The organism is Schumannella sp. 10F1B-5-1, from assembly GCF_006517535.1.
Lineage (GTDB): Bacteria > Actinomycetota > Actinomycetes > Actinomycetales > Microbacteriaceae > Schumannella.
The window spans coordinates 317194-374864 of the sequence record NZ_VHQH01000036.1 but is presented as its reverse complement, the minus strand read 5'-3'; the positions used below and the strand labels follow the sequence as shown (position 1 = coordinate 374864).

Annotated in this window: 50 protein-coding genes (1 of these 50 running past the window's edge); 15 read left to right on the top strand and 35 right to left on the bottom strand. The window is 71.0% G+C overall.

The window, feature by feature from the left end; genetic code table 11:
* The 11 genes from FJ658_RS07365 to FJ658_RS07315 form a co-directional block, all read right to left on the bottom strand.
* A protein-coding gene (locus tag FJ658_RS07365) for an excinuclease ABC subunit UvrA (RefSeq protein ID WP_141144709.1) crosses the window boundary here: on the bottom strand, positions 1-900 show its 5' portion. 1494 nt of this gene lie to the left of the window's left edge; only the first 900 of its 2394 coding nucleotides appear in the window; its start codon is at positions 898-900; its stop codon lies beyond the left edge, outside the window.
* A gap of 124 nt (positions 901-1024) precedes the next feature.
* The gene (locus FJ658_RS07360) at positions 1025-1408 is read right to left on the bottom strand and encodes a nuclear transport factor 2 family protein (protein WP_141144708.1); all 384 of its coding nucleotides are present in this window, start codon (positions 1406-1408) and stop codon (positions 1025-1027) included.
* Between the two features lie 45 nt (positions 1409-1453).
* The gene (locus tag FJ658_RS07355; protein ID WP_141144707.1) at positions 1454-2617 is read right to left on the bottom strand and encodes a hypothetical protein; all 1164 of its coding nucleotides are present in this window, start codon (positions 2615-2617) and stop codon (positions 1454-1456) included.
* Between the two features lie 119 nt (positions 2618-2736).
* Complete coding sequence (locus FJ658_RS07350; protein WP_141144706.1) at positions 2737-4065, bottom strand: NAD(P)/FAD-dependent oxidoreductase; 1329 nt, start codon at positions 4063-4065, stop codon at positions 2737-2739.
* 37 nt (positions 4066-4102) lie between these two features.
* Positions 4103-5365, bottom strand: a complete 1263-nt coding sequence (locus tag FJ658_RS07345; protein WP_255447614.1) for a S8 family serine peptidase — start codon at positions 5363-5365, stop codon at positions 4103-4105.
* An 8-nt stretch (positions 5366-5373) separates the two neighbouring features.
* Positions 5374-5892 (bottom strand): DUF501 domain-containing protein, encoded by a 519-nt coding sequence (locus FJ658_RS07340; RefSeq protein WP_141144704.1) that lies wholly within the window; start codon positions 5890-5892, stop codon positions 5374-5376.
* Positions 5889-6404, bottom strand: a complete 516-nt coding sequence (locus tag FJ658_RS07335) for a septum formation initiator family protein (RefSeq protein ID WP_255447613.1) — start codon at positions 6402-6404, stop codon at positions 5889-5891. Before FJ658_RS07335 ends, FJ658_RS07340 begins: the two co-directional genes overlap by 4 nt.
* 110 nt (positions 6405-6514) lie before the next feature.
* The gene (gene eno, locus FJ658_RS07330) at positions 6515-7795 is read right to left on the bottom strand and encodes a phosphopyruvate hydratase (protein ID WP_141144703.1); all 1281 of its coding nucleotides are present in this window, start codon (positions 7793-7795) and stop codon (positions 6515-6517) included.
* Positions 7796-7858: 63 nt separating this feature from the next.
* Positions 7859-9181, bottom strand: coding sequence for a HisS family protein (locus tag FJ658_RS07325; RefSeq protein WP_141144881.1), 1323 nt, complete (start codon positions 9179-9181; stop codon positions 7859-7861).
* 173 nt (positions 9182-9354) lie between these two features.
* Positions 9355-10413 carry a DMT family transporter gene (locus FJ658_RS07320; RefSeq protein WP_141144702.1) on the bottom strand — a complete coding sequence of 353 codons (1059 nt, stop codon included), beginning with the start codon at positions 10411-10413 and terminating at the stop codon, positions 9355-9357.
* 13 nt (positions 10414-10426) lie between these two features.
* Entirely contained in the window at positions 10427-11590 is a 1164-nt protein-coding gene (locus tag FJ658_RS07315; protein WP_141144701.1) for a DMT family transporter, read from the bottom strand.
* 78 nt (positions 11591-11668) lie between these two features.
* On the opposite strand from FJ658_RS07315, the gene FJ658_RS07310 reads away from it, so the two are divergent.
* The 3 genes from FJ658_RS07310 (at position 11669) to FJ658_RS07300 (ending at position 14496) form a co-directional block, all read left to right on the top strand.
* Positions 11669-12262, top strand: coding sequence for a CGNR zinc finger domain-containing protein (locus FJ658_RS07310; RefSeq protein WP_141144700.1), 594 nt, complete (start codon positions 11669-11671; stop codon positions 12260-12262).
* Between the two features lie 69 nt (positions 12263-12331).
* Positions 12332-13441: an ABC transporter ATP-binding protein gene (locus FJ658_RS07305; protein WP_255447612.1), complete on the top strand. Its 1110-nt coding sequence runs from the start codon at positions 12332-12334 to the stop codon at positions 13439-13441.
* Positions 13438-14496 carry an ABC transporter permease gene (locus FJ658_RS07300; protein WP_141144699.1) on the top strand — a complete coding sequence of 353 codons (1059 nt, stop codon included), beginning with the start codon at positions 13438-13440 and terminating at the stop codon, positions 14494-14496. Before FJ658_RS07305 ends, FJ658_RS07300 begins: the two co-directional genes overlap by 4 nt.
* 49 nt (positions 14497-14545) lie before the next feature.
* Here FJ658_RS07300 and FJ658_RS07295 read toward each other — a convergent pair whose 3' ends face one another.
* On the bottom strand, positions 14546-15106 hold the full coding sequence (locus tag FJ658_RS07295) for a TetR/AcrR family transcriptional regulator (protein ID WP_141144698.1): 561 nt from the start codon (positions 15104-15106) through the stop codon (positions 14546-14548).
* Positions 15107-15207: 101 nt separating this feature from the next.
* Here FJ658_RS07295 and FJ658_RS07290 point away from each other — a divergent pair, with 101 nt between their 5' ends.
* Positions 15208-16116: an SDR family oxidoreductase gene (locus tag FJ658_RS07290; protein ID WP_141144697.1), complete on the top strand. Its 909-nt coding sequence runs from the start codon at positions 15208-15210 to the stop codon at positions 16114-16116.
* A gap of 66 nt (positions 16117-16182) precedes the next feature.
* Here FJ658_RS07290 and FJ658_RS07285 read toward each other — a convergent pair whose 3' ends face one another.
* Both FJ658_RS07285 and FJ658_RS07280 read right to left on the bottom strand, forming a co-directional pair.
* A complete protein-coding gene (locus tag FJ658_RS07285) occupies positions 16183-16830 on the bottom strand; it encodes a TetR/AcrR family transcriptional regulator (protein WP_141144696.1) in 648 nt (215 codons plus the stop codon).
* Positions 16831-17249: 419 nt separating this feature from the next.
* Positions 17250-17942: a MazG family protein gene (locus FJ658_RS07280; protein ID WP_181408364.1), complete on the bottom strand. Its 693-nt coding sequence runs from the start codon at positions 17940-17942 to the stop codon at positions 17250-17252.
* A gap of 113 nt (positions 17943-18055) precedes the next feature.
* Between FJ658_RS07280 and FJ658_RS07275 the strand changes: the two genes are divergently transcribed.
* Positions 18056-18439 carry a RidA family protein gene (locus tag FJ658_RS07275; RefSeq protein WP_141144694.1) on the top strand — a complete coding sequence of 128 codons (384 nt, stop codon included), beginning with the start codon at positions 18056-18058 and terminating at the stop codon, positions 18437-18439.
* Positions 18440-18453: 14 nt separating this feature from the next.
* Here the strand turns inward: FJ658_RS07275 and FJ658_RS07270 are convergent, their stop codons facing one another.
* The gene (locus FJ658_RS07270) at positions 18454-19938 is read right to left on the bottom strand and encodes an MFS transporter (protein ID WP_141144693.1); all 1485 of its coding nucleotides are present in this window, start codon (positions 19936-19938) and stop codon (positions 18454-18456) included.
* 148 nt (positions 19939-20086) lie between these two features.
* On the opposite strand from FJ658_RS07270, the gene FJ658_RS07265 reads away from it, so the two are divergent.
* Entirely contained in the window at positions 20087-20866 is a 780-nt protein-coding gene (locus tag FJ658_RS07265; RefSeq protein ID WP_181408363.1) for a CPBP family intramembrane glutamic endopeptidase, read from the top strand.
* A gap of 18 nt (positions 20867-20884) precedes the next feature.
* Here FJ658_RS07265 and FJ658_RS16090 read toward each other — a convergent pair whose 3' ends face one another.
* The gene (locus FJ658_RS16090; protein ID WP_181408362.1) at positions 20885-21472 is read right to left on the bottom strand and encodes a TetR/AcrR family transcriptional regulator; all 588 of its coding nucleotides are present in this window, start codon (positions 21470-21472) and stop codon (positions 20885-20887) included.
* A 277-nt stretch (positions 21473-21749) separates the two neighbouring features.
* Here FJ658_RS16090 and FJ658_RS07255 point away from each other — a divergent pair, with 277 nt between their 5' ends.
* A complete protein-coding gene (locus FJ658_RS07255; RefSeq protein ID WP_141144690.1) occupies positions 21750-22505 on the top strand; it encodes an SDR family NAD(P)-dependent oxidoreductase in 756 nt (251 codons plus the stop codon).
* A gap of 96 nt (positions 22506-22601) precedes the next feature.
* Here the strand turns inward: FJ658_RS07255 and FJ658_RS07250 are convergent, their stop codons facing one another.
* The 3 genes from FJ658_RS07250 to FJ658_RS07240 form a co-directional block, all read right to left on the bottom strand.
* Entirely contained in the window at positions 22602-24512 is a 1911-nt protein-coding gene (locus FJ658_RS07250; protein ID WP_141144689.1) for an NINE protein, read from the bottom strand.
* Between the two features lie 194 nt (positions 24513-24706).
* Positions 24707-25756: an MrcB family domain-containing protein gene (locus tag FJ658_RS07245; protein WP_141144688.1), complete on the bottom strand. Its 1050-nt coding sequence runs from the start codon at positions 25754-25756 to the stop codon at positions 24707-24709.
* Between the two features lie 20 nt (positions 25757-25776).
* Positions 25777-26436 (bottom strand): DedA family protein, encoded by a 660-nt coding sequence (locus FJ658_RS07240; protein ID WP_141144687.1) that lies wholly within the window; start codon positions 26434-26436, stop codon positions 25777-25779.
* Between the two features lie 116 nt (positions 26437-26552).
* On the opposite strand from FJ658_RS07240, the gene FJ658_RS07235 reads away from it, so the two are divergent.
* Positions 26553-28724: an ATP-binding protein gene (locus FJ658_RS07235; protein ID WP_141144686.1), complete on the top strand. Its 2172-nt coding sequence runs from the start codon at positions 26553-26555 to the stop codon at positions 28722-28724.
* Here FJ658_RS07235 and FJ658_RS07230 read toward each other — a convergent pair.
* The 5 genes from FJ658_RS07230 to FJ658_RS07210 all read right to left on the bottom strand — a co-directional run bounded on the left by FJ658_RS07230 (position 28713) and on the right by FJ658_RS07210 (position 36867).
* Entirely contained in the window at positions 28713-29864 is a 1152-nt protein-coding gene (locus tag FJ658_RS07230) for a DNA cytosine methyltransferase (protein WP_141144685.1), read from the bottom strand. The genes FJ658_RS07235 and FJ658_RS07230 overlap by 12 nt on opposite strands.
* Before the next feature lie 283 nt (positions 29865-30147).
* Positions 30148-33762, bottom strand: coding sequence for a transcription-repair coupling factor (mfd, locus tag FJ658_RS07225; protein ID WP_141144684.1), 3615 nt, complete (start codon positions 33760-33762; stop codon positions 30148-30150).
* Between the two features lie 529 nt (positions 33763-34291).
* Positions 34292-34876 carry an aminoacyl-tRNA hydrolase gene (gene pth / locus FJ658_RS07220; RefSeq protein ID WP_141144683.1) on the bottom strand — a complete coding sequence of 195 codons (585 nt, stop codon included), beginning with the start codon at positions 34874-34876 and terminating at the stop codon, positions 34292-34294.
* Positions 34877-34943: 67 nt separating this feature from the next.
* Entirely contained in the window at positions 34944-35588 is a 645-nt protein-coding gene (locus tag FJ658_RS07215) for a 50S ribosomal protein L25/general stress protein Ctc (protein WP_141144682.1), read from the bottom strand.
* Positions 35589-35772: 184 nt separating this feature from the next.
* Positions 35773-36867: a hypothetical protein gene (locus FJ658_RS07210; protein WP_141144681.1), complete on the bottom strand. Its 1095-nt coding sequence runs from the start codon at positions 36865-36867 to the stop codon at positions 35773-35775.
* A gap of 436 nt (positions 36868-37303) precedes the next feature.
* Here FJ658_RS07210 and FJ658_RS07205 point away from each other — a divergent pair, with 436 nt between their 5' ends.
* Positions 37304-39802, top strand: coding sequence for a LamG-like jellyroll fold domain-containing protein (locus FJ658_RS07205; RefSeq protein WP_219995731.1), 2499 nt, complete (start codon positions 37304-37306; stop codon positions 39800-39802).
* A 160-nt stretch (positions 39803-39962) separates the two neighbouring features.
* Here FJ658_RS07205 and FJ658_RS07200 read toward each other — a convergent pair whose 3' ends face one another.
* Entirely contained in the window at positions 39963-41000 is a 1038-nt protein-coding gene (locus FJ658_RS07200) for a D-2-hydroxyacid dehydrogenase (RefSeq protein WP_141144679.1), read from the bottom strand.
* 123 nt (positions 41001-41123) lie between these two features.
* Here FJ658_RS07200 and gndA point away from each other — a divergent pair, with 123 nt between their 5' ends.
* Complete coding sequence (gndA, locus tag FJ658_RS07195; RefSeq protein ID WP_141144678.1) at positions 41124-42581, top strand: NADP-dependent phosphogluconate dehydrogenase; 1458 nt, start codon at positions 41124-41126, stop codon at positions 42579-42581.
* Between the two features lie 87 nt (positions 42582-42668).
* Here the strand turns inward: gndA and FJ658_RS07190 are convergent, their stop codons facing one another.
* The 3 genes from FJ658_RS07190 to FJ658_RS07180 are packed head-to-tail and all read right to left on the bottom strand — an operon-like array spanning position 42669 to position 45809.
* Positions 42669-43841 (bottom strand): FAD-dependent oxidoreductase, encoded by a 1173-nt coding sequence (locus FJ658_RS07190; RefSeq protein WP_141144677.1) that lies wholly within the window; start codon positions 43839-43841, stop codon positions 42669-42671.
* The gene (locus FJ658_RS07185) at positions 43838-44374 is read right to left on the bottom strand and encodes a GNAT family N-acetyltransferase (protein WP_141144676.1); all 537 of its coding nucleotides are present in this window, start codon (positions 44372-44374) and stop codon (positions 43838-43840) included. Before FJ658_RS07185 ends, FJ658_RS07190 begins: the two co-directional genes overlap by 4 nt.
* A 7-nt stretch (positions 44375-44381) precedes the next feature.
* Complete coding sequence (locus FJ658_RS07180) at positions 44382-45809, bottom strand: CoA transferase (RefSeq protein ID WP_141144675.1); 1428 nt, start codon at positions 45807-45809, stop codon at positions 44382-44384.
* Between the two features lie 45 nt (positions 45810-45854).
* Between FJ658_RS07180 and FJ658_RS07175 the strand changes: the two genes are divergently transcribed.
* Positions 45855-46205, top strand: a complete 351-nt coding sequence (locus tag FJ658_RS07175) for a hypothetical protein (RefSeq protein ID WP_141144674.1) — start codon at positions 45855-45857, stop codon at positions 46203-46205.
* Positions 46206-46207: 2 nt separating this feature from the next.
* Here FJ658_RS07175 and FJ658_RS07170 read toward each other — a convergent pair whose 3' ends face one another.
* From FJ658_RS07170 to FJ658_RS07150, 5 genes are all read right to left on the bottom strand, one after another.
* Positions 46208-47554 carry a hypothetical protein gene (locus FJ658_RS07170; protein ID WP_141144673.1) on the bottom strand — a complete coding sequence of 449 codons (1347 nt, stop codon included), beginning with the start codon at positions 47552-47554 and terminating at the stop codon, positions 46208-46210.
* Positions 47555-47564: 10 nt separating this feature from the next.
* A complete protein-coding gene (locus tag FJ658_RS07165) occupies positions 47565-48542 on the bottom strand; it encodes a ribose-phosphate diphosphokinase (protein WP_141144672.1) in 978 nt (325 codons plus the stop codon).
* A 17-nt stretch (positions 48543-48559) separates the two neighbouring features.
* Positions 48560-50008, bottom strand: coding sequence for a bifunctional UDP-N-acetylglucosamine diphosphorylase/glucosamine-1-phosphate N-acetyltransferase GlmU (gene glmU, locus FJ658_RS07160; RefSeq protein ID WP_141144671.1), 1449 nt, complete (start codon positions 50006-50008; stop codon positions 48560-48562).
* A gap of 47 nt (positions 50009-50055) precedes the next feature.
* Positions 50056-50457 carry an SRPBCC family protein gene (locus FJ658_RS07155; protein ID WP_141144670.1) on the bottom strand — a complete coding sequence of 134 codons (402 nt, stop codon included), beginning with the start codon at positions 50455-50457 and terminating at the stop codon, positions 50056-50058.
* Between the two features lie 68 nt (positions 50458-50525).
* A complete protein-coding gene (locus tag FJ658_RS07150; protein WP_141144669.1) occupies positions 50526-51554 on the bottom strand; it encodes an NAD(P)-dependent alcohol dehydrogenase in 1029 nt (342 codons plus the stop codon).
* A 259-nt stretch (positions 51555-51813) separates the two neighbouring features.
* Here FJ658_RS07150 and FJ658_RS07145 point away from each other — a divergent pair, with 259 nt between their 5' ends.
* The gene (locus FJ658_RS07145) at positions 51814-52689 is read left to right on the top strand and encodes an NAD(P)-dependent oxidoreductase (RefSeq protein WP_219995730.1); all 876 of its coding nucleotides are present in this window, start codon (positions 51814-51816) and stop codon (positions 52687-52689) included.
* Here FJ658_RS07145 and FJ658_RS07140 read toward each other — a convergent pair.
* A complete protein-coding gene (locus FJ658_RS07140; protein ID WP_141144667.1) occupies positions 52686-53588 on the bottom strand; it encodes a helix-turn-helix domain-containing protein in 903 nt (300 codons plus the stop codon). The genes FJ658_RS07145 and FJ658_RS07140 overlap by 4 nt on opposite strands.
* Positions 53589-53714: 126 nt before the next feature.
* Between FJ658_RS07140 and FJ658_RS07135 the strand changes: the two genes are divergently transcribed.
* Positions 53715-54836 (top strand): NAD-dependent epimerase/dehydratase family protein, encoded by a 1122-nt coding sequence (locus FJ658_RS07135; RefSeq protein WP_141144666.1) that lies wholly within the window; start codon positions 53715-53717, stop codon positions 54834-54836.
* A 37-nt stretch (positions 54837-54873) separates the two neighbouring features.
* Here the strand turns inward: FJ658_RS07135 and FJ658_RS07130 are convergent, their stop codons facing one another.
* Complete coding sequence (locus tag FJ658_RS07130; RefSeq protein ID WP_141144665.1) at positions 54874-55116, bottom strand: DUF6458 family protein; 243 nt, start codon at positions 55114-55116, stop codon at positions 54874-54876.
* A gap of 179 nt (positions 55117-55295) precedes the next feature.
* On the opposite strand from FJ658_RS07130, the gene FJ658_RS07125 reads away from it, so the two are divergent.
* Together FJ658_RS07125 and FJ658_RS07120 are read left to right on the top strand one after the other, a co-directional pair.
* Positions 55296-56708 carry a HAMP domain-containing sensor histidine kinase gene (locus FJ658_RS07125; RefSeq protein ID WP_181408361.1) on the top strand — a complete coding sequence of 471 codons (1413 nt, stop codon included), beginning with the start codon at positions 55296-55298 and terminating at the stop codon, positions 56706-56708.
* Complete coding sequence (locus tag FJ658_RS07120) at positions 56693-57370, top strand: response regulator transcription factor (protein ID WP_141144663.1); 678 nt, start codon at positions 56693-56695, stop codon at positions 57368-57370. The genes FJ658_RS07125 and FJ658_RS07120 overlap by 16 nt, the downstream gene beginning before the upstream one ends.
* Positions 57371-57671: the final 301 nt, after the last annotated feature.

Sequence of the window (57671 nt, the reverse complement as noted above, 5' to 3'; positions counted from 1 at the left end):
GGTGGCGAAGGTGGCCACGCGCTCGACGAAGGCGCGGATGTGCGGCTGCATCGCATCCCGGTCCTTCGACAGGAACGACTTCTGCACCTTGGGCACGAGGCCCTCGTAGGTCATGTTGATGTTGTCGAACTTGACCTTGCGGCTCGCGCCATAGAGGAACTCCTGGCGCTGCTTGTCGGTGAACGACGACACCGGCGCATCCATCGGAACGACCGCGCCGAAGATCTTCACGTACCACCCGTCGCCCGTGTAGCCGGGCACGAGGATGGCGCCCTCCTTGAGCGACTTCGTGTCGTCGACGAGCTGGCTCAGGTCGAGATCGCTGACGCTGCCCATGCCCTCGCAGCGCGAGCACTGGCCGCCCGTGATGCTGAACTCGCGGCGCTCCTTGGTCGTCTGGCCGTTCTTCTCGAAGCTGACCGCCCCGGCGCCCGAGATCGAGGCGACGTTGAACGAGAACGCCTGCGACGAGCCGATGTGCGGCTCGCCGAGCCGGCTGAACAGGATGCGCAGCATCGCGTTCGCGTCGGTCGCCGTGCCGACGGTCGAGCGCACGTTCGCGCCCATGCGCTCCTGGTCGACGATGATCGCCGTCGTCAGCCCCTCGAGCAGGTCGACGTCGGGGCGGTCGAGCTGGGGCATGAAGCCCTGCACGAAGGCGCTGTAGGTCTCGTTGATCATGCGCTGCGACTCGGCGGCGATCGTGCCGAACACGAGCGAGCTCTTGCCCGAGCCCGACACGCCGGTGAAGACGGTCAGCCGACGCTTGGGCAGGTCGACGCTGACGTCTTTGAGGTTGTTCTCGCGCGCGCCCTGCACGCGGATGAGGTCGTGACGGTCGGCGCTGTGCGCGGCGGTGCTCGGGGATGCGGTGCTCGGGAATTCGGTGCTGTCGGCCATGGGGTGCGCTCCTCGGTCGGCGGGCGGGGATCGCGGCGTCCCTGCTGGTGACGATGCTAGAGCGAGCGGACGACACCGACCGAGCGACTTCGGACGGCGAACGCTGCGGGGAGGGGCAGGATGCTCACGACGGCTTCGCCTGATCCATCCACCACTCGGTGAAGGCGAGGGCCCGCCCGCCGTCGGCGCCGGCGCCGGCCTCCGCGGCGAACCGGATCACCCACAGATTGCTGTAGACGATCCCCGTCTCGGCGTAGCGGGTCTCGCCCTGCACGAAGACGGTGTCGGTCGAGGGGTCGGCGCCCGCGAGGTGCCACGTGAAGGTCCAGTCGCCCGGCGAATCGGCGCGCGCGATCCACTCGCGCACGATCGCGTCGCGGCCGCGCCAGGGCTCGGTCCACGGCTCGACGCGATACTCCGCGTCGGCGGCGAACAGCGCGCCGATGTCGTCGGCGTCGTTGCTCGCCCAGGCCTTCTCGTAGCCGCGCATCCAGGTGTCGATGTCCATGCGCGGCACGCAACGCCGCACCGCCGACGCGGCGGCACCCGGCTGTCAGCGCCGGCGCAGCCCGCTCCCGTCGGCCGCCGCGATGAACGCGGTGTCGCCGTAGTCGTCGCCGATGCTGAAGGTGATCTCCGGATCGCCGACCGCCTGGATGAAGGTCGGGCTGTCGATGTCGTCGTCGGTCGCGCGGGCGATCCGCACGCTCGCGTCGCCGATCGGCGTGCCGGCGTCGACGGACGCCCGTTCCAGCAGCGCCCAGATGCGCTCGACGGCGACATCCGAGCTGCGGAACTGCTCCTCGGCCAGCTCGGGCTGCGAGGTCGCGGCGCCGCGGTGACTCACCTGGCCGCCGCGGTACATCCACTCGTCGGTACGGGTGCCACCGACCTCGATCGGAGCGTCGACGATCACGAAATCCTCATAGACCCCGATGCTCACGACGCGGTCGTGGCCGACCTCGCGCGTGATCGCGTCGAGCGCGGCGCGCACGATCTCGGGGCGACGTGCGTCGGGCTTGAGCCGCCCGTCGCCGATCGCCGCGACGGTCTGGCCGACCGCCTCACGGAAGGGCAGCACGACAGCGGTCGCCGCGACGAGCGCGAGCACCACGAAGAGCGCGAGACGCCAGGGGCGCCCCGAGGCACCGACGCCGATCAGTGGTCCGCGGCGACGCCCTCCGACGATGCGCGTGTGCGGCGCGATCGAGCGGAACGGCACACTCGAGCGCGCCGGGATGCGCAGCCGACCGCGCTCGGAGAGCGAGAGCTGCCCGTCGCCGACCAGAGCGACCTCGGGGCCACCGTCCACGACGAGGAGCACCTCGTGCTCGCTGCCCGGCTGATACGCCGGGACCTCGGTCACGGCGACGATCTGGCCGATCGTGGTCGCGAACGCCGCGCCGCGCAGCGGCTGCACCGTGAGGTCGATCTCGCAGTACGGCTGGTCATTGATCTGCGTGCCGGTCTGGCGGAGCGCATCCACCCGGGCGAGACCGAGCCGTCGGGCATCGCGGGCGGCCTGCAGGCTCGCCGCGTCGGGGGCGACCGTGCCGCGCATCGACCGCCCGATCAGCATCAGCATGACCGAGATGACGAGCACGGTCGACGAGATGCCGATCAGGAGACCGCCGGCGCCGTCGGGCGGGCCGACGATGCTGACGATGACGGCGCCGACGAGAGCACCCACGGCGAGGGAGACGAGCAGGCGGAGCACGATCGCCGAGCCTATCGGACAGCTGTCGGATGCTCGGATTCAGACGAGCGATGTCATCCGCGAAACGCGAACGGCGCCCCTCCCGGAGGAGGAGCGCCGTCGACGGCGTGACGCGGTTGTCAGGCTTTGGGGCGCGACGCGAAGGTCTCGAAGGCCTCGCGCGGCACGTCGCGCGCGGGGATCGCCGAGAGGTCGCGGCCGTAGATGAACTGGGCGAACCAGTTGCCGAAGACGCGGAACTTGCGCTCCCACATCGGCATCGCGAGACCGTGGTAGCCGCGGTGCATGATCCAGGCGGGGAAGCCGGTGATGCCGAGCTTGCCCTTCTGGAACGCGCCGACGCCGAGACCGAGACCGGCCACCGCGCCCGCGGGCTTGTGGAAGTAGTCCTTGGTGGCCTCGCCGCGCAGGACGGCGACGATGTTCTTCGCCATGCGCTTGCCCTGACGCACCGCGTGCTGGGCGTTCGGCACGCACGACTTGTCGGGCAGCGGGCTGAAGCCCGAGATGTCGGGAACGGCCGCCGCGTCGCCGGCGCCCCAGAGGCCGGGGACGATCTCGCCCTCGGCGTCGACGCCGCGCAGATCGGCGCGCACGGTCACGCGACCACGCGGCTCGAGCGGCAGGTCGGTGCCCTTGAGCGACGGGCTGGCCATGACGCCGGCCGTCCAGATGATGAGCTCCGACTCGAACTCCTCGCCGGTCGAGAGCTGGATCTTGCCGTCGACCGCGCTCTGCAGCTGCGTGTCGAGGTGGATCTGGCCGCCGCGCTCGGTGATGTTCTTGATGACCCACTTGCTGGTCTCGAGCGAGACCTCGGGCATGATGCGGCCCATCGCCTCGATGAGGTGGAACTTCGTGTCCTCGAAGCTCAGCGTCGAGTACTGGCCGACGAGCGCGCTGACGAAGCTGCGCAGCTCAGCGAACACCTCGATGCCGGCGAAGCCGCCGCCGACGACGACGACGGTCAGCAGACGGTCGCGCTCGGGGCCGGCGGGCAGGTTGGATGCCTTGTCGACGTTGGCGATGATCCGGTCGCGGATCGAGGTCGCCTCTTCGATCGTCTTGAGGCCGATGGCCTCGTCGGCGACGCCCGGGATCGGGAAGGTGCGCGACACGGCGCCGGCGGTGACGACGATCTCGTCGTACTCCTCCTGCCACGGCTCGCCCTCGGCGGGCGTGATGGTGGCGGTGCGGTTCGCGTGGTCGATGCCGGTCACCTTGGCGGTGATGACGCGCGTGTTCTTGAGGTGCTTGCGCAGCGGCACGATCGCGTGGCGCGGCTCGACAGACCCGGCGGCGACCTCCGGCAGGAAGGGCTGGTAGGTCATGTACGGCAGGGGGTCGACGACCGTGACGGTCGCCTCACCGCGTCGCAGGTGCTTCTGCAGCTTGAAGGCGGTGTAGAACCCGGCATAACCGCCGCCGACGATGAGGATCTTGGGCACGAGGGTGGTCTCCTTATGGACAGTGCGCGCTTTAACGTTAGCGCGTCCGGCGACCGCTCCTGACCGTGCGCACTCCCCCGACGATGAGGGCGATCCAGACGGCGGCGAGTCCGGTGAAGGCGAGGGCGGGCATCCCCCACTCGCTCAGGCGCCGCGGGTCGGGCAGCAGGGTGCCGACCGGACTCCAGGGCACGACCGGCGCGGGCACGGCGGCGGGCGGGTTGCGGTCGGCGCGGGTCGCGGGCGTGACGGGGGCGCCGTCAGCGCGGCGGTAGACGCGCACCCAGTCGGCCAGGTCGCCCATCGGGTTCGCCTTGACCGTATCGACCTGCCCGCTGACGGCGGCCGACGCATCCACCAGGCCGTAGCCGTAGAGGAAGTCGACGCCCGGCGTTCCGGCGTCGTGGGCGGTCTTCACCACGCGGTTGATCACGTTGTCGGCGTCGAGGTCAGGATGCGCGGCCTTCACGAGCGCGACGATGCCGGCGACGATCGGCGAGGCGCCGCTGGTGCCGCTCCAGATCGCGCGGCCGCCGCCGGGCGTGGCCCCGACGAGCTCCTCGCTCGGCGCGCTGACGCCGATCGTGATGCCCTGAGTCGAGGCGTCGAAGCTCGTGACGCCCTGACGGTCGACGCCGCCGACGACGAGCACGCCCGGCATGGTGGCGGGCGCGCCGACCGAGGTGATGCCCGATCCGCGGTTGCCGGCCGCGGCGACGATCACGACGTCGTGCTCCATGGCGTAGAGGAAGGCCTTGTCCCAGCTCTCGGGCCAGTCGGGGGTGTTGCGGCTGAACGACATGTTGATCACGTCGGCGCCGTTGTCGACAGCCCAGGTCACGGCATCCGCGATCTGCTGGTCGGAGTTGCGCGCCTGCGAGCCGAAGCCGATCGAGATCGCCAGGATCGACGCCTCGGGAGCGCTGCCGATGATGCCGTCGGTCGCGCTCGTGCCGCGGCCCGCCGCGAGCGAGGCGACCATCGTGCCGTGCTCGTTGTCGTCGCCGGCGGGCGGCTGCCCCGTGGGCCCGCCGAAGCCCGAGAAGTCCTTGCCGCCGACGACGGCGCCGGCGAGGTCGGGATGCGTGGGGTCGACACCGGAGTCGATGACCGCGATGGTCTGGCCCTTGCCCTTGGTGGTGGCCCAGGCCTTCTCGATGCCGTAGTCCTGCAGCCAGTACTCCCGATTGCGCACATCGTCGGCCTGCGCCGCGACGGCCGGCACGAGTGCGGCGCCGACGGCGAGCGCGAGGGTCGCGACGCCCGCGGCGGCGCGGCGCACGGAGCGCGCGGAGCGCACGCCGCGGCTCAGGCCTCGGGACCGGTCTCGGGAACGCATCGGCATACCTCCGGGCTCCAGTCTGCCCGCTCGAGGGCGCGGTCGCCGATCTTGTTCACACCCGGGCCCGCCGCGAGGCTGTGCGCCACGAGCGCGTGCAGGCACTTGACCCGTACGGGCATGCCGCCGGCCGAGATGCCGTCGATCTCGTCGACGTGGTCGATGCTCTCGCGATCGGCGAGGTAGGCCTCGTGGGCCGCACGGTAGGCGGCGGCCTCGTCGGCATCCTCGAGCAGGGCGGCCAGCTCGACCATGACTCCGGTGGCCTCGAGGGTCGACACCGAGGAGTTCGCGGCCGGGTGGCACAGGTAGTAGAAGGTCGGGAACGGCGTGCCGTCGTCGAGGCGCGGCGCGGTCGCGACGACGGTCGGGTTGCCGCAGACGCAGCGCGCGGCGATGCCGACGACGCCCCGCGCGGGGCGGCCGAGTTGCCGGGTCACGGCCGCGATGTCGGCGTCGGTCGGGGCGGGGTAGGGAGGTGTGGTCACTGCTGGTTCTTCGTGGGGTCGTCGAGCTGCACGGCGCCGCCCTGCCCGGCCGGAGCCTGGGTGGTGCCGGCCGTGAACAGCGAGCTCACCAGCGACGACACCCAGTCGATGCGGGTGGTCTGGATGGCGTCGCTGATCGGCTGCGAATCGGTCGTGGTGGGGGCGGCGGTCTCGCCGGTGACGAGGTAGGTGACGTCGCCGGGGATCACGTAGTAGAGACGGCCGCGGGCCTGGGCCTCGATGTAGGCGGGGTCGCTCCAGCGATCCACCTCGGCATCCAGGTCGTCGACCTCGCTCTGCGCGTCGTCGACCTGCTTCTGCAGCGCGGCGATCTGGGTGCGCTGCTCGACGAAGGTCTTGAGGCCCGGCGCGAGAACGACGAGCGCGGCGACGATGAGCAGCAGCACCGAGAGCGCGAAGCCCGAGAGGCGGAAGCTGCGCAGCCAGGCCGCCGCGCGGGTCTCGCCCTCCATGGCGACGGGCACGCGGATGATGCGCGGTCGTCGAGTCACGTCGTCGATCGTAGGCGCACGAACCGCGAGAGCACGGAGCCCGGCCCGAGCGGGCCGAGATCCGTGCTCTCGTGAGGTGCCGACGCTGGCGCCGGCGGTGCTGTCGCCGCTTACGCGGTGTAGCGCGGGAAGGCCGAGCGGCCGGCGTAGACGGCGGCCTCGCCCAGCTCCTCCTCGATGCGAAGCAGCTGGTTGTACTTCGCGACGCGCTCGCTGCGGGCCGGGGCGCCGGTCTTGATCTGGCCGGCGTCGGTCGCGACGGCGAGGTCGGCGATCGTGGTGTCCTCGGTCTCGCCCGAACGGTGCGACAGCACGGCGGTGTAGCCGTGGCGCTGGGCCAGCGACACCGCATCCAGGGTCTCGGTCAGGGTGCCGATCTGGTTCACCTTGACCAGGATGCTGTTCGCGACCTTCTTGTCGAGGCCGGTCTGCAGCCGGCTGGGGTTGGTGACGAACAGGTCATCGCCGACGAGCTGCACCTTCGAGCCGAGCTGCTCGGTGAGGGTGACGTAGTTGTCCCAGTCGTCCTCGGCGAGCGCGTCCTCGATCGTGATGAGCGGGTAGTCGTTGACGAGGCCGGCGTAGACCTCGATCATCTCGGCGGCGCTGAGCTTCTTGCCCTCGTAGCTGTAGACGCCGTTCTCGAAGAACTCGGTCGACGCGACATCCATGCCGAGCGCGATGTCGGTGCCGACGGCGTAGCCGGCCTTCTCGATCGACGCCACGATGAAGTCGAGCGCCTCACGCGAGGTCGACAGGTCGGGGGCGAAGCCGCCCTCGTCGCCGAGGCCGGTGGCGAGGCCCTTGGCCTTCAGCTCGCCCTTGAGCGCGTGGTAGACCTCGGCGCCCCAGCGCAGGGCCTCCTTGAAGGTCGGCGCGCCGATCGGCAGGATCATGAACTCCTGCGCGTCGATGCCGTTGTCGGCGTGGGCGCCGCCGTTGATGATGTTCATCATCGGCACGGGCAGCGTATGGGCGTTGGGTCCGCCGAGGTAACGGAACAGCGGCAGGTCGGCCGAGTCGGCGGCGGCCTTGGCGACGGCGAGCGAGACGCCGAGGATCGCGTTCGCGCCGAGCTTCGACTTGTTGTCGGTGCCGTCGGCGGCGATCAGCTCGCTGTCGATGAGGCGCTGGTCGCTGGCCTCGAAGCCCTCGATCGCGGGGCCGAGGTCGTCGAGCACGGCGTCGACGGCCTTCTCGACGCCCTTGCCGAGGTAGCGGCTCTTGTCGCCGTCGCGCAGCTCGTAGGCCTCGAAGGCACCGGTGGACGCACCGGAGGGGACGGCCGCGCGCGAGACGGTGCCGTCTTCGAGCAGCACCTCCACCTCGACGGTGGGGTTGCCGCGGGAGTCGAGGATCTCGCGGGCGTTGACAGCCTCGATAGCAGACACGGTGAACACTCCTGGGGGTTCAGTGGGTGGAACGGGTGGTGGTGACTTCAGCCTAGCGACGGCTCAGTCGAGCGGACGCAGGCCGAGGTTGTCGGGGCCGGTCGCCGCATCCACGAAGGCGAAGCGGCTGTAGCCGTCGGCCTTGAGCGCGTCGAGCAGGTTGGCCACGTTCTTGGTGCGGCGCACGAGACGCACGCGGGCGCCCGTCGCGATGACCGCGGTCTTGAGGGCGACGAGCGAGGCGGGGTCGAGGTCGGCGTCGTGCACGAGCGCGACTCCCCCGTCGGTCTCGTCGGCGGGCAGCTCGACCAGGTCGACGAGGCGCTCGAAGCCGAGCGAGAAGCCGGCCGCGGGCACGTCGCTGCCGAGGAAGCGGCCGATCATGCCGTCGTAGCGCCCGCCGCCGCCGAGCGAGTAGCTCACCTCGGGGTGCGCGACCTCGAAGATCGGGCCCGTGTAGTAGCCCATGCCGCGCACGAGGAAGGGATCGAAGGTCAGCGGGATGTCGGGCTGGGTCGGGATGTCGCGGGTCGCGTCGGGGTCCGGCTCGCCGATCTGCGCGCGGTGCGCCGCCGCGGCGGCCGCACGCGCTCCGGCGACGGCCGCGCCGATGCCGGCCAGCTCGGCCACGACGCGGTCGTCGGCGCCCTCGGGCAGGAGCTTGCGGATGGCGGCCTCGCCGAAGGGCAGGAACTCCATCGTGCGCGGCGTGCGGAAGTAGGCCTGCAGGGCGGCCACCGCATCCGGGCTCACGCCCTTCGACGTCAGCTCGTCGATCACGCCGTCGTGGCCGACCTTGTCGAGCTTGTCGATCGTGATGAGCACCGAGTCGTGCTCCGACTCGGCGAAGCCGAAGGTGCGCAGCATGCCGATCAGCAGGCGGCGGTCGTTGATGCGGATGTCGGCGCCCTCGAGTCCGAGCGCGTCGAGGGTCGCGAGGGTCGCCGTGATCAGCTCGGCCTCGGCCAGCGTCGACCCCTCGCCGAGGATGTCGATGTCGCACTGCACGAACTGGCGGTAGCGGCCCTTCTGCGGGCGCTCGGCGCGCCAGACCGGGGCGATCTGGATCGAGCGGAACACCGCGGGCAGCTCGGCCCGGTGGCTCGCGTAGAAGCGGGCGAGCGGCACGGTCAGGTCGAAGCGCAGGCCCAGGTCGGCCAGCTCGAGGGGCGACGACGCGGCGTGCAGCTCGTCGGTCGTGACGCCGCGGCGCAGCACGGCGAAGCTGAGCTTCTCGTTGTCGCCGCCGAGACCCGAGGTGAGGCGGCTCCAGTCCTCGACGACAGGCGTCTCGATCTCGTCGAAGCCGTGGGCGCGGTAGCTGCCGCGGATGACGCCGAGCAGACGCTCACGGCGCGCCTTGTCGGCGGGGAGGAAGTCGCGCATCCCGCGCGGCGGGTTCACCTGACTGGCCACGGGCATCCATTATCCCGGCTCGGGGATGCGGCGCCGAACGGGATGCGTGCGGCGGGTGCGCGGGCCCGGGCCCAGCTGCTGCGTGACCGGGGGTCCTGCGGCGGCTCCCTGCACGGGCCGCCGCAGGACGCGGGCGGTCCCGGTCAGCCCGGGACGATGGGGAGCGAGGCGCCCTGCGGATGCGCGGCCTCGCCCTGCTCGGGAGGTTCGGAGCCCGAGGGCCCGTCGGGCGGCTCGACCTTCTGCGGCTCGACCTTCTGCGGCTCCGGCCGGATCAGCGCGACCCCGCCGAGGATCAGCACCGCGCCCACGATCTGCACGAGCGCGAGCGCCTCGCCGAGCACGATCCAGCTGATGACGACGCCCGCGATCACCTCGAGCAGTCCGAAGAACGACGCCTGGCGCGAGCCGAGCCGCGCGGCGGCGATGATGCCCGTGAAGTAGGCGAACGCGGTCGACAGCAGCGCGACCGCGATGACCGGCACGAACCAGGGCATGCTCGCGCCGAGGAACGCCACGTTGACCCCCGGGCTCGCCCACGGCAGCACGCGCACGGCCGCCAGCAGGCCGAGGATCGCGGCGCCGATCGTCAGGGTCGTCCACGCGAAGGCCATCGCCGGCACGCCGTCGTCGGCCACGGCGCCGAGCACGAAGTAGATCGCGAGCCCGACGGCCGCGATCGAGGCGTAGAGGATGCCGAGCGGGTCGAGCCGCACCGAGCCGTCGATGCCGATCACGAGCAGCAGCCCCACGAGCGCGAGACCCGCGCCGAGCAGCACGCCGAGCGCGGGGCGGCGGCGGGTGCGCATCCACATGAACAGCAGCAGGCCGATCGGCGCCAGATACTCGATCAGCAGCGCGAGGCCCACCGGGATGCGCTGGATCGCCGCGAAGTAGCAGAGCTGCGTGCCCGCGACCGCGAAGACGCCGTAGACCAGCACGCGCACGCGGGCGCGCCAGATCAGGCGGAACCCCTCGGCGAGACCGGGTCCGCGGTGCAGCACCACGAGCGCGGGAACGAGCAGCGCGAGCGCGGCACCCAGGATGCGCAGGAACACGACCGCGGGCGGCGACCAGCCCGCCTCGAGCAGCGGCTTCGCGATCGTGCCGCTCGTGCCGAAGCTGAGTGCGGAGGCGGTCGCGATCAGCAGCGCGACGGGGCCGCCGCGCACGGCGGCGGTGCTCGCTCTCGCGCCGCTCATCGCGCCACCCCGATCATCCCGCGATCGCGATCGGCCGCGTCGGCGGGTCGGCCAGCACGGGCGTGTCGATCGGCGTCGCCCCGGCCTCGTCGGCGGCGACCTGCGAGACCGCGATGATCGCGATCGCGGCAGTCGTCGCCGCGACCGGCTCGAGCACGTGCGGCAGCGGGATCGCGCCGGTGAGCAGCGGCACGCTGCCGACCGGCACGGCGGCGCCGGCATCCGTCGGGGCGACCGCCACGGCGCGCGTCTCGTCGGGGCGGATCATCGCGATGCCGCCCAGGATGAGCGCTCCCCCGAGCAGCTGGATCGGGCCGAGCGCCTCGCCGAGCACGATCCAGCTCAGCGCGACCGCGAACACGACCTCGAGCAGGCCCAGGAACGACGCCGTGCGGGCGCCGAGACGCGAGCTGCCGACGATGCCCGCGACGTAGGCGAAGGCCGTCGAGACGACGCCGATCGCGATGACCGGCGCGAACCACGGCACGACCGCGCCGAGCAGGCGCACGTCGACCGCGGTCGTGTGCCAGGGCAGCACGCCCACCGCGGCGAGCGCCGCCGTGACGAGACCGCCGAGCAGGATCGTCGACGCGGCGAAGGCGACCGGCGGCACGCCGTCGTCGGCGACCGCGCCGAGCACGTAGTAGACCGCGACGCCCACGGCCGCGGTGATCGAGTAGAGCAGGCCGATCGGGTCGAGCGAGCCGAACGCGATGCCGCCGTCGCCGTCGGCGCCGATGACCAGCACGAGTCCGAGCAGCGCGAGACCCGAGCCGATGAGCACGATCGTGGCGGGGCGGCGGCGGGTGCGCATCCACATGAACAGCAGCAGCCCGATCGGCGCCAGGTACTCGATCAGCAGCGCCAGGCCGACGGGGATGCGCTGGATCGCCGCGAAGTAGCAGAGCTGTGTGCCCGTCACGGCGATCGTGCCGTAGAGCACGACGCGCAGTCGGGCGCCCCAGAGGGCCTGCAGCGCGCCGGGGGTGCGCAGCGCGAGGATGCCGGGGATCGCGAGCACGACGGCCGCGATCAGCAGGCGGGCGGCGCCCACGGCGGCGGGCGACCAGCCGGCCTCGAGCAGGGGTTTCGCGATCGTGCCGCTGGTCGAGAACGCCAGTGATGCCGAGATGGCGACGACAAGACCCGCACGGGTGCGGGCGCGGTCAGCGGACACGATTCCTCCGAATCGAAAGTAATGATCAACCACGCGTTATGCTCCTGACGATAGATCTCCGCCCCGTCAGGAGTCAAGATGCGTTTCACTGATGACACCGAAGACGCTCTCGGCTTCGTCGTCGCGCTCGTCAACACCGAGCCGCGCGCCTCCGCGTCGGGCGACGACGAGCTCTCGACCGTCGACCAGCTCGACTGGCTTCTCGAGGAGCACAGCTACTCCGGTCGGCGCGACGGCGACGAGACCGAGCTCGACGAGGTGCGCGCCGTGCGCACCCGTCTGCGCCGCTTCTGGACCCTCACCCGCGACGGCGCCGCGGCCCAGGTGAACCGCCTGCTGAAGGAGACCAAGGCCACGCCGCAGCTCGTGCGGCACGACCAGCTCGACTGGCACATCCACGCCACCGAGCCGGATGCGCCGCTCGCCCAGCGCATGGAGGTGGAGGCCGCGCTGGCCTTCGTCGACGTCATCCGCGGCAACGCCCTCGACCAGCTGCGCCGCTGCGAAGCCGACGGCTGCGACGGGGTGTTCGTCGACCTGTCGCGCAACGGCTCGAAGCGCTTCTGCAGCCTGCGCTGCGGCAACCGGATGAACGTCTCGGCCTATCGCGAGCGGCAGAGCGAGCAGGCGGAGGTCGCCGACGAGCCGACGCCGGAGCAGAGCGCGGGCTGACCCTGAGCGGGTCGCCGACTCGTGCGATCCGGTCCCGGATAGATTGGCGCCGAGCCGAAGGGGGAATCGATGTCGAGTCCCTATGAGCGCGGCTGGGTGCCGCCGCAGCAGCCCGCGTCGAGCACCCCCGCACCGGGAGCACCCGCGCCCGGCCCCGGCGTCCCCGTCGCTGCCGTCGCTGGCGTGGGCCCTGCCGCGGCCGCCGCGACCCCGCCTCTCCCCCTCTCCCCCGGCGAGCCCGGCGAGCCCGGCATCGTCGTCGAACACGTGGGCCGCGCGTTCGGCTCGGTGCACGCCGTCGTCGACGCCTCGATGGTCGCGCCGATGGGCCGCGTCACGGGCCTGATCGGGCCGAACGGCTCGGGCAAGACGACGCTCATGCTCATGCTGGCCTCGCTGCTCGCCCCGGACCGCGGCAGCATCCGCATCGCCGGCCACGACCCGGTTGCGGACCCCGCCGCCGTGCGCCGCCTGCTGGGGTGGATGCCCGACCAGCTCGGATCCTGGGCGACCCTGTCGGCGCGCACGGCCCTGACGCAGACCGGCCGCCTGTACGGGCTGCACAAGCTGCAGGCCGCCCACCGCGCCGCCGAGCTCATCCACCTCGTCGACCTCGGCGAGCTCGCGGACCGCCCGAGCCGCGTGCTCTCGCGCGGCCAGAAGCAGCGTCTGAGCCTCGCCCGCGCCCTGGTGCACGACCCGGCCGTGCTGCTGCTCGACGAGCCCGCATCCGGCCTCGACCCGGCCGCACGCGTCGCGCTGCGCCGCACCGTGCGCCGCCTCGCCGACGAGGGCCGCGCCGTGCTGGTGTCGAGCCACGTGCTCGCCGAGCTCGACGAGATGGCCGACACCGCCGTCTACCTCGAGCGCGGCGTCACGGCCGACGCCGCCCGCATCGCCGCGACCCGCGTCTCCGAGCGCGCGTGGCGCATCCGCACGGCCGACCTCGCGCGTGACAGCGACCGCCTGCGCGAGGCGCTGTTCCGCGCGGGGATCCCGTGGGAGCGCATCGAAGCCGACGCCGGCGGCATCCTCGTGCCCGTCGCGGGCGAGGCGCGCGCCGCCGAGCTGCTCACCCGCCTCGTCGGCGAGGGCATCGCGATCTCAGCATTCGCGCCCGCCGTCGGCGAGCTCGAGCACACCTTCCTCGACCTGAGCTCGGGCGGAGGCCCCGCATGATCCCCTTCGTCACCGGCGTGCGGGTGATCGCCGGCCTCGAGCTGCGGCAGCGCATCCGCGGCGTCGCCTGGTGGGTGCTGCTCGGCGTCTTCGGCCTGCTCGCCCTGGTCGTGACGCTGATCGTGCTCTGGGGCGTCGGCGGGCTCACCGACGGCTACCGCTCCGATCCCGTCGGCAACGCGGTGTTCTCGACGATCGTCTACTTCGTGCTGCTGCTCGGCACGCTCGTCGCGCCGGCGCTGAGCGGCAACGCGATCAACGGCGACCGCGAGGCGGGCACGCTCGCGACGACCCAGGTCACGCTCGTCAGCACGACGCAGCTGGTCATCGGCAAGTTCCTCGCCTCGTGGATCAGCACGCTCGCCTTCCTGGTGATCACGGCGCCACTGCTCATCCTCAGCCTGGCGATCGGCGGCACGACTCCGGGCATGGTCGCCGTCTCGCTGCTCGTGCTCGCGATCGAGCTCGGCGTGATCGCGGCGATCGGCACCGGCCTCAGCGGCCTCGTGCGGCGCCCGCTGTTCTCGGTCGCGATCACCTACCTGGTCGTCGCGATGCTCAGCCTCGGCACCCTCATCTCCTTCGGCCTCGGCACGCTCGTCGCGCAGGAGAAGTACGAGTACCGCGGCGCGAGCTACATCTACGACGACAGCACCGGCAACTCGGAGTGCGTCGTCGACGACACGACCACGACGAGCACGCGGGCGCGCCCCGACTACGTCTGGTGGATGCTCGCCGCCAACCCCTACGTCGTGATGGCGGATGCGGTGCCCACGCGCTACGGCAGCGGCGACGACCCGAACGACCTGTTCGGCTTCCTCAAGCTCACGGTGCGCCAGCTGCAGAAGGCGCCGGAGCCGATCGAGCAGCAGGACCCCTGCAACTACACCTCCGACCGCTACCCCTCGGGGCGCGAGGTGATCGACTCGACCGTGCCGAGCTGGTTCGTCGGGCTCGCGATCCACCTCGGCCTCGCGGCGCTGGCGCTGTTCGGCGCCGTGCGGGCGACGCGGGCGCCCGCCCACCGGCTCGCGGCGGGGTCGCGGATCGCCTGAGGCACGAGCCGTATTGCGGCGCGAGCCGAATCGCGGCGCGGGCCGCCGCTCAGGCGAGCGCGCGCTGCGCGGCGAAGAGCTCGCGCTGGATGTCGCCGAGCGACCGGGTCTCGTCGGGCGCGACCCAGCGGGCGAAGGCCATGCGGAACACCGAGATCGCCGCATCCGCCGCCAGCTCGGCGACCGGGTCGCCGATGCCGCGCTCGCGCAGGGCGACGGCGACCGCCTCAGCGAGCGTGTTCATCTTGAGCGACTCGCGCTCGCGCAGGGCGGGGTCGGCGTCGATCACGATCTGGCGGCGGCGCGACCAGGGGCGGCGCTCCTCGTCGAAGAACTGCTCGGCGCCGGCGACGCCGGCCTCGGCGAGGTCGCGGGCCGAGGCTCCGTCGGGCGCGGCGGCGATCGCGCCGGTGAAGGCGTCGACGAGCACCTCCTGCCCGCCGAAGATCACCTCGCGCTTGTCGGCGAAGTGGCGGTAGAACGTGCGCTCGGTCAGCTCGGCGCGGAGGGCGATGTCGGCGACCGTCGTCTGCTCGAAGCCGTTCTCGAGGAACAGGTCGAGGGCGGCGAGCTGCAGTCGCTCGCGTCCGCCCGGTTCCCATCGGCCCATGGGGGAATCCTACGTGATGTCACACTCTGACATCGACAGTGCTACCGTGATGTCACACCCTGACATCAACCCTCGCTGAGGCGGGGATGAAGGAGCACATCATGAAGGTCTTCGTCACCGGAGCATCCGGCTGGATCGGATCGGCCGTCGTGCCCGAGCTGCTCGCGGCGGGCCACGAGGTCACCGGACTCGCCCGCTCCGCCGACTCGGCCGAGCGCCTGCGCGCCGCCGGCGTCACGCCGCGCGAGGGCTCGCTCGACGACCCCGGCGCCCTGAGCGCCGCCGCCCACGACGCGGAGGCGGTCATCCACCTGGCCAACAAGCACGACTGGTCGAACATGGCCGAGTCGAACCGCGCCGAGCGCGCCGCCGTCGAGACCTTCGCCGCGGCACTCGAGGGCACCGGCAAGCCGTTCGTCTTCGCCTCGGGCGCCGCGTTCCAGCCGGGCACGATGGTCGTCGAGACCGACGTGAACCCCGCCAGCGGGCCCGAGTCGCCCCGCGGCGGCGCCGAGCGCTTCGCCTTCGACCGCGTCGAGCACGGACTGCACGCGATCGCGCTGCGCTTCGCCCCCACCGTGCACGGCGCGGGCGGCGAGCACGGCTTCATCCCGCAGATCGTGGCCGCAGCACGCCGCAACGGCGTCGCCGGCTACGTCGGCGACGGATCGAGCCGCTGGTCGGCCGTGCATCGTCGCGACGCGGGCGCGCTGGTCACGAAGGCTCTGGCGTCGGCTCCCGCGGGGACGGCCGTGCACGCCGTCGCCGAGGAGGGCATCGCGACGCGCGAGATCGCCGAGGCCATCGGCGTGGCGCTCGGCATCCCGACCCAGTCGGTCGCGGCCGACGACGCGCTGGAGCACTTCGGCTGGATCGGCATGTTCTGGCGCCTCGACATCCCCGCGTCGAGCGCCGTGACGCGCGAGCGCTTCGACTGGACGCCGACGAATCCGACCCTGCTCGAGGACATCGCGGCGGGCGCCTACACCGACGGCAGCCCGACCGACTGAGCAGCGGGGCAGCACAGGAAGGGCCGGTCGCGTCGCGCGACCGGCCCTTCCTGCGTGCGCGAGGCCCTAGCGGGCCGCAGCGGCGCGCGAGGCGCCGGCGCCGCGCTCCGGCGGGATACCGCGCACACGGCGGTGCACCTCGATCCGCTGCCGGAACTGATCGAGCGCCGCGACGAAGTTCCGATTCACGCGCTCCGTCTCGCCGGTCATCACCGCATCCACCTGCATGCCGTAGACGATCGCCATCATGACGCCCGCCTCCTGCTCGGCGTCGTGGTCGGTGAGGCCGAGCCCCTGCAGCGAGGCCACGGCGGCGGCGCGATACGAGGCATTGGCCGTGCGCACGATGTCCATCGACTCGGGTTCGAGCGCCTCGATCATCGCGGCCTCGATCTCCAGACGGCGCAGCTGGCGGTTGCGCTCGCTCTGCGACTGCTGCCAGTACGAGGCGAAGCCCTGCAGATAGCTCTCGAGCGAGGCGGTGGCCGGCGGATGCGCATCCAGCAGCTCTTGCTGGCGCCCCGTGATGGCGCGCACGATCTCGTGCAGCAGCTCGGCGCGGGTGCCGAAGTGGTACACGAGCGAGTAGGTGCTGACTCCCAGGGCGTCCGCGAGCGTGCGGAAGGTCATGCCCGAGAGGGAGCTGCCGAGCAGATGCTCGATGATCTGCTGCAGCAGCTCCTGTTTGCGGGTCGGGTCGGGTCGTCTCGGCATCGGCGTCTCCCTCGCGTGCTCAGACGATTGACAGCCTATTACTTGCACGAGCGTTTTGATTACGTTCGTTATGCGAATACACTGAGCGCGGTCGTGCGCGCCCTCGCGGTGGAGCCCGGACCGGTCCTTCGGCCCGGGCCATCTCCCCAACGCCGCGCCGGGAGCACACGACCACCGCGGAACGCGCAGGGGCGCGTCCGCGGGGCCGCGCGAGTCGTCGAGGGCACGCGCGTCTGCGTCGCAGCGTTGCCGGGTTCCCTTTTCGGGTGGGCACCCGGCCTGTGTGAGCGGCGGCACCGGGGGTGCTGCCGTGCTGCGAGGCGGGGTCCGCCATGCTTCGCGCTGGCGGGCCGTCCCGCCGCTCGCGCGGCGCCGACTCAGCCGCGCTCTGCCGCCTGGTCCGGGCTCCGCGGTCCGGCTCAGCCGGCCTCGGTCGCTCGCGCCGCCTCCGCCGCCCGGATGTCGTCCTTCAGCCCGCGGATCGCCCCACGCAGGGCGCGCTCGGCATCCAGTCCGCTCCCCCGTGCCACCGCGACGAGCTCGAGCAGCCGGCGGCCGAGCTCCTCCTCGTCGGCGGGCGCGTCGGCGGCGAGCGCGGCGGGCACCTCGATGACGTGCCCGACCTTGTCGGCGCGCCCGAGCAGCTTCGTCGTCAGCGCGAGCGAGGGCATCGCATCCGGAACGCCGTCGAGCACGCTCGTGCGCTGCGGCTTCTCCTGCGCCTTCCAGGCGTCCCAGTTCGACGCGACCGCGTCGGCCGTGTCGGCCACGACCTCGCCGTCGCCGAACACGTGCGGGTGCCGGCCGACCATCTTGGCGGTCATGTGCGCGGCGACGTCCTCGATCGTGAAGCGGCCCTCCTCGGCCGCGATGTCGGCGTGGAAGACCACCTGGTAGAGCACATCCCCCAGCTCCTCCACCATCTCGGCGTCGTCGCCCGACTCGATCGCCTCGACCAGCTCGGCGCTCTCCTCGACCAGGTACTGCACCAGGCTCGCGTGCGTCTGGTCGCGGTCCCAGGCGCATCCGCCCGGCGCGCGGAGCCGCTCGAGCACCGCGATGAGCTCGTCGAGACGGGGATGCGCGGCCACGGCCGCCACGAGATCCGACATGCCCCCCATCCTGCCGCGCCGTGCGCCGCCGGCGCCGTTGCGGCACGGTCGGCGGCGACGTGGCGCCCGTCGGGTGGTCAGTGGATGCGGCACCCACCTGCCACGATGAGCGCATGACACGACGACTCATCTCCAGCGGCTCCGAGTTCGAGGCGCAGATCGGATACTCGCGCGCCGTCGTCGACGGCGACTGGGTGTTCGTGTCGGGCACCACCGGCTACGACTACGCGACCGGCGAGATCTCGAGCGACCTGGGCGAGCAGACCGCGCAGGTGCTGCGCAACATCGGGGCGGCGCTGACCGAGGCGGGCGCCTCGTTCGCCGACGTCGTGCGCGTGCACTATCTGCTGACCGACGGGTCGCGCTTCTCGGAGTGCTGGCCCGCCCTGCGCGAGGTCTTCGGCGAGGTGCGCCCGGCCGCGACGATGATGCAGGTGCCGCTCATGGAGCCCGAGATGCTCATCGAGATCGAGGTCACGGCGCGCATCCGCGCCTAGCGGTTCGCCCCGGCTCAGGCGGGCTGCTGCACGTCGTCGCCGGACGGCGCCGTGGGCGCCTCGCGCTGGGCGACGGGCGTGCGCGGCATCGCGATCGCCGCGGCGAGGGTGAGCAGCGCGACCACGACGACCGCCACGAACACGGCCTGCGACCCGGCGATGACCGACGACGGCGTCTGGTCGCCCGCCGCATCCGTCTGGATGATGCCGTTCGCGATCGCGCCGAACACGGCCACGCCGACGGCGCTGCCCACACTGCGGGCGAACATGTTCAGCCCGGTGACGACGCCGCGCTCGCCCCAGGTCGCGGTCGCCTGAGCCGCGAGCAGCGACGGCGTGGCGATGAGTCCGCAGCCGAGGCCGGTGATGAACGCCGCGACGGCGACCATCGCCACGCTCGGTGTCGCGGCCGTGAGCATCAGCACCAGGGTTCCCGCGAGCATCCCGATCATGCCGATCAGCACGGTGCGCTTGAAGCCGAAGCGCAGGTAGAGCCGGCCCGACAGCGTCGCGGCGATCGGCCAGCCGAGCGTCAGCGCGGCGAGCGCCGCACCGGCCAGCAGCGGCGGGGTGCCGATCGCGCCCTCGAGATAGGTCGGCACATACGAGGTGAGGCCGAGCACGACGGCGCCGAGCGTGAGCGAGATCAGGTTGGTCGTGACGAGCAGTCGGCGGCCGAGCATCCGGAGCGGCAGGATCGGCTCGGCGGCGCGCGACTCGACGACGAGCGCGGCGGCGAGCAGCAGGGCTCCGAAACCGAAGACGAGGATGCTGGGCAGCGACGCCCAGGCCCAGGCCTGCCCGCCCTCGAGCACGCCCAGGATGAGCAGCGCGAGCGCGCCCGTCAGCAGCGCCGCCCCGAGGTAGTCGATGCGATGCTGCCGCTTCTCGACCTTCTCGTGGAAGTTGCGCAGCAGCAGCGCGCCGGCGAGAAGGCAGAGCGGCACGTTGACGAAGAAGATCCAGCGCCAGGCGTCGAGCTGGGCGAACACGCCGCCGAGCGCCGGGCCGACGACCGACGAGATCGCCCAGACGCTGGCCATGTAGCCCTGCGTCTTGGCGCGCTCGGCGAGCGTGTAGATGTCGCCCGCGATCGTCATCGACATCGGCTGGATCGCGCCGGCGCCAAGCCCCTGCACGGCGCGGAACGCGATCAGCGCGGGCATGCTCCAGGCCAGACCGCAGAGGATCGAGCCGAGCAGGAACAGCGCGATGCCGGCGAGCATGACCGGCTTGCGGCCGAAGGTATCGGCGAGCTTCGAGTAGACGGGCACGGCGACCGCCTGCGCGAGCAGGTAGATCGAGAACAGCCACGGGAACTGCGCGAAGCCGCCGAGCTCGTGCGTGATCGTCGGCACCGCCGTCGCCAGGATCGTCGAGTCGATCGCGATCAGGCCCGTCGACACCATGAGCGAGAGCAGGATCGGGCCGCGCTCCGAGCGCAGGCCGACGCCGGCGGAGGCGGTGCCCGCGCGGCCGCTCGACACCCCGCGGCTCATCGGCGGGGTCCGTTCGCGGGCGGGGTGGCGCATCCAGTCATCACCTCAAGTGAAGCCCGCACCGCCGACAGGCATTCCCCGCCGCCGGCATCCCGCGCGTCGAGCCGCACTCAGGCACGAGCCCTCGCAGCCCGGCAGGATGGACCCGATGGATGCTCTCGCCGCCGCCCGGCTCGCGCTGCTGCTGCTCGTGGTCGCCGTGCTCGTGTGGCGCGGGGTGCTCAAGGACCGGCAGGAGTACGCGCGCTTCCGCCGCCTGCACTCGACCGAGGCGCGGCAGAAGGTCTACCGCCGCTGGCTGCTCGAGGGATTCGGCGTGTTCGCGGGCCTGACGGCGCTCATCCTGCTCGCGGTCGGGTCGGAGGTGGGGCGGATGCTCGACGCGCTGCGCGCCGCTCCCCCGGTGTCGCTGCTGCTGCCGCGCCTCGACGGCGGGCTCGGTGCGGGTCTGGGCATCGGCCTCAGCGTCGCGTTCCTCGCGGGACTTCTGCTGCCGGCCGTGCTGCTGCGCGGCAAGGTCGACGAGATCCCGGCGATCGGCGACGTGCAGGCGCTGCTGCCGCGCAACCGCCGCGAGCTCGGCTGGGGCGCCGGGATGTCGATCAACGCGGGCGTGATGGAGGAGCTGCTGTTCCGGCTCGCCGTGCCGACGCTGCTCTTCGCCGTGCTCGTGGATGCGCTGGCCGGGTCGAGCGACGGCCCCGCCGCCCTGCTCGCCGCCGGGATCGCGATCGTGCTGTTCGGCGCCCTCCACGCCTACCAGGGCTGGCGCGGCGCGGTCATGGCGACCGTGCTCGGACTCGTGTTCTTCGGCCTGTATGCCGTGACCGGCATGATCTGGGTGCCGATCGTCGTGCACGCGCTGTTCGACCTGAGGTCGATGGTGCTGCTGCCGATCGCGATCGGCGGCGCCTGGCGCGCGCGCTGAACTCCGGTCAGCTCCGGTTCACGCCCGCGGCCACCACGGGGGCTGGATGACGTCGAGCACCTGCAGGAAGGTGTCGATGCTCCGCGGCTCGGGCAGGTCGAGCCAGACGGCGATCGCGCCGGCGGCGCCGTCGGCGTGGTGGCGATCCGACGAGGCCTGGATGTAGTCGTGGTCGGCGCCGGCGGGGACCGGTGCGTCGCCGACGCGGCCCTGCTCGCGCAGCAGGCGGATGCTGGTGAGGAAGTGGTCGCCGAGCATCCGGTGCAGGCTGCCGCCGCCGCTCGCCGGGCCGAGCCCGCGACGGTAGACGGCGGCGTGGTGATCGATGTGCTCGAGCACGGCGCGCGAGACGGCGTCGATGGCGTCGGCGGCGCTCGACTCGGGGTGGTCGCCGAGGGTGCGCTGGCGGGCCTCGTCGATCTCCGCGCCGAGGGCGTCGAGCAGCAGCTCGACCGGCGAGGCGGCGTGCTGGTAGAAGGTCGTGCGGTGCACGCCGGCGGCCGCGGCGATGTCGGTCGCCGTGACCTCGGCGATCGGGGTTTCGGCGGCGAGCTGGAGCACAGCGGCGCGGAGTGCGGCGCGGCTGCGGCGTTGACGTGCGTCCATCAGGGGAAAGGTACCGCCACGGCAGGGACGTGACGACACATCCGGCCGTTTTGGGGGCGGCGTGGCGAGACGCGTCGTCGGCGAAACGCGCACGGTCGGCGCCGCGCATCCGGTCACCGGGCCCCGCGCATCCATGCGAATGCATAAGCAAGGCATGCAACAGGCGTAAGATAACCGGTTGGCGGCGAACCCTCGCCGCCCGCACCGCCCAGCGCCTCCGCGGCCATCCGACCCTCTGACGCGGGCATCGAACATCCCGTCAGAGAAGGAACACATCATGGCCCAGTACGACGTCTCCGGACGCTCCGCCCTCGTCACCGGAGCCGGCTCCGGCATCGGCCGCGCCGTCGCGCACACCCTCGCCGCGAGCGGCGCCGCCGTGCTCGTCGCCGACCTGCGCGCCGAGTCGGCCGAGAAGGTCGTGGCCGAGATCACCGAGGCCGGTGGAACCGCCGCCGCGTTCGTCGGCGACATCTCCGACCCCGAGGTCGCCGAGAAGTCGGTCGCCGCGGCCGCCGCGCTCGCCCCGCTGGGCTTCGCCGTCAACAACGCCGGCATCGGCGGCGCCGCCGCCCCGATCGGCGAGTACCCGATCGACTCGTGGCAGAAGGTCATCGAGGTCAACCTCAACGCCGTGTTCTACGGCCTGCGCTTCCAGATCCCCGAGCTCGTCAAGAACGGCGGCGGCTCGATCATCAACATGGCCTCGGTGCTCGGGTCGGTCGGCATCCCGATGTCGGGCGCCTACGTCACCACCAAGCACGGCGTCGTCGGACTCACCAAGAACGCCGCCCTCGAGTACGGCGCGGCGAAGGTGCGCGTCAACGCCGTCGGCCCGGGCTTCATCCACACCCCGCTGGTGGATGCGAACCTCACCCCCGAGGCCCAGAAGGCGCTCGCCGACCAGCACGCCCTCGGCCGCCTCGGCCAGCCGGAGGAGGTCGCGTCGCTCGTCGCGTTCCTCGCTTCGGACGCCGCTTCGTTCATCACGGGCAGCTACCACCTGGTCGACGGCGGGTACGCGGCGCACTGACGCGGTGACACTGGGCATTGACCCACAGCACAACGGCTCGGCGCTGCGGCGTCGGGCCGTTGGTCTGTCCGGCCCGTTCGCCTGCCGGTCGCCGATTCAGGGGTTGATCGTCGTGAGGATGAACAGCGGGATGAACAGCAGCCAGAGGATCGCCGAGATCACCGGGATCGCGCGCAGCGCGCCGCGGCCCGCCTCGGGCGCGACCATCCGGCGGCCCTTGCCGTCGCTGAGCACGTCACGCGAGAGCAGGATGACGTCGAGCACGGCCCAGATTCCGAGGCCGCCGAGCGTGAGCAATTTGAGGGCTCCGCTGAACGGTCGGCCCAGGTAGAAGCGGTCGATGCCGAAGATGCCGAGCAGCCACGACAGCAGCCAGGCGGTGAAGAAGTTGGGCCCCTCGCCGGGCGCGGCCTGCGGGCGCAGCCGGTGCAGGGTCGCGTCGGGCGCGCCGTGGATGCCGGAGTCGCTGTAGGTCGCCGGACCGCCGGGTGCTCCGGGGCCGGTGGCGCCGTGGTTCGAGCCGCTCGCTCCGGTCGCTCCGTTCGCGCCCCAGCCGCCCTGCGACGGACCGGAGAAGCCCTGCGGAGCGAAGTTCTGCGGAGCCCCGTAGTGCGTCGCACCCGAAGGCGGCCCCGACGGCTGCGACGACGGATGCGAAGGCTGCGAGGGATGCGTGCTCGGCGGGAACGAGGGATGCGTCGCCGGGTTCGGCTGCGCGACGGGAGCCCCCGGCATCGACCCGCCGAGGGCCGATCCCCCGACGATCTGCGGCGACTGGCCGGCGCCGAAAGGGCCCGTCGCGAACGGCAGGGGTCCGGAGGGCGCGGGGCCGGACGGCGCACCCGTGTATTGCGTGCCGCCGCCGACTGACGGGCCGGAGCCCGGCATCCCGGTCGCCGGCATGTTCGTGGCAGGTCCACCGGCCGCCGGCATCGCCGTGCCCGGCATCGCCGTGCCCGGCATCCCCGTACCCGGGAGCCCGGTGCCCGTGTAATGCGTCGGCGGCAGCTGCCCGGTCGCCGAGGTGGCGCCGTACTGCGTGACCGGCGGGGCGAGGTAGGGCGAGGATCCTGCCGCGGGCACCTGGTGCAGCGGCTGCTCGGGGAACTGGGGATGCCCCGACAGGTTGGTCGCGGCGGTGCCGAAGCTGTTCTCGCGGTGGGCGCTGCGCTGGTGCTTCACGAAGTCGAGGGCCTGCGCGGCGGTGGGTCGCTTCGACGGCTCGACGGCGAGCATCGGGGTGATGAGCTGGATCTGCTGCTGATCGAGCCCGAGCAGGTAGGGCGGCTCGGTCGTGAGCACGCGGTGCAGGGCGGCGCCGAGCTTGCGGGCGTCGCCGGCGGGAACCTTCCACGGCGGACGTCCGATGCCGGCGAACACGAGCGTCGCGGCGGCGCTGAACAGGTCGGCGGCGAAGTGCAGGTCGGCGCCGTCGATGCGGCCGTCGACCTGCTCGGGCGAGCAGTATCCGGGGGTGCCGCCGCCGGCATCCCCGGGGTCGGAGATGGCGACGAACGAGGCGATGCCGAAGTCGACGAGCACCGAGCGTCCGTCTTGGCGCATCACGTTGGCGGGCTTGACGTCGAGGTGCACGGTGCCGGCGCGGTGGGTCGCGTCGAGGGCCGAGAGCAGGTCGTTGGCGAGCTGCCACCACTCCTCGCGGCCGAGGGGTCCGTGCTTGCGCACCTCGTCGCGCAGGTCGCCGCCGCGGATGAGCTCGGTCGCCAGCCAGAGCAGCGCCGAGCCGTCGTCGTTCTCTTCGATGCCACTGTCGATGAGCTTGACCGCGTAGGGGCTGTCGATGCGCTTGAGGATCGTGAACTCGTGCGCCAGGTCGAGCGGCGAGTCGGGGTCGCGCTTCATGACCTTGAGCGCGACCTCGAGGCGGGTGCCGTCGACGCGCAGGCGGCTGGCCTTGGCGACGTAGCCGAACGAGCCCTCGCCGAGCTTCTCGCCGAGTCGCCAGCCCGAGATGCGCGCGGGCATCTCGAAGCGGCGGCGTTCCATGCGGGATCTCCTGGCGTGGGGCGGGCTGGGCGGGCGGTGCTGGGCTGGCGGTGCTGGGCTGGGCTGGGGGGCGCGACCGGCGGTGGTGCTCGGTCGATCCGCGACGGGATGCTGCGTGCCGCGATCGTCGTGCTCACGTGGCGCCGAGCACGACTGAGGGAAGTTTACCGACGCGTGTCGCGCCGTGGGCGGCGTCAGGCCAGCAGGTTGAAACGGGCGTCTGGGGTGCCCTCCCACCGAGGGCGGCTCTTCCAGATCGCTTCGATACCGAGCTCCTGAAGTAGCTGGACGTACGCGTCGCCCACGGGCTCCGAGAACGCAGCAGTCAACGTCACCGGCTGGTCTCTGCGGAGGAAGTAGCGGTACTCGAACAGCTGACCGATCGCCTCCCGAACAGCGGCTCGCGCGTCACCATTGCGGACGACTTTGACCTCAATCATCCATCTGCGTTCCAACGCGAGGACCTCAAGATCGATCGGGTGGACGTTCGTCCCGGCCTCGTGGCCCCGCGCCTCAAGAATCTCGCCCAATTCTCGGACTATCGTCTCGTGACGCCGGCTCCGTGCTACTGCTTCTACCCCACGGATGCTCACCAGATAGTCCTCGTCCGACTTCGGGGCGAACGCGAGTTCGCTTGGAACGAGTGGGCGCGCTGGCAAAACAATTGATCCGGGATCGAGCTGCGCGTGGTTGGACCGCTCGATGCGAGCCCGGACATAGAGGCTCATGAATCGCGCTAGATCGCGTTCGAGCACCGAATCGTCGGGAAGCGCTCCGACCTCGTACGTCTTCGACACGATGCCGCCGGCCATGTAGGAGAGGGCTCGTTTGCCTCTGTCGCCGAGCTCGAACGAGTCCTGAAGGTCATCAACCGCAGAACCGAGCGCGCCGCGGAGGGTTGATGCATCCGAAAGAAGCCGTTCTCGTGCCACTGACCAACCCCTGTCGTCGCTCAGACGCGTGGCTCCTTGTCCGAGGAGCAGAGTGACCTGACGCAAGTCCGCGGAGAAGATGTAGACGACGTACATGCCGTCTTGAGGTGTCGATGTTTCATCTGGATCGAGCACCGCAAACCAAGGTGTGAGTGTCGCTCTTCCCTTCCCGCCGCCCGAGCGCACGATGTATCCGGCAGGCAGCAGCGGATCGAGCGTGTCTGGCGCCGTCGCGAGTATTCGATGGCCGTCGCTATCTAGGCGACGCTCGTAGGTCGCAGCGACAGCAGTAATGAAGTCGTAGAGAGCCATCAAGAGCAGCCAATAGAACTTCAGCTTTCGCGGGAAGCCCCCGACGTGGCCACAACTGCCTCTGCGCTGCGGCGCGCGCGACGGTCGAGAATCCACGCGCGCGCACCCGCGGCGACCGAGATGGTGATGACGACGCCGGCGACGACGTAAGCGATCGGACGCACGCTCGGATTGACGGCGGCGAAGTAGCCGATGACGGTGATCAGCACGCCCCAGCTGAGGGCGCCGACGATGTTGGCGGTGACGAAGCGCCAGTACTTCATGCCGCTGATGCCGGCGATCGGCGGGATGAACACGCGGCCCCAGGGGATATAGCGGCTGATGACGACCGACCACCAGCCGAAAAGCTCATAGAAGCGTTCGGCGCGACGGATGCCCGCTTGCACCCATCGTCCGTTGCGTTTGGTCAGGTACGGGCGGCCGAGGCGGCGTCCGAGCCAGAAGCCGACCTGGTCGCCGAGCACGGCGGCGATGCCGACGCCGGGGGCGAGGATCCAGATCGACAAGTCGTCGTGGGTTCCCGTGAGGATGCCGGCGCCGAACAGCAGCGAATCCCCCGTGATGAACGGGATGAACACGCCCACGAACAGCGCCGTGCCCGCGAACACGAGCCCCCACACGACGAGGTAGAACACGATCGGCCCCACGTCGCTGAGCAGATTCGCGAGCTCGTGGGCCATGGGGTCAAGGGTAGTGCGGGTGAGGTGAGCCTTGCCTCGCCCAGATCCTTGCTCACCACGTGTAGCTTTCGGATAGTCGGGGTTCGCTCGACAAACGAGTGGATAGGTAGAGGTACGTGGAGCCAGCTAACGACAACGAAGAATTCACCTTCAGTTGGCTCGCTCTGCAGCTGCTCGGTCGAGGGCTCTACTCGAACCCCTGGAGCGCTCTATCCGAACTCGTAGCAAACGGTCTCGATGCGGGAGCAACGACCGTCCACGTGCACATCGATGCGCGCGACAAGAAGAACGCCACCGTTGAGGTGATCGACGACGGCAGCGGAATGTCACGCACAGACATCAGTACCTACGTCAAGGTTGGACACAACAAGCGGCGAGATCCGAACCCCAGTGACCTCACGGACGACCGGCCGAAGGGGAGAAAAGGCATCGGCAAGCTCGCCGCGCTCTTCCTATCGCCGCATTTCTTCCTGTCAACCAAACACGTGGAGGGCACCTCCAATTGGGAACTTGATGCCCGCGACGGCGTGGTGCAAGAGGACGATCATCCGAAACTGTTGGCGGTTGCGGAAGTTCCGATCACCGACAACCTCCAGCTATGGGACTCGATCGAGACCGGAACGCGGCTCGTCATTCTTGGAGTTGATCTCAACGGGTTCGGGACACAAGCGCTAAGCGCACTCGACACCCGCCTTGCCAATCAATTCCTACTACCCGAGAGCGCAAACCCGCGGATCATGCTTCGAGTCGTCACCTCTAGCGGTGCAGCTCCATTAGATTTCACTCAAGTTCAGAAGAGCGTTGCTTTCGGGAACCTTGCAAGCATCATCGAGTCCTTTCCTGACCCGACGTTCAAACCGGTCGACCTGGAGTCAACGCTCGAGCCGCTGGAAGTTCCCGCCCCAGGTCTAACGAGCAAAATCTACCAGCACCACCCCACTCGACGACCCATCTCTTTGAATCCAGAACACGACGAAGCATGGGATGAGATCGACGATGTAGTCGACCGAGACGCCTCGACCTACGCCGGAATTCCGTACCGGCTGACCGGATGGATTGGGGTTCACGCGACAATCGACAACGAAGCTGCGAAAAATAATGACGAGCGCTTCACAAAGAACCGATACTATAACCCAGCCCAGATTCGGGTCTACGTTCGAGGAAAGCTCGCCAGCGACAGGCTATTGTCGCAGCTCGGATTGACGGGAACCTACGCAAACTACATCGAGGGAGAGATCACTTTCGACATTCTCGACGACGATAACCTGCGCGACATAGCAACTTCGAATCGGCAGGACTTCGACGAAACCGACAACCGAGTGACACTGCTTCGTGCCCTGGTTCGCCCGCTTGTCCGCGGTCTGATCGAGGATCGGATGGAACTCGCGAGCACGATCACTTCTCTATCTAAGGCCGAGAAGGAGCGCCGCGACAGCGCAGGCAAGCAAGCCTTCACTCAACAACTTCGCGCCGACCTAGATAGCCACGCCGAAATTCCCCAGAGCTCGCGCGACGAGCTCCACATGGTCATCACGAACAAGATTCAAGGCGAGGTAAAACCCAAACAGTCCTTCCGGCTATTCATCTCCCACTCTCGAGCCGACGCGCCCTTCGCGGTATTCATCGACGAACTCTTGCGTTCGCACGGTGCGCGCCCGGAGGAGATCTTCTTCACTTCGAGACTGGGCGCGACCGAAGTCCTGTTGGACGATCGAGCACTCAATGAAGTGGTAAAACGTAACATCACGGACGACAACACCCTTATTTTCTACCTTACGAGCAAGAACTTCCTCGCGAGTCAATATTGCCTCTTTGAAGGTGGTGCGGGTTGGGCGACGCGCTCGGTAAGCGAGTACTTGAAGCTCAACCTCGAATACTCTTCTATCCCTAAATGGCTCACCAATGGCCGCGGAGAGGCCCAGCTCCTTCTCCCTGACGATACGATCGATCTGACGCCCGAACTCCACAACTATCTCGTGGACGGAATCCTAAATCCCATGGTTCGACACCTGAACCTAGGTCGCGAAATATCTGGCACCGAACTAGTAACCGAGTTTCGGGCCGCGGTGTATCCCCTATCAAACGCCATGAAGCAGGCAGGAACAGCGCCGAGCGACTATTTCGATCCCGATATCGTCGAAATGTGGAAAACGGGTGTGGCTGACGAGATTTCGGACTACGTTACCCGCTACCTGGCCCCGGCCCCTTCAGACCTCCGAATAGCAGAGCTCGAGGAGCAAATCGCTAGTCTCAAGAAGGCCGGCGAAGATGGCGGCTCAGCCGGCTAATGCCCACGTGTCTTGTGGAGAGTCGTCGGCAGCCGACTCCAACACAGGCACAAGATAGTTCCGCGCCAACCACTCCACTACGGGGGCGCATACTGCGTCGCCGAAACCCGAATAGGCATGATGGTCGCTTATTCCACTAAGCGAGGCCGAGGGTGCGCCCATCAGAGATGCGTACTCCATTGGTGTCATCCACCTCACGCGGCATGTTCCGTGCCCAACCTCTACGACCGCCTGCTTCGATGATCCCCCGCTGGACGTACGAAGGCAGCCGGCTACTTCATCCGACCGAACTTCCCAGCGCGGAACCCCGTCGCGCATCCGACGGTAGGCGGTGCGGTAAGAATAGCTCGTACCAGCCAGAAGAGCGTCGAACCTCGCTCGCTGGGCACGCGAGAGCGATTCGATAAAGACAGCGACACGCTCTCGAGCCCACCAGCGATCATCGCCATCGCCGACCTGTTCCAAGATTTCCGCCAGGCCAGTAGTGCGTAGTGGCGGCAGCTCAGGCAGCCCCATCCGGTGAGTTCTCAGGCTCGGGTCTGCATAAATTGGGTCTAGCCACTTTGGCCTGATCGAGCCAGCTTTCCCGTCATCGAGGACGGCACCGGAAACTCCTACGAGGAAAAGACGGGGTCGGGACTGCGGCAAAAAGTGCCGCGCGTCAATACTCAGTATGTCAACAGAGTAGCCCAGCCCGTTGAGCGACCGGATTGCACTCGCAATGTCGCGTCCCGAATGACTAGTTGCGAACGCGGTAACATTTTCCAGCGCGATCAGTCTCGGCCGACTATCGCCGAGCGCACTTAGGGCCTTGATGAAATGCCAAAAGGTCGAACTCGCTGCTCCTTTATGCAAGCCAGCTCTCGTGCCTGCAATCGAGAGGTCAGTGCACGGGAAAGACGCCCATGCCAGATCCGAATCATAGGGGAGATCTGACGAGGAAAGCTTTCCCAGATCGCCGACGATATACCGATGACCTCGAATTTTCCCGTTCAAACGTCGAAACAAGTCGTGCTTTGCCTTGGCGATATCGTTCGACCACGTGACCTCTAGGCCGGCCGCCCTCAGCCCGGTTCCCGCCAACCCAATCCCCGCGAAGAATTCGGCTACGCGCCAGGGTGCGCGAGATCGGTTAGTCATTGTTCCGGGCTCCGTCTGTACTCACGAGACACAGGTGACCGAAAAGGTCGAGTCATCTTGTTCCTATTGTTATCGATGATCTGTCAGTTGGCAGGTGCAACGCGCGCGTTCGGGCACCCGGCGATCCGGTCGTCTCAAATCAGAACGGCACGCGTCGTCCGGAGAAGGACGCGTCCTCGATCCATGGACCTGCTTCGCCTTAGAACTCGCTTGGCCCAGTACGCCTGCGCACCGCGGTCGTCCGCCTGGGAATGCCGCAGCTTCGGCCGCCTACTACCCACGCTCATGGCGATGTGACATCACCGTCCTTCGGCGGGAAGATCGCCCCGAGCAGCGTTCCGACCCACGACACGAGCTCCGCATCGACGGCCTCGGGGGGCATGGGCACCGAGAGCGCCTGCTGGGCGGCGAAGATGCGCGAGCCCGGGTACATGCGCTGGAGGCGCACCTGCAGCGAGTCCGGCAGCGAGGCGGGGGCGACGCGCAGATTGCCGCCCATGGCGACGACGTCCGAGAGTCCGGCCTTCTGGGCGGTGCGCCGCAGGCGCGAGACGGCGACGAGGGTCTGCACGACCGGCGGCAGCTCGCCGTAGCGGTCGGTGAGCTCCTCGACGACGGTGTCGAGCGCGTCGTCGGGTGAGGCCGGCGCCGAGGCGGTCGACAGCTTCTGGTAGGCCTCGAGGCGCAGGCGCTCGCTCTCGACGTAGGTCTCGGGGATGTGCGCATCCACCGGCAGCTCGAGGCGCAGCTCGGTCTGGCCCTCGGCCACGTCGCCGCGGAACGTCGACACGGCCTCGCCGATCATGCGCAGGTACAGGTCGAAGCCGACGCCCGCGATGTGACCCGACTGCTCGCCGCCGAGCAGGTTGCCGGCACCGCGCATCTCGAGGTCCTTCAGGGCGATCTGCATGCCGCCGCCGAGCTCGTTGTTCGCCGCGATCGTCTCGAGGCGGTCCTGCGCGGTCTCGCTCAGCGGCTTTGTCTCGTCGTAGAGGAAGTAGGCGTAGGCGCGCTCGCGTCCGCGACCCACGCGCCCGCGGATCTGGTGCAGCTGCGACAGGCCGTACTTGTCGGCCTTGTCGATGATCAGGGTGTTCGCGTTGGCGATGTCGATGCCGGTCTCGATGATCGTCGTCGTGACGAGCACGTCGTACTTGCGCTCCCAGAAGTCGACGATCACCTGCTCGAGCTGGCTCTCGCTCATCTGCCCGTGCGCGACGCCGATGCGCGCCTCGGGCACCAGCTCGGCGATCTTCGCCGCCTGGCCGGTGATCGACTTCACCCGGTTGTGCACGTAGAAGACCTGGCCCTCGCGCAGCATCTCGCGGCGGATCGCCGCCGCCACCTGCCGGTCGCTGTAGGCGCCGACGTAGGTGAGGATCGGGTGTCGGTCCTCCGGCGGGGTCGCCAGGGTCGACATCTCGCGGATGCCGGTGACCGCCATCTCGAGGGTGCGCGGGATGGGCGTCGCGCTCATGGCGAGGATGTCGACGTTCGTCTTGAGCTTCTTGAGCGCATCCTTGTGCTCGACGCCGAAGCGCTGCTCCTCGTCGATGATGACGAGCCCGAGGTCTTTGAACTTCACGCTCTCACCGAGGATGCGATGGGTGCCGATCACGACATCCACCTCGCCGGTGAGCAGACCGTCGATGGTCTCCTTCGTCTCCTTCTCGGTCTGGAAGCGGCTGAGCGCCCGCAGATGCACCGGGAAGCCGGCGAAGCGCTCGGCGAAGGTCTCCATGTGCTGACGCACCAGCAGCGTCGTCGGCACGAGCATCGCGACCTGCTTGCCGTCCTGCACCGCCTTGAACGCCGCGCGGATGGCGATCTCGGTCTTGCCGTAGCCGACGTCGCCCGAGATGAGGCGGTCCATCGGGATCTCGCGGCGCATGTCGGCCTTGACCTCGTCGATCACGTTCAGCTGGTCGGGCGTCTCCATGTAGGGGAACGCCTCCTCCAGCTCGTGCTGCCACGGGGTGTCGGGGCCGAAGGCGAAGCCCTTGGATGCCATGCGGGCGCTGTAGAGCTTCACCAGCTCGACGGCGATGTCGCGCACCGCCCTGCGCGCCTTGCCCTTGGCGGCGGCCCAGTCGGAGCCGCCCATCTTGCTCAGCGCCGGCGCCTCGCCGCCGACGTAGCGGGTCAGCTGGTCGAGCTGATCGGTGGGCACGCTGAGGCGGTCGCCGGGATGCCCGCGCTTCGACGGCGCGTACTCGATCACGAGGTACTCGCGCTTCACCTTCGCGTTCGTGACGCTCGTGCCGAGCGGCCCGCGCGGCGTGCGCACGCCGCTCGCGACCTCGCGCTGGATCAGCTCGACGAAGCGGCCGATGCCGTGCGTCTCGTGCACGACGTAGTCGCCCGGCTTCAGCTGCAGCGGGTCGACGACGGCCTTGCGGCGCGTCGCCAGCTTGCGCGGACGCCCCGAGTCGATTCCGACCGCGCGCCCGTAGAACTCGGCCTCGCCGATCACCGCGAACTTCGCGTCGGACAGCTGGAACCCCGCCTCGACCGAGCCGCGCACCAGCTGGGCGACGCCCGCCTCGGCGTCGGGATCGACGGCATCCAGGATGCGCGCGGCCGCGCCCGCCTCGCCCAGCACATCCGCGGCGCGCTCGAGCAGGCCCTGCCCGCCCGCGACGATCACGACGCGCCAGCCGTCGCGCAGCAGGGCGGCGACGTGCTCGACGGCACCGGTGGCCTGGCCCGCGAAGCTCGGCACGGCATCCGCGGCGATGCGCACGACCTCGTCGTCGTTTGCATCGAAGGGGCTCACGGTGAGCCAGGTGCGGTGCGGGCCCGCGGCATCCCGCAGCCCGGCGACGGTGAGGAAGCTGCCCGACGCCAGGTCGTCGCGGAACGCGCGGCCCAGGTCGATCGGCGCCTCAGCGCCGGCGGTCGCGGCGTTCCAGGCGGCGTCGAGGAACTCCTTGTCGGTCTCGCGCAGGTCCTTCGCGCGGCTCGCGATGCGCTCGGGCGACAGCACCGCGACGGTCGCGTCGGCCGGCAGGTAGTCGGTGAGCGGCACGAGCTTCGGCAGCAGCACGGGTGCGAGCGCCTCCATGCCCTCGGCCGGGATGCCCTCCCCCAGCTTCGACAGGATCGGCGCCAGCGTCGGGAACTCGTGCTCCAGCTCGCGCGCCCGCTGCCGCACGTCATCGGTCAGCAGCAGCTCGCGGCCGGCGCCGAGCTCGACGCGGGCGACGTCGCCCGGCAGCGAACGCTGGTCGGCGACGGAGAACAGGCGCAGCGCATCCACCTCGTCACCGAAGAACTCGGCGCGCAGCGGGTGGTCGGCGTCGGGCGGGAACACGTCGAGGATGCCGCCGCGCACCGCGAACTCGCCGCGGCGGGTGACCATGTCGACACGGCTGTAGGCCAGCTCGACGAGCTGCGTCGCCAGGCGGCTCAGCTCGAAGCCGCGGGCGCCGGGCTCGAGCACGATCGGCTCGAGCACGTCGAGGCCGGGCGCGAGCGGCTGCAGCGCGGCGCGCACGCTCGCGACCAGGATCAGGTGGTTCGCGCGATCCCAGCGGTGGATGCGACGCAGCGAGTTGAGCCGGATGCCGACGGTCTCGGCGCTCGGGCTGAGGCGCTCGTGCGGCAGCGTTTCCCACGCGGGGAACGGGAGGATCTCGGCGTCGGGCAGGTAGCTCGCGAGGGCGGCGCGCAGCTGCTCGGACTCGCGGCTCGTGGCGGTGACGGCGAGGAGGGCGCGGCCGGTGTTGCTGCCGGACGTGCCGCCGCCGGCCTCAGCGGCCTCGGCTGCCAGCTTGTCGAGGATGCCCCCGAGCACCGGAGCGCGGAGCCCGTCGACCAGCGACAGATCGGCATCCGACTCCGGGTATGCCGAACCGCGGGCGCGTTGAAGCGCCGGAATCACACCGTGCAGACCCACTCGCTCAAGCTTAGGTGCCACCCCTGACACGCGCGTGCGTCGTGTCAGGGGTGCAGCCGTGCCGCCGTGGCGCCGACGCGGTGCCCACGCCGCGCGAGCGAGGCACCTGTGCGGTGCCCGCGCCGAGCAAGGGTTGCCAGTCGACTTTCACCCTCCCTGCGCTCGGTGCCGCGGAGCTCAGTGCACGCAATTCAGCACGAACGACGCACCGCGACCGACGCGGGCCGAACGACGCGATCCGTGCTGAATTGCATAGGCAGCCCCGTGATCGGGCATGACGCAACTCAGCATGGATCGCACGGGATGGCCGGCGTCGGACGCGTCGGCGAATCCCTGCTGAGTTGGGTCACGAGGGGCGGGCGATCACGCAGCTGAAGCGCACGCGCGGCGTCGAGCAACCGGCGTGAGCCAAGGCTCGGCAGGCACGCGGGCGGGCCGACGGGCCAACGGGCGGGCCGACGGGCAGGCGGGCAGGCAGGCGGGCCGACGGAAGCGCCGGCGACAGCCGGAGCCGCGCTTCAGGCGCCGATCAGGCGCGCGGCGCGTGCCAGCGCTGCTGCGCGGCGAGGAGGCCGTCGTCGACCAGCTGCTCCGTGGCATCCACGGCGTCAGTGAGCAGCGACGGCAGAGCAGCGCGTTCGGTCGACGCGAAGGGCTTGAGCACGAAGTCGGCCGAGTCCTGCCGACCCGGCGGGCGGCCGATGCCGAGGCGCACGCGCAGGAACTCGGGGGTTCCGAGAGCGCTGATGATGTCGCGCAGGCCGTTGTGTCCGCCGTGACCGCCGCCCTGCTTGAGGCGCACGGTGTCGAACGGCAGATCGAGCTCGTCGTGCAGCACGACGACGCGCTCGGCGGGCAGCGAGTAGAACTTCGCCAGCTGCGAGACCGGCCCGCCCGAGTTGTTCATGAAGCTCAGCGGCTTGGCCACGATGAGCTTGGCGGCGCCGGGGTGGATCCAGCCCTCGGCGACCACGCTGTTGGTCTTGTGGCGCGAGAACTTCGCGCCGAGGCGATCGGCGAGCTCGTCGACCGCCATCTGACCCACATTGTGACGCGTGGCCGCGTAGGCGGGCCCGGGGTTGCCGAGCCCGACCACGAGCCACGCGTCACTCATGCGGTGTCAGTTCGAGAGAACAGAGCAGAGGATGCGCCCGGGCCGGAGCCCGGGCGGAGCATCCGTCTTACTCGCTGTCGCCCGACTCGGCCTCGGCGTCGCCCTCAGCGGCGTCGCCCTCGGCGGCCTCGTCACCCTCGGTCTCCTCGCCCTCCTCGGGCAGGTCGACGACGGCCGGCACGGTGATGTTGACGACCAGGGCCTCCGGGTCGGTCAGCAGGGTGGCACCCGACGGGAGCACGACGTCCTTCGCGAGGATCTGCGTGCCCTCCTCGAGGCCCTCCGCGCTGACGTGCAGGTTCTCGGGGATGTGCGTCGCCTCGACCTCGACCGACAGGGTCGTGGCGTCGAGCGCGATGATCGTGCCGGGAGCCGACTCGCCGTCGACGTGCACGGGCACATCCACGGTGACCTTCTCGCCGCGGCGCACGACGATGAGGTCGACGTGCTCGATGATCTGGCGCACCGGGTCCTTCTGCACGTCCTTGACCAGGGCCAGCTGGCTCTCGCCGGCGATCTGCAGGTCGAGGATCGCGTTGGCCTTGCGCAGGATGAGCATGGTCTCGTGACCGGGCAGGGTCAGGTGGCGCGGCTCGGTGCCGTGGCCGTAGAGCACGGCGGGGATCTTGTCGTTCGCGCGGATGCGGCGGGCAGCACCCTTGCCGAACTCGGTGCGCTCGTCGGCGACCAGCTTGTTGTCGTCAGCAGCCATGGCTGAGGTTCTCCTTCGCGGGCTCTCGCCCGTCTTCGTGTGCGGTTTCTACTCGAACGCAGGACAGCGTGAGGAAGAACACAGCGGGACGCGCCCGGGGCCTTGCTCACCGCGTCGATCACGGATGCGGGCGGTGCGCGCATCCCTCGCCGAGGTCTCGCAGAAGTGTACCGGGGTGCGGCGTCTACCGCGAACCGGGTGCCTGATACCCCGGACTCGTCGGCGGATCGCTGGGGAGCACGACGGTCGGCGAGGTGCGGTCGACACCGTCGGCGGCGCCACCCCCGTCGACCGGGGTGTAGCCCGGCGTGACCCACGGGCGGCCCGGCTCGTCGCCCTCGGCCCCGGGATGCGGCGCGACCCAGTTGCTGCGTCGGGCGCCGACGCGCCCCGCGATGCGCGCCCCGATCCCTGCGCCGAGAAGCGTCGCCCCGAGGAGAGCGAAGCCGCCGACGGTGCCCAGCACCGTGATGCCCTGGATGACGTCGGGACCGATGCCGGCGCGATTCACCACGGCGAGCGCGGCGCGCGGCACGAAAAGGGTGGCGAGGCCGCCGCCGAGCACGAGCAGTCCGCCGACGATCGCGGCCATCGACGACCAGCGCGCCGCGAACACCACGACGAGCAGGAGCACGACGCCCGCGCCCAGCAGCGCGAGACCGACCGGATCGACCCCGCGCAGTGCGGTGATCAGGTAGCGGTAGTTGAGGAAGCCGCCGACGGCGATCATCGCGACGGCGGGAACAGCGACCACCAGGCCGACCAGCAGCGAGACGACGCGCGCGGCCGCGCGCGACGCGACCTGTCCGCGGCGACGCGCCGCCGCGAGGATGCCGAGCAGCACGTTGGCGAGGCCGATCGCGAGCACGACGCCGCTCGGCAGCACGAGATAGAGGCCGTTCGTCAGGTCGGGCAGCACACGGTAGAGCTCACGCAGGCCCGTGTAGACCGGACTGGCGGATCCCGCATCCGAGCGTGCGCTCAGCGTCGGCGGCAGCAGGGTGCCGAGCGCGCCCACGATCACCTGCACGGCTCCGACGACGAGCACGCCGAGCGATGACCACCCGGCCGTCGCCGAGGCGACGACGACCAGCAGCGCACCGACGATCAGCAGGCCCATGGCGATGGCGACCGGCACGACGGTATCGGGGTTCTCCAGCCCGACGCGGCCGAAGTTCAGCGAATAGAGGCGATAGAGCACGCCGCCCTGGCTCAGCACGAGCAGGCCGCCCGCGAGCGAGGCGACCACGGCGACGATCAGCGAGACGAGTCGGGCCATGCGGTCACGGTAGCGGGGATGCACCCCGTTCGGGGGTCAGATCTGCCACGATGTGGAGAACGGGATTCCGCGAGACGCACCGCGCCGACCGCCGAGACGCCCACCGGGACGCCCGCCGAGACGCCCACCGGGACGCCCGCCGATCAGACCCGATTGCCGCGTCGCAAAGTCGCCATGGACTTTCGGACATGTTTTTGAAACGATGATCGCGCGGTGTCGAGGGCGAGACCGCACGAGAGTCGATCCCCCGCGGCATCACCGGCCGCGCATCCCGACCCCCGTCGCCGCCCCGTCGCCGCACTGCGCTCGACGACGAGCGCAGGTCACGACGAGGGAGACGCCCGTGAGACGTACTGCACCCCATCCGACCGACACGGCCCGGCTCAGGCCGGCACCGGGAGCGGGCCGAGCCGGAAAGCGGGCGCTCGGCGCGCTCGTGACCGCCGGACTCGCCGTCGGACTGATCGGCCTGCCGGCCATCGCCGCCGACGCGGCGCCGACCAAGACCTGGAGCGGCATCACCCCGCCGCTCAGCACGCCCTGGACCGCCGATGTCGGCCCCGACAACGCCCTGCCCGACTACCCGCGCCCGCAGCTCGCACGCCCCACGGCCGCGAACCCCGAGTGGGTCAACCTCAACGGGCTGTGGCAGTACGCCGGAACCGACGGCTGGAGCGCCCCGCCGATCGGCAAGGACCTCGCCGGGCAGATCCTCGTGCCCTATCCGACCGAGTCGTCGCTCTCGGGCGTGCAGAAGCACAGCGAGTTCATGTTCTACCGCCGCACGGTCGACGTTCCCGCCGACTTCACGAAGGGCGGCAAGCACGTCAACATCAACTTCGGCGCGGTGAACTACGACGCCACCGTCTACGTGAACGGCAAGCAGGTCGGCCGTCACCTCGGCGGCTACGACGCCTTCACGATCGACGTGACCAGCGCGCTCAAGAAGAGCGGACCGCAGGAGATCGTCGTGGCGGTGCACTCCCCCGTGGACGCGGCGAACATCCCCATCGGAAAGCAGCGCCTCGACCCGAGCGGCATCTTCTACACCGCCGCCTCGGGCATCTGGCAGACCGTGTGGATGGAGTCGGTGCAGCCGGCGAGCATCGCCAGCTTCACCGCCACCCCCGACGTCGACACCTCGTCGTTCGCGATCTCGGCAGGCTTCTCCGGCGACGTCGCCGGCGGCAGCCTCAAGGTGGATGTGCTCGCTGACGGCAAGAAGGTCGCCAGCGCGACCGGCGCCGCCGGCGGGCCCATGACCGTGTCGATCCCGAACGCGCGACTCTGGTCGCCCGACGACCCGTTCCTCTACACGTTCCAGGCCAAGCTGACCGTGAACGGCAAGAGCGACAAGGTCGAGAGCTACGCGGGACTCCGTGAGATCGCGGTCGAGAACGTCAACGGCAAGCAGCGCATCACGCTGAACCACAAGGCCACGTTCCTGCTGTCGACGCTCGACCAGGGCTACTGGCCCGACGGCATCTACACGGCGCCGACCGACGACGCGCTGAAGTTCGACATCCAGAAGACCAAGGACCTCGGCTTCAACACGATCCGCAAGCACATCAAGGTCGAGCCGGCCCGCTGGTACTACTGGGCCGACAAGCTCGGACTCATGGTCTGGCAGGACTCGCCCGCGCTGCCCACGGGTCGCAACGGCAACCTCAGCGACGGCGACAAGGCCAACTTCCGCGCCGAGACCGCCGCGATGGTGAATCAGCTGAAGAACGTCACCTCGATCATCGGCTGGATCCCCTTCAACGAGGGCTGGGGACAATGGAGTGTGCAGGCCGCCTCGGAGGTCGGCGCGCAGGTGAAGGCGCAGGACCCGTCGCGACTGGTCAACGACCGCTCGGGCGCGAACTGCTGCGACACCCCCGGTGATCCGGGCACGGGCGACATCATCGACTGGCACCAGTACCAGGGACCCGCTCTGCCCGCGCCCGACGCGACGCGCGCATCCATCGACGGCGAGCACGGCGGTCTCACGCTGACCGTCGAGGGCCACACCTGGCCCGGCGCGCCGATCAACCCCTACGGCTCGGTCAAGGACAAGAAGGAGCTCAACGACAAGTACGTCGCCAACACGGCCGTGCTGCGCGACCAGGGTGCTCCGTATGGGCTCTCGGGCGCCGTCTACACCCAGATCACGGATGTCGAGGGCGAGCAGAACGGCTTCTTCACCTACGACCGCAAGGTCGAGAAGGTGAACGAGGCCCGGGTGCGCGCCATCAACCTCGCGGTGATCGCGGCGGGCGACAAGACCCCGCCGGCTCCCCCGACCGGCACCCCCGGACTCGCCGGCGTCGGCGCGTGGGGCTTCGACGAGGCCACGGGCACGACGGCCGCCGACGCGGTGGGCAAGAACCCGCTCACACTGCACGGCGAGCCCGCCCGGGTGCCGGCGCGCGACGGGGCCGAAGGCACCGCGCTGCAGCTCGACGGATCGACCCAGTGGGCCGACTCGGCGAAGACCGTGCTCAAGACCAGCGACCGCAACTACTCGGTGGGCGCGTGGGTCAAGTTCGACCAGGTCGGGGATGCGTTCCAGACCGTCGTGAGCGAAGACGGCGCCACGCAGAGCTCGTTCTTCCTGCAGTACTCCGGTGCTGACAAGAAGCTCGCGTTCTCGTTCGCGGGGGCTCGCGCCCTGGCGACCGGCGTGACCGTCGAGCCGGGCCGCTGGTACCACCTGGTCGGCGTGCGCGACATCACTGCGTCGAAGCTGACGATCTACGTCGACGGCGCCGCGGCCGGCTCGGTGTCGGTGCTCGGCAACAGCGAGACCGCCACCGGCGGGCTGCAGGTCGGACGCGGCAAGTACGACGGCAAGCCCGTCGACTACCTCGACGGCGCGGTCGACGGGGTGCGGGTCTTCGACCGCGCGCTCTCGGCCGACGAGGTGACGCAGCTGTTCAGCACGGGAGGCTGAGCGGGGCTGCGCCTTTGCGGCGCTGACAAGCGGGGTCGTGGCCGAGAGGCTGCGGCCCCGCTTCGCCGTCGGCGTCGACAGGATCGCGCGGCGATCCTGGCTTCGCCGCGAAATATCGCGCGGCGCTCTCAAGATCGCCGCGCGATCCTGCGAAGACAGCTCAGTAGAACTCGTGCGTGTTGACGACGTTGAGCTGCGGCTCGCCGTCGAGCAGGCGGCGCGCGTTCTCGGCGAAGAGCTCGGTGATCAGGCGGGGCTCGTGCTCGCTGATCGCGGCCGTGTGCGGGGCGATCACGACGTTCGGCAGATCCCACAGCGGGCTGGATGCGGGCAGCGGCTCGGTCGCGGTCACGTCGAGCACCGCCGACCCCACGTGCCCCGACTGCAGCAGCTCGATCAGCGCCGGCTCGTCGACCGTGGTGCCGCGACCCACGTTGACCACGGTGATCCCCGGCTTCGCCGCCTCGAGCGCGGAGCGGCTGAGCATGCCCGCGGTCTGCTCGGTTCCGGGCAGGGCGAGCACCACCGCATCCACCTCGCCGAGCACCGCGCCGAGGTTCTCGACCGGCTCGATGCGGCTGACGCCGGGCGCGTCGACCTCGCGGCGGTGCACGCCGATCACGGTCATGCCGAGGCCGCTGAGCAGCTCGGCGGTGCGGCGTCCGATCGCGCCGAGGCCGACCACGGCGACGCGGGTCTCGGCGTTGAGGCCCATGGGCTGACGCCCGGCCCACTCGTGGCGGATCTGCGCGACGCGCAGGCGGCCGAGCTGCTTGGTTCCGGCGAGCACGCCGAACAGCGCGAACTCGGCGAGCGGCTGCGCGTGCACGCCGGCCGAGGTCGTGAACGCGACCCGCTCGAGCGCCGCGTCGTCGAGCTTCGCGGCCTTCACCTGGGCTCCGCCGCCGGCCGGGATCGTGTGCACCCAGCGCAACTCGGGGTTGCGCTCGATCGCCGCGCGCAGCGCCGTGCCCGACTGGTCGGGCACGCCGAAGAACGCCTCGCCGCCGTCGAGGTACTCCTCGTAGCGCGACTGCAGCGCCGGATCGCGGTCGAGGCGCACCATCCAGTCGGCGGTCGCCGGCGCCATCAGCTCGGGCTCGTGGCGCACATCCAGTCGCGGCTCGAGGCGGCGGAGCAGGGCGACGTTCTCGTCGCTGAGCGGGGTGGCGATGACGACGCGGAGGCTCTGGGTCACCTCTCGATCCTGCCAGGCGCGGGCGGACGCGCGGTCGAGTCGTAGGGCGGCACCCCGCGGCGGGTGGGATGCCGGGAGCGATAGCCTGGGCGCATCCCCCTCGATGACATACAGGAGAAGCACGTGTCGGACAGCCCTCAGGCCAACATCGCCGTCGTCGGACTCGCGGTGATGGGATCGAACCTGGCCCGCAACCTCGCCAGCCGCGAGGGCAACACGGTCGCCGTGTTCAACCGCAGCTGGTCGAAGACCGAGACCCTGATCACCGAGCACCCCGAGGCCGGCCTCATCGCCGCCAAGGACTACCAGGAGCTCGCCGACAGCCTCACCACCCCGCGCACCGCGATCATCATGGTGCAGGCGGGCAAGGGCACCGACGCCGTCATCGACGAGCTGACGAAGGTCTTCGAGCCGGGCGACATCATCGTCGACGGCGGCAACGCGCTCTTCACCGACACGATCCGCCGCGAGAAGGCCGTGCGCGAGACCGGCATCAACTTCGTCGGCGCGGGCATCTCGGGCGGCGAGGAGGGCGCGCTCAACGGCCCCTCGATCATGCCCGGCGGCTCGGACGAGTCGTGGGTCACCCTCGGCCCGATCCTCACGTCGATCGCCGCGGTCGCCGAGGGCGAGCCCTGCGTCACGCACGTCGGCCACGACGGCGCCGGCCACTTCGTCAAGATGATCCACAACGGCATCGAGTACGCCGACATGCAGCTCATCGCCGAGGCCTATGACCTCATCCGCCGCGGCACCGGCAAGACCCCCACCGAGATCGCCGACATCTTCACCGAGTGGAATAAGGGCGACCTCGAGTCGTACCTCATCGAGATCACCGCCGAGGTGCTGCGTCAGAACGACGCCGAGACCGGCAAGCCCCTGGTGGATGTCATCCTCGACCAGGCCGGAGCCAAGGGCACCGGCGCGTGGACCGTCAAGAGCGCGCTCGACCTGGGCATCCCCGTGTCGGGCATCGCCGAGGCCGTGTTCGCCCGATCGCTGTCGTCGAAGCCGGCGCAGCGCGCCGCCGCCGCCGACCTGCCCGGCCCGTCGACCGCGTGGGCCGTCGCCCCCGAGGACGCGGACGCCTTCGTCGAGGACGTGCGCCGCGCGCTCTACGCCTCGAAGATCGTCGCCTACTCGCAGGGCTTCGACGAGATCGTCGCCGGCGCCGAGGAGTACGGCTGGAACATCCAGAAGGGCGAGATCGCGAAGATCTGGCGCGGAGGCTGCATCATCCGCGCCCGCTTCCTCAACCGCATCACCGACGCCTACGCCGAGAACCCCGAGCTGGTCGCGCTGCTGACCGCGCCGTTCTTCCGCGACGTGCTGGTCGAGGGCCAGGAGGCCTGGCGTCGCGTCGTCGTCGCGGCGACGCAGTCGGGCATCCCGGCTCCGGCGTTCTCGTCGTCGCTCGCCTACTACGACGGTCTGCGCGCCGAGCGCCTGCCCGCCGCGCTCGTGCAGGGTCAGCGCGACTTCTTCGGCGCGCACACCTACAAGCGCGTCGACAAGCAGGGCACCTTCCACACGCTGTGGTCGGGCGACCGCACCGAGATCGAGGCGACCGACGCGCACTGATCGCGCTCGCGCCCGTGCGGTGAAGGCCGCGGCATCCTCCGGGATGCCGCGGCCTTTCGCATGAGGATCGGCCTGACGCCGCAGGGGTCAGGCCGGCAGGCGGAACACCTCGGGCGCCGGGATGCCGCGGGTCACGTCGGCGAGGATCCGCCCGATCACCGGGGTGAACTTGAAGCCGTGGCCCGAGAATCCGGCGCCCACCGTGACGGCGCCGCGGCGGTCGAGCACGAAGTCCTCGGTGGGCGTCGTCGTGTAGGTGCAGCTGATCGGCACGAAGTGGTCGGGGTCGGCGCCGGGGATCCACTCGCGCACGTAGCGGCGCAGCGCATCCATCTGAACCGGCTCGGCGGCGAAGTCGCGGCGGTCGGGGTGCACCTCGGCGCCCACGCCGTGCCAGCCCACCTTGACGCCCTCGCCGGGCGTCAGCATGCCGTAGGTGGGGCTGAGCATCCACGCGTCGCGCTCGCCGGGCTCGGGGCGCTGCATGAAGCCCGGCCAGACGAAGTCCGAGCCGTCAGCTACGGCGCCGGACGCGGCGCGCGCGGCGAAGTGCGCGGGCTGCTCCTGCGTGACGCGCAGCGGCGGCAGCGCGGCGGCGAGGGATGCCGGGGCGAGGTCGGTCGTCCAGGCGCCGGCGGTCAGCACGACCTGAGCAGGGCGCAGCTCCTCGGCGTCGGTCGTGACGATCGGGCCGGCCGCGCCGTCGACGAGCCCGCGCACCGGCGTCGCGTAGCGGAACTCCGCACCGTGCGCCTCGGCCCGCTCGCGCAGCACGCGCAGGGCGTCGGCGGCGCGCACGCGCCCGGCGTCGAGCGTGTGCAGCACGGACGTCTCGAAGCGGAGTCCGCGCCAGCGCGCGCGCGCCTCGCCGGCGCTGATCAGCTCGCTGCGCACGCCGCGGCGCTCGTGCACCTCGCGCAGCTGCTGCAGCTCGGCGAGCTCGCCGCCATGCTGCACCACGCCGACCCCGTCGATCAGCGTGGTTCCCGACTCGGCCTCGAGCTCGCGCCAGAGGGCGCGCGTCTCGGTGAGCAGGTCCTGGTAGGTGTCGGTCGGGTACGCGGCGCTGAGGTTGCGCGTGGAGCCATGCGAGGCGCCGAGATGGTGGCCCGCCGAATGTTGCTCGAGCACGATCACCGAACGGCCCGCGCGGGCGAGGTGCCAGGCGGTCGCCGAGCCCATCGCGCCGGCGCCGATCACGACGACATCGACGTCGCTGACGCGGCCGCGACCGCGGGGCGCGCTGGTCGCGTCGCTCATGCTGTGACCGCCTTCTCGAAGCAGTGGATGCCGACGGTCGCCGGGTCCGCATCCACGTCGAACTGCGGCGTGTAGCCGAGGCGCAGATAGAGGCGCACGGCCTCGGGCTGGCGGGGGCCGGTGCTCAGCACGATGCGCTCGGCGCCGCGGCGGGCCGCCTCGGCCTCGAGCTCGGCGACGATCACGCGGGCGAGGCCCTCGCCACGGTGGTCGGAGCGGGTCCAGATGCGCTTGAGCTCGATCGTGGACGGGTCGAGGCGCATGAACGCGCCCGCGCTGATCGCCTCGCCGTCGCGCAGGAGCAGCAGGAAGGTGCCCTCGGGAGCGCTGAAGTGCTCGACCGGGTAGCGGTAGACCTCGTCGGCGGCCGAGCCGGGGAACAGGTCGCGGTAGCGCTCGTCGTATTCGCGCACGAGGTCGTCGAGCACGGGCTTCGCGCGCGGGTCGTCGGGGGTCGTGTGCACGAGCTCGTCGCCGGGGGCGAGCGCGGGATGCTGTGGAACGGAGCTGGTGGAGTGCGGGGTGGTCGACATGCTCCCCTCAGTCTGCCCATTCCGCGGGGTGTCTGCCGAGCGGACCGGCCTCCACCGGCCAGTCGAACTCGACGCCGTCGATCTCGAGCGGCGGAGCGAGCCGTCGGGCGGGCCCCCAGGCGGTGGCGACGAGGGTCGGATCGGGGATCGGGTCGAGGATCGGCGCCTGCGTCACCGCCGCCGGGGATGCGTTGTCGGCGGTCGCGCTCGCCGCGCGCATCCGCTCGAGCTCGACGGCGGTGCGGGCGAGCGAGAGCCGCCGGATCGAGCCGGCGCCGGAGCCGTCCGGCCCGCCCTCCCGCAGCCGCTCCGCGAGCCCGGCGAGCGCCGCCGCGGCCACGAGGTACCCGGTCGCGAAGTCGAGCGCCTGCACGGGCAGCGGCGCGGGATGCGCGTCCGGGTCGGTCTCGTCGGGCGCGGCGCCGGCGGCCCGCATCCCGGTGTCGGCGATGCCCGACGACATCTGCACGAGGCTGTCGAAGCCGCGGCGGCCGGCCCACGGACCGGTGAAGCCGTAGGCGTCGAGCGCGACCTCGACGATGCCCGGGCGGATTCGGTGCCGGGTTGCCAGGTCCAGGCCGAGCCCCTCGAGCGCCCCGGGTCGCAGTCCGTGCACGAGCACGTCCGCACCCGCCAGCAGCTCGACGAGTCGCGCGGAGCCCGCCGGGGTGCGCGCATCGAGGCGCGCCGCGCGCTTGCCCGACATCACGATCGGCAGCACGCCCGGCTCGTCCCAGTCGGGCGGGTCGACGCGCAGCACCTCGGCGCCGAGTCCGGCGAGCAGCTGCGTCGCGGTGGGTCCTGCGAGCACGCGGGTCAGGTCGAGCACCCGCAGGCCGGCGAGCGGACGGCCCGCGGCGGGGCGCCAGGTCGAGGCGGACGCCGGTCGGGGTTCGCCGGCGGGCGCCGCGACGCGGGCGACGAGCGGCTCGTCGGCCACCGCGCGGCCCTGGGGATGCGCGGCCCACGCCGCAGCGGACCGCAGCGCGGCCGCCGCTCCCCCGGCCTCGACCACGCGCTGCTCGACCTCGTCGGCGTCGAGTGCGGCGACGGCGGCCTCCACGACTTCTCGCTCCGCAGACGCGTCCAGCCCCAGCGCCCGCAGCGCCGCCCGGCGGTGGTGCGGCGCATTGGTGTGCAGGCGCACCCAGCCGTCACGGGCGCGGTAGTCGCCGGCCAGCGCATCCCAGGCGGGCGGCGGCGCCCAGCCGACGGGGTCGAGCGGACTGCGGAACCACGCCTCGGCCAGCTCGCGCCGCACGCGCGCGGCCGGCTCGGCGTGCCCGAGGGCGACGAGCAGCCCGGCGACGGCCGAGCCCGCGGCGCCGACCGCCGCGGACGCCAGGTCGGAGACCGGATACGCCGACGCGAGTCCGCGCTCGCCGACCACGGTCGCCGGCGCGACCGACAGCCCCAGCTCGCGGATCGCATCCATGTCGTGACCGTACTCCCGGCACCGGCGCAGCGATCGCGTGGCACGATGGTCCGCGTGCCGAGCGACGACGAGTTCCACCCGGAGCTGGCCGAGTACGTTCCCCACGACCGGCCGCTGCGACACCCGATGACCGTGCGCATCATGCGCATCGTCGTCGTGGTGGGCGTGTTCGCGCTCGTCATCCCGGGGATGCTCGTGACGCTGCAGACGCAGGCGCGCTCGGCGGCCTTCACCTGCTCGGCGATCGTGGCCGCATCCGCCCCGGGATACGACGGCACGGTGCGCTTCGAGCTCGGCGACGACGGACCCGGCTGGTACTGCTACAGCGTCGGGTTCGACCGGCAGGAGCGCCTGTTCGCCTCGCTCGGTCTGATCCCCGAGGCGCGCACGCGCTGACGTCACCGGGTCGTCGGCTTCGGACTGCGCTGGCGAGACGACCGCGAGGCCGTCGCCGGTCTCGGCGGCATCGGGTCGCCCGGCGTCCACCGCGCGCGCAGCCCGTTGCGGAATCGCACCCCGGCCACGTGCCCGACGCCGATCGCGATCGTGCTGACGAGAGCGACGACGCCGCTCGCCACCAGCGCGATCACGCCCGCGGGATGCAGCGCCGCCAGCTCCGCCACGTCGGTGCGCTCCATCTCGACCACGGCGGGCACCAGCATGAGCGCGGCGATCAGCGCGGCCGCGACCCCGCCCATCCCGAGCAGCACGGCGGTGGGATGCTGCGACAGCTCGTCGGAGATCTCCGACGGCCGCAGACTCACGCCGGTCAGGCGAGCGAGCTGCGCCAGCTCGCCGCGACGCAGCCGGCGCCGCACGATCCAGAGAACGAGCACCCCGAGCTCGAGGATCGCGCCGATGATCGCCACGGCCGTCGCGATCAGCACGAGCACGTCGATGAACGTCTCGACCGGTGTCGACCAGTAGCGCGTCGAGCAGGTTCGGCACGGCTGCCGGATGAACACGGCCGCCATGAGGATGCCGCCGCTGATCAGGAAGGTGCGCAGCGCGATCCGGCCGCCGCGCACGACGGCGAGCGTCAGCCAGTGCCCGGGGCGGCCGGCCTCGAGACGCATCGGCGCTCCCGCGACGCGCTCGCGATCGGCGCGCTCTGCCGCCTCCGCCGCCTCCGCCGCATCCACGCGATCGCGCCCGCGGCGCGACTGGACCCGATCACGCAGCCGGCGCCACCACGCGGGTCCGCCGCCGCGGAACGCCCGCAGCCCCAGGATGCACACCGCGAGCCCGGCGGCCATCACGAGCAGCACGATCCCGATGATCTCGGGGTCGTCGTCGGGGTCCATGAGGAAGACGATCGCCGTCACGAAGAGCATGACGCCGCACAGCGCCGCGAGCACGCGCAGCAAGCCCCGGAGTCCGTCGAAGGGCTTCTGCCCGGCGACGAGCGCGCGCTGGCGGCGCGGGGCGATCAGCTCGGGACGGGCATCCAGCCTGCGCAGCTCGTCACGGGCGAGCAGCACGCCGGCGACCGGGCCGGCGAGGAAGCGCAGCAGCAGTCCGGCCGCGAACGCCGGGAGCGTGAGTCCGACCCCGAGGCGGGCGATGGCGTCGCCGACACGTGCCGGGTCGCCGGTCATCACCTCGGTGACGAGCAGCGCGGCCGCGATGACCGCGAGCAGGCCGATCAGGGTGCCGTACATCAGCGCCAGGCCGACGTCGGCGATCGTCAGCGCGACGAGCCGCGCGGGTCGAGGCTCGACCTCGGCGAAGCGCGCCCCGCTCACGGGCGAGCGCTCAGGCGGCGCCGTCGAACATGCTCGTGACCGAGCCGTCGTCGAAGACCTCGTGGATGGCGCGGGCGATCAGCGGCGCGATCGGCAGGATCTCGAGGCGGTCCCAGCGCTTCGACTCCGGCACCGGCAGCGTGTCGGTGACGACGACCGAGTCGATGAAGTCGCTCTGCAGGATCTCGACGGCCGGATCGCTGAACACGGCGTGGGTCGCGGCGACGACGACGCCGATCGCGCCCTGCGCCTTGAGCGCCTCGGCGGCCTTGACGATCGTGCGGCCGGTGTCGATGAGGTCGTCGACGAGCAGGCACACGCGCCCCTCGACCTGGCCGACGATCTCATGCACGGTCACCTGGTTCGCGACCTTCGGGTCGCGGCGCTTGTGGATGATCGCGAGCGGGGCGCCGAGCTTGTCGCTCCAGATGTCGGCGACGCGCACGCGGCCCATGTCGGGGCTGACGACCGTCAGCGTCGACGGGTCGAGCTTGGCCTGGAAGTGCTCGAGCAGCACCGGCATGGCGAACAGGTGGTCGACGGGGCCGTCGAAGAAGCCCTGGATCTGCGCGGCGTGCAGGTCGACGCTCATGATGCGGTCGGCGCCGGCGGCCTTGAACAGGTCGGCGACCAGGCGGGCCGAGATCGGCTCGCGGCCGCGGCCCTTCTTGTCCTGACGCGAGTAGGGATAGAACGGGGCCACGACGGTGATGCGCTTCGCGCTCGCGCGCTTGGCCGCATCCACCATGATCAGCTGCTCCATGAGCCACTCGTTGATGGGGCTCGTGTGCGACTGGATGACGAACATGTCGGCACCGCGCACGCTCTCCTCGAAGCGGGAGTAGATCTCGCCGTTGGCGAAGGTGCGCGAGTCGGTCTCGACCAGCTCCGATCCGAGCTCGGCGGCGATGTCGTGTGCGAGCTGCGGATGAGCACGCCCCGTGACGAGGACGAGCTTCTTCTCACCGGTGATCTTGATCGCGGCCACGATCTCGCTTCCTGCCCTCAGGCGCTCGGCTCGGTGGGCGTCTCGGCGCGGGACTCCGCGGCCGCCTGCGCCGACGCGGTGCCCGGTCGCTTCTGCTCGACCCAGCCCTCGATGTTGCGTTGCGGAGCGACGGTGAGCGCCAGCGATCCCGCAGGAACGTCCTTGCGGACCACGGCGCCGGCTCCCGTGTACGCTCCGTCACCGATCCTAACGGGCGCGACGAGCACGGTATGCGACGCGATCCTCACGTTCCGGCCGATCTCGGTGCGGTGCTTGTTCACGCCGTCGTAGTTCGAGGTGATCGTGCCGGCGCCGAGGTTCGACTCCTCGCCGACCTCGGCATCCCCCACGTAGCTGAGGTGCGGCACCTTGGTGCCGCGGCCGATCTTGGCGTTCTTCGTCTCGACGTAGGCGCCGATCTTGCCGCCGCCGCCGAGCTCGGTGCCCGCGCGGATGTACGAGAACGGCCCGACAGTCGAGTAGGCCTTGAAGACGGCCAGGGTGGCGTCGGTGCGCACGAGCGAGGCGCCCTCGCCGACCTCGCAGTCGACGAGGGTCGTGTCGGGGCCGATCACGGCATCCCGGTCGATCGTCGTGGCGCCGAGGAGGCGGCTGCCGGGCAGGATCTCGGTGTCCTCGCCGATCGTGACGGCGAGGTCGATCCAGGTCGTCGCCGGGTCGACGATCGTGACGCCGGCGAGCTGCCAGCCGCGCACGATCATCGCGTTGAGGCGGCGGGCCTGCTCCGAGAGCTGGGCGCGGTCGTTGACGCCGCCGACGATCCAGGGCTCGCTGACCGGCACGGCGGCGACGGCCGATCCGGATGCGCGCAGCAGTCCGACGACCTCGGTCAGGTACTTCTCCCCCGCCGCGTTCTCGGTCGTCAGGGCGGGCAGGTGTGTGCGCAGGGCGGCGACGCTGAAGACGTAGCTGCCGGAGTTGATCTCGCCGATCGCGAGCTCGGTCTCGGCCGCATCCTTGTGCTCGACGATGCGGTCGACGCCGCCGTCGGCGTCGCGCACGATGCGGCCGTAGCCGGTGGCGTCGTCGAGCACGGCGCTGAGCAGAGTGGCCTGCGCCTGCGCACCGCGGTGGGCGGCGACGAGACCGGCGAGGGTCGCCGCATCCAGCAGGGGCACGTCGCCGGAGATGACGACGACGTCGCCGTCGAAGTCGGCGGGCAGCGCGGCGACGGCCTGCTCGACGGCACGGCCGGTGCCGGGCACGTCGTCCTGGTCGACGACGATCGCCTCCGGGCTCAGCTCGGCGATCGCCGCGGCGACCTCGTCGCGCTGGTGGCGCACGACGGTCAGCACGTGCGCCGGGTCGAGCTCGCGGGCGGTGGCGAGCACGTGCCCGATCATGGGCACGCCGGCGATCGGATGCAGCACCTTCGCCTTCTTCGATCGCATGCGCGTGCCGGCTCCGGCAGCGAGGACGACGACGGCCAGGCGCGAATCGCTCATGTGGCCATTCTGGCGGAAGTCGTCGGACGGGCCGGCACCGGGGCCGCTCAGCTCAGCAGCTCGCGCAGCTTCTGCAGGTCGCCGAGCACGGTGGCGCAGTCCTCGTCGAACTGCTCGTCGGTCATCCCGTCGCGCCGCTGCACCGTGAAGACGACCTCGCTGGCAGCGCCGTGCTCTCCGACCGCGAGCACGCGCATCGGGTTGTGATTCACCGTGCCGTCGGGGAAGACGACCTCGTGATCGAGCACGCCGGGCTCGTCGGAGACGAAGCGCACCTCGATCGCCCCCATGGGCGAGTCGGCGAACCACTGATCGCCCTCACGGCGGATGCCCGTCGCGAGCCCCGACGCCCAGCGCGGCAGCTTGGCCGGATCGCCCGCGAACGCCGACACCTCCTCGGCGGGGCGGTCGATGGTGATGCTGACGCGGCGGTCGGAGGTCTCGCTCATGCGGGCATCCTGCCGACCGCCGCCGACATCGACGGCGAACGTGCCGCAGATGCTCAGGCCGGCACGGCTCAGGCCGGCACGATGACCGCGCGCCCGCGCACCTGGCCGGCGTGCAGCCGGTCGTAGGCCTCGGTCGCGTTCTCGAGCGAGAACTGCTCGACGTGGATCGAGATCGCGCCGCGCTTGGCCAGCTCGACGACCTCCATCAGCTCGGTGCGCGATCCCCAGTTGATCGCGCGGCCGTTGACGTCGAGCGGCACGGTCGTCTGGCCGATCGGCACCGCGCCCTTCGCGACGCCGACGACGACGATCTGGCCGGCCGTGCGGATCATGCCGGCGGCGAGGTCGGCGGTGGGCTGGATGCCGACGAAGTCGAACACGGCATCCGCGCCGTGACCGCCGGTCAGCTCCTTGACCGAGGCGATCGCATCCGGGGTCGAGAGGAAGGCGTGGTCGGCGCCGACCTCGCGCGCGAAGTCGAGGCGCTCCTCGGCGACGTCGAGCACGACGACGGTCGACTGGCTCAGGGCCTTGAGCAGCTGGATGGCGACGTGGCCGAGTCCGCCCGAGCCGATGACGACGGCCGTGGTGCCGGGCACGAGGTGCGGCAGGGCCGACTTGATGGCGCGGTAGGGGGTGAGGCCCGCATCCGTCAGCGAGACGTTCTGCACCGGGTCGAGGTCGCCCAACGGCACGAGGTGGCGGGCGTCGTCGACGATCATGTACTCGGCCATGCCGCCGTCGCTGAAGATGCCGGGGGCGCGCATCCCCTTCTCGCAGTTGTTCTCCTGGCCCTGGGCGCACTGGTAGCAGCGTCCGCAGCCCCAGGGTCCGTAGACGAGCACCGACTCGCCGACCTCGACGTCGTGCACGCCGTCGCCGATCTGCTCGACGACGCCGGCGACCTCGTGGCCGAGGGTGAGCGGCAGGGGCTTGAAGTAGTAGTCCTCGGCCGAGGTGCCCATGATGAACTCGTCGGAGTGGCAGGCGCCGGCGGCGGTGACCCGCAGCAGGATCTCGCTCGGCCCGGGAACGGGCTTCTCGATCTCGACCAGCTCGGGGCGGGATCCGATGGTGCGGTACTGCAGGGCCTTCACGGCGGACTTCTTCCTCCGGGCGCGCCGCCCGGGTCGGGTGCGGGCGCCGGTGGGCGTCCTGGACGAGGCTACTCCTGTTGTACAGGCGTCGCTTACGCTTGCGGCCGAGGAGATCAGGACCCGTGGATGCGCGCCCGGCCCGGTCCGCGGACCGCGAGGTGGCTCGTGCGCCGCGGGGCGGCGCGCGTCAGAATCCCGAGGGCGGGCATCCGGTCATCGACGCACCGGGCGGACCGGGCGCACCGCACGAGGAGGCACCGTGACCACGACGATCGGCTTCATCGGACTCGGCGTGATGGGCCGCCCGATGGCGCACAACCTGCTGCGAGCCGGGCGCGATCTGGTCGTCTGGAATCGCAGCCCCGAAGCCACCGACGAGCTGCGCGCGGCCGGAGCGGTCGTGGCCGACGACGTCGACGGCGTCTTCGCGGCCGCGTCGACCGTGATCGTCATGCTCGTCGACGAGGCGGTGACGGATGCGGTACTCGGTCGCGGCACCGCATCCTTCGCCGCCCGAGCGGCCGGTCACCTGATCGTCTCGACGGGCTCGACCTCGCCCGACTACGCCCGCGGTCTCGCCGCCGACGTGGCCGCCGCGGGGGGTCGCTTCGTCGCGGCGCCCGTGTCGGGCTCGCGCATACCCGCCGAGCGGGGCGAGCTGGTGGCGCTGCTCGGCGGCGCGCCCGACGACCGTGCGGCCGCGCGCGAGCTGCTCGCTCCCCTGTGCCGCGAGCTGCTCGACTGCGGCGAGGTCGGCGGCGGACTGCTCATGAAGCTCGCGGTGAACCTCTATCTCGACGTGTCGATCGCGGCGCTCGCCGAGGCCGTCAACCTCGCGGCGCGCGCCGGGCTCGACCTGGACGTGTTCGACGCGGCCGTGCAGTCGGGGCAGCTCGCGAGCACCGTCACGCGGGTGAAGGTGCCGAAGCTCGTGTCGCGCGACTTCGCGGCGCAGGCGACGGCGCGGGATGCGCTCACCAACACGGGCCTGATCGCCGACGCCGCGCGGGCGGCGGGTGCCGCGACGCCGCTGCTCGACGCGAGCGCGGCGCTCTACGCCGAGGCCGTCGCGCTCGGCGCGGGACGCGACGACATGAGCGCGGTGCTGCGCGCGATCGAGGAGCGGAGCGGCTAGCGGGATGCGCGGCGCGCGTCGTCCGCCGGGCGGGACCGCGCATCCGGAGCCGTCGGCAGCACGCTCGACGCCAGCATCGCGAGCTTCTCGGCCGCCGCCGTGCCCGGCTCGGGGTGGTAGACGACGAGCATCAGCCCGCCCTCGCCGACGGCGAGCTTCTCGCGGTCGACGCGCAGCTCGCCGAGCTGCGGGTGCTCGAACACCATTGCGGCGCCGGCGCGCGGGCCGACGTCGTGCCGGGCCCAGAGCCGACGGAACTCCGGGCTGGCGAGCGAGAGCTCGCCGACCAGCTCGATGAAGCGCGGGTCGTCGATGTCGCTGCCGACCGCGGCACGGAAGCCGGCGACGAGGCCCTGGCCGGCGCGCTCCCAGTGCGGGAACAGGTCGCGCTCGGCAGGGTTCAGGAAGAAGTCGCGCAGGCGGTTGCCGCCCACGACGAGGCTCGGCGAGAGGGCGGCGGCGAGGGGGTTGGCGACCAGCACGTCGAGGTAACGACCCTCGACGAACGCGGGGAACGGCAGCGACTGCACGAAGCGCGCCGTGCTCGGCGGCACGGTCTCGCGACGCGGCGCGCGCCGGGTGCGGCGCGGGCGGTCGGCGGCGAGGCTCAGCAGGTAGCTGTCGTCGTCGAGCAGCAGCACGCGGGCGATCGCCTGCAGCACCTGGGCCGAGGGATGCCGGTCGCGCCCCTGCTCGAGCCGCAGGTAGTACTCGGCGCTGATGCCCGAGAGCATCGCGACCTCCTCGCGACGCAGACCCGGCACGCGGCGGGTGCCGCTCGCCGGGATGCCGACCTGCTCGGGCGTCACGAGCTCGCGGCGGGCGCGCAGGTACTCGCCGAGCAGGTTCGGCTCGGGATGCGCGGCGCCGGTGGCGGGGCGCGGCGTGTCGGAGGGCATGTCCAGCACGGTAGTCGCGGTCGTGCCACGCGTCCCTGGTCCTGCCGCTACCAGTGTCGCGGGATACCTGGCCGGGCTCGCGGGGCCGACGGAGCATGGGAGCGACTTCGAGGAAGGACCACCACCATGACCACCGCATCCGCTGCACCCATCGAGCCCGCCGCAACCGGCGCATCCATCGCTTCCGACTCGCCGCCTGCCGCACCGGTGCTCGTCACCGGCGGCTCGGGCTTCATCGCTGGGCACGTCATCCTGCAACTGCTCGCCGCGGGACGCACCGTGCGGGCGACCGTGCGCTCGCTCGCGAGCGAGCCGAAGGTGCGCGCCGAGCTCGCCGCCGCCGGCCTGAGCGACGCCGACGGCGCGCGGCTGAGCTTCGTCGCCGCCGACCTGCTCGACGACGCCGGCTGGGCCGAGGCCGTCGCCGGGGCGCCGACGATCATCCACGTCGCCTCGCCCGTGCACCTCGAGAACATGACCGACGAGGACGACGTGATCCGTCCGGCGCGCGAGGGCACGCTGCGCGTGCTGCGTGCGGCCCGGGATGCGGGCGCGCGTCGCGTCGTGCTGACCGGCGCCTTCCACGCGGTCGGCTTCGGCCAGCCGCACGACCACGACGTGTTCACCGAAGACGACTGGTCGCCGCTCGACGGCCGCGGGATGGATGCCTACGGTCGCAGCAAGGTGCTCGCCGAGCGCGCGGCGTGGGAGTTCGTCGAGCAGGTCCGCGCCGACGGCGGCGAGCTCGAGCTCGTGACCCTGCTGCCGGTCGCCGTGATGGGTCCGGTGCTCGGCACCGGCGTCTCGGGGTCGAATCACATCATCCAGCGCATGCTGACGGGCGGCATGCCCGCGTTCCCGAACATGAACGTGCCGATCGTCGACGTGCGCGATGTCGCGGCGGCGCACGTGTCCGCCGCGTCGGCGCCCTCGGATGCCGTGGCGGGCAAGCGCATCCTGGTCGCGACCGGCGAGGATGCGATCGCCCTCGCCGACGTGGGTGCGCTGCTGCGCGAGAACCTCGGCGACGCGGCGGCGAAGGTGCCGACGCGCAGACTGCCGGACTTCGTGGTGAAGGCGATGGCGCTGAAAGACCCGAACCTGCGCTCGATGGCCGCCGACCTCGGCTTCGCGAAGCAGATCTCGAACGAGCGCCTGCGCACCCTGCTCCGCGTGACGCCGCGCCCCGGACGCGAGGCCGCGCTCGCCGCCGCCGAGAGCCTGGTCGCGAAGGGGATGATCGGCTGAGCCGCGCCGGGGCAGGTCGGGATTCAGCCTCGGCGCATCAGCGCGGCTCGTCGTCGGTGACGCGCTGCTGCACGCGCACGCCGCCGTCGGGGTCGACCGTGCGTCGCTCGGTGGTGACGCGACCGCGCAGGGTCGCGACCAGGCCGATGATGAAGAGCACCACTCCCGCGACCATGAGGATCGCGCCGATGATGGGCAGGCTGACGCCGGGGACGGCGAAAGAGACGGCGAACGCGAGGATCGCGCCGATGACGAACAAGACGATTCCGCCGGCGATCATTGTGATCTCCTCTCGGTAGGGACCACTGAGGGTACGAGCGATCGTCGCGCGACGGCGTCGATCTCAGCCGGTCACAAGGTGATGCTCGCGAGCGGAGTCGACGGATCGCGCCGCCACGTCGCATACTGACCGACATGCGACGCACAGGGGGACGCCGCGAAAGTCGGCTCCGGCTCTCGGTGCGCGTGCGCATCCTCGTCTCCGTGCTGCTCGTCGCCGCGATCGGCATCGCCGCCGCCGGACTGGTCGCGGGGCTCGTTCAGCGAGCAGCGGTTCTGAGAGCCATCGACTCCGAGCAGTCCGCCGATATCGCCGTCGTCGCCGACATCGCGGCCGGACGACGCGGGGCCGCGCCCAGCACGGTGCGCGAGCTGCTGACACAGGGCCTGCAGCAGGTTCAGCCGGCGCCGGGGAGCTCGGTGTTCGCGGTCGACGATGCCGGCGCGGTGCTCATCCCCGGCGTCGACCTGCCCTTCCGCCTCGACACGGATGCCGCCTTCCTCGCCCGGGTCGGCGACGAAGCCAGCACCGACCGGGTCGTGCGCGGCGTCGCGACCGTCGATGGCCGCAACGTGCTCTATCGGATCGTGCCGGTCGGGGTCGCCGCGGATCCGAGCGGCGGACTCTGGGTGATCGGAACGGATGTCGGCGCCCGACTCGAGGACCTCGCCGCCGCGGCACGCAGCTTCGCCGCGGTCGCCGCGATCGCGCTCACCGCCCTCGGAATCGTCGGCTGGTTCGTGGCGGGGCGCCTCCTGCGCCCGCTGCGAGTGCTGCGCGAGATCGCGGAGACGGCATCGGAGAACGACCTCGACGACCGGGTTCCCGTGCGCGGGCGCGACGACGTGAGCGAACTCGCGGCGACGGTCAACAGGATGCTCGACCGGCTGAGCTCCGCCTTCTCGGCGCAGCGTCAGCTCGCCGACGACGTGAGCCATGAGCTGCGCACCCCGGTCACCATCGTGCGGGGACACCTCGAGGTGATGGACCCGACCGACCACGCGGACGTGCGGTCGACCCGCGACCTCGCGATCGACGAGCTCGACCGCATGTCGCTGCTGATCGGCGACCTCACCACGCTCGCGCGGTCCGACGCTCCGGGTTTCGTCGATGCCGCCAGCACCGACCTGCACGCGTTCGGCGTCGAGGTCGTCGCGCGCGCGTCGGCCCTGTCGGCCGAACACCGATGGGCCAGCTCGCTCGGCGCCACAGGCCAGGCTCAGATCGATGCGCGACGGCTGGCCCAGGCGTGGCTCGAGCTTGCCAGGAACGCAGCGAAGTACGCACCCCCGGGCACCCTCATCACCCTGGCGACCGCGGACAGCGGCGACGACATCCTCGTGCGCGTCGACGATGAGGGTCCGGGTGTGCCGCGCGAGCTGAGGACGCGGGCGTTCGAGCGATTCGACCGCGCGGGCCGCGGCGCCGACAGCGCCGGCTCGGGCCTCGGACTCGCGATCGTGACCGCGATCGCGCAGGCTCATGGTGGTTCGGCGTCGCTGTCCGACGTCGAACCGCGCGGCAACCGCGCCGAGATCCGCATCCCCCGCCGGGGCCGAGACGAGGGACACCGCCCATGGCACGCATCCTGATCGCCGACGACGAGGCGCGCATCGCCGCGTTCGTGAGCAAGGGCCTGCAGGCGGCGGGACACACGGCCGAGACCGTCTCCGACGGACACGCCGCCCTCGCGCGAGCCGAATCGGGCGACGTCGACCTGCTTCTGCTCGACGTCGGGCTTCCCGGCATCAATGGATTCGAGGTGCTGCGTCACCTGCGCGGCAGCGGAAGCCAGGTGCCCGTGATCATGCTCACGGCGCGCGCCTCGCTGCTCGACACGATCGCGGGGTTCGACGGCGGAGCCGATGACTACATCACGAAGCCGTTCCGCTTCGACGAGCTCCTGGTGCGCGTGCGCGCGCGCCTGCGCACCGCCGGCACGCCGACGCGCGATGAGGGGCTGGAGCTCGCGGTGGCCGGAGTCCGTCTCGATCTGCGCACCCGTCGCGCCCAGATCGGCGACGCGCGGGTCGATCTCTCGGGACGGGAGTTCGCTCTGCTGGAGGAGTTCCTGCGGCATCCGGATCAGGTGCTGAGCCGCGAGCAGCTGCTGAGTCGCGTGTGGGGCATCGACTTCGACCCCGGCTCGAACGTCGTCGACGCCTACGTGCGCTCGCTGCGCAAGAAGATCGGGGCCGAGCGGATCAGCACGGTGCGCGGAGCCGGCTACCGGCTGGTCGGCGAGACGGACTGACCCGTTCGATCGCCGCGGATGAGAGCGACCGCGGCAGCCTTTCGGGTTCGAGCACCCGGTTCCCGCGTCCGTCCCGCCGTTCGGTCCGAACGGCCCGAGGACGATCTCGACCCCTCGGGATCACGACGATCAGCCGTTGTTCGAGGAGCCGTTCCCGTTCCCGTTAGACGAGCCGGTCCGGTTCGAGGGACCGTTCCCGTTCGAGGAGCCGTTCCCGTTCGACGAGCCGTTCCCGTTCCCGTTGGACGAACCGTTCCCGTTCCCGTTAGACGACCCGTTCCCGTTTGACGAGCCGTTCCCG

Bases quoted from the DNA above. Each gene is read 5' to 3' on its own strand.
- FJ658_RS07310 (WP_141144700.1), top strand. From the start codon at position 11,669: ATGCGTTTCACTGATGACACCGAAGACGCTCTCGGCTTCGTCGTCGCG.
- FJ658_RS07255 (WP_141144690.1), top strand. From the start codon at position 21,750: ATGGCCCAGTACGACGTCTCCGGACGCTCCGCCCTCGTCACCGGAGCC.
- FJ658_RS07275 (WP_141144694.1), top strand. From the start codon at position 18,056: ATGACACGACGACTCATCTCCAGCGGCTCCGAGTTCGAGGCGCAGATC.
- FJ658_RS07130 (WP_141144665.1), bottom strand. From the start codon at position 55,116: ATGATCGCCGGCGGAATCGTCTTGTTCGTCATCGGCGCGATCCTCGCG.
- FJ658_RS07175 (WP_141144674.1), top strand. From the start codon at position 45,855: ATGGTCCGCGTGCCGAGCGACGACGAGTTCCACCCGGAGCTGGCCGAG.
- FJ658_RS07320 (WP_141144702.1), bottom strand. From the start codon at position 10,413: ATGAGCGGCGCGAGAGCGAGCACCGCCGCCGTGCGCGGCGGCCCCGTC.
- FJ658_RS07300 (WP_141144699.1), top strand. From the start codon at position 13,438: ATGATCCCCTTCGTCACCGGCGTGCGGGTGATCGCCGGCCTCGAGCTG.
- FJ658_RS07290 (WP_141144697.1), top strand. From the start codon at position 15,208: ATGAAGGTCTTCGTCACCGGAGCATCCGGCTGGATCGGATCGGCCGTC.
- FJ658_RS07140 (WP_141144667.1), bottom strand. From the start codon at position 53,588: ATGCCCTCCGACACGCCGCGCCCCGCCACCGGCGCCGCGCATCCCGAG.
- FJ658_RS07120 (WP_141144663.1), top strand. From the start codon at position 56,693: ATGGCACGCATCCTGATCGCCGACGACGAGGCGCGCATCGCCGCGTTC.
- FJ658_RS07240 (WP_141144687.1), bottom strand. From the start codon at position 26,436: ATGGCCCACGAGCTCGCGAATCTGCTCAGCGACGTGGGGCCGATCGTG.
- FJ658_RS07210 (WP_141144681.1), bottom strand. From the start codon at position 36,867: ATGGCCCGACTCGTCTCGCTGATCGTCGCCGTGGTCGCCTCGCTCGCG.
- FJ658_RS07325 (WP_141144881.1), bottom strand. From the start codon at position 9,181: ATGCGCGACTTCCTCCCCGCCGACAAGGCGCGCCGTGAGCGTCTGCTC.
- FJ658_RS07285 (WP_141144696.1), bottom strand. From the start codon at position 16,830: ATGCCGAGACGACCCGACCCGACCCGCAAACAGGAGCTGCTGCAGCAG.
- FJ658_RS07305 (WP_255447612.1), top strand. From the start codon at position 12,332: ATGTCGAGTCCCTATGAGCGCGGCTGGGTGCCGCCGCAGCAGCCCGCG.
- FJ658_RS07295 (WP_141144698.1), bottom strand. From the start codon at position 15,106: ATGGGCCGATGGGAACCGGGCGGACGCGAGCGACTGCAGCTCGCCGCC.
- FJ658_RS07180 (WP_141144675.1), bottom strand. From the start codon at position 45,809: ATGGATGCGATCCGCGAGCTGGGGCTGTCGGTCGCGCCGGCGACCGTG.
- FJ658_RS07280 (WP_181408364.1), bottom strand. From the start codon at position 17,942: ATGTCGGATCTCGTGGCGGCCGTGGCCGCGCATCCCCGTCTCGACGAG.
- FJ658_RS07215 (WP_141144682.1), bottom strand. From the start codon at position 35,588: ATGGCTGCTGACGACAACAAGCTGGTCGCCGACGAGCGCACCGAGTTC.
- FJ658_RS07250 (WP_141144689.1), bottom strand. From the start codon at position 24,512: ATGGAACGCCGCCGCTTCGAGATGCCCGCGCGCATCTCGGGCTGGCGA.
- FJ658_RS07270 (WP_141144693.1), bottom strand. From the start codon at position 19,938: ATGAGCCGCGGGGTGTCGAGCGGCCGCGCGGGCACCGCCTCCGCCGGC.
- pth (WP_141144683.1), bottom strand. From the start codon at position 34,876: ATGAGTGACGCGTGGCTCGTGGTCGGGCTCGGCAACCCCGGGCCCGCC.
- FJ658_RS07190 (WP_141144677.1), bottom strand. From the start codon at position 43,841: ATGAGCGACGCGACCAGCGCGCCCCGCGGTCGCGGCCGCGTCAGCGAC.
- FJ658_RS07155 (WP_141144670.1), bottom strand. From the start codon at position 50,457: ATGAGCGAGACCTCCGACCGCCGCGTCAGCATCACCATCGACCGCCCC.
- FJ658_RS07265 (WP_181408363.1), top strand. From the start codon at position 20,087: ATGGATGCTCTCGCCGCCGCCCGGCTCGCGCTGCTGCTGCTCGTGGTC.
- glmU (WP_141144671.1), bottom strand. From the start codon at position 50,008: ATGAGCGATTCGCGCCTGGCCGTCGTCGTCCTCGCTGCCGGAGCCGGC.
- FJ658_RS07185 (WP_141144676.1), bottom strand. From the start codon at position 44,374: ATGTCGACCACCCCGCACTCCACCAGCTCCGTTCCACAGCATCCCGCG.
- FJ658_RS07135 (WP_141144666.1), top strand. From the start codon at position 53,715: ATGACCACCGCATCCGCTGCACCCATCGAGCCCGCCGCAACCGGCGCA.
- FJ658_RS16090 (WP_181408362.1), bottom strand. From the start codon at position 21,472: ATGGACGCACGTCAACGCCGCAGCCGCGCCGCACTCCGCGCCGCTGTG.
- FJ658_RS07245 (WP_141144688.1), bottom strand. From the start codon at position 25,756: ATGGCTCTCTACGACTTCATTACTGCTGTCGCTGCGACCTACGAGCGT.
- FJ658_RS07230 (WP_141144685.1), bottom strand. From the start codon at position 29,864: ATGACTAACCGATCTCGCGCACCCTGGCGCGTAGCCGAATTCTTCGCG.
- FJ658_RS07360 (WP_141144708.1), bottom strand. From the start codon at position 1,408: ATGGACATCGACACCTGGATGCGCGGCTACGAGAAGGCCTGGGCGAGC.